Annotated in this window: 60 protein-coding genes and 1 riboswitch (2 of these 61 cut by a window edge); of the genes, 23 read left to right on the top strand and 37 right to left on the bottom strand. The window is 36.8% G+C overall.

Annotated elements, in window-relative coordinates; all coding sequences use genetic code 11:
- A protein-coding gene (locus QUF93_RS25155; protein ID WP_289360552.1) for a glycosyltransferase family 4 protein crosses the window boundary here: on the top strand, positions 1-231 show its 3' end. It extends 912 nt beyond the left edge of the window; the window shows 231 of its 1143 coding nt (coding positions 913-1143); its start codon lies beyond the left edge, outside the window; it ends in the stop codon at positions 229-231.
- A gap of 152 nt (positions 232-383) precedes the next feature.
- On the opposite strand, the gene QUF93_RS25160 is transcribed toward QUF93_RS25155, so the two are convergent.
- From QUF93_RS25160 to QUF93_RS25195, 8 genes are all read right to left on the bottom strand, one after another.
- Entirely contained in the window at positions 384-983 is a 600-nt protein-coding gene (locus QUF93_RS25160) for a TasA family protein (RefSeq protein WP_289360553.1), read from the bottom strand.
- A 217-nt stretch (positions 984-1200) separates the two neighbouring features.
- Complete coding sequence (locus tag QUF93_RS25165; RefSeq protein ID WP_289360554.1) at positions 1201-5337, bottom strand: S8 family serine peptidase; 4137 nt, start codon at positions 5335-5337, stop codon at positions 1201-1203.
- Positions 5338-5553: 216 nt separating this feature from the next.
- Positions 5554-9693, bottom strand: a complete 4140-nt coding sequence (locus QUF93_RS25170; protein WP_289375854.1) for a S8 family serine peptidase — start codon at positions 9691-9693, stop codon at positions 5554-5556.
- Between the two features lie 217 nt (positions 9694-9910).
- Entirely contained in the window at positions 9911-14050 is a 4140-nt protein-coding gene (locus tag QUF93_RS25175; protein ID WP_289375855.1) for a S8 family serine peptidase, read from the bottom strand.
- A 242-nt stretch (positions 14051-14292) separates the two neighbouring features.
- Positions 14293-14931: a response regulator gene (locus QUF93_RS25180; RefSeq protein ID WP_071771107.1), complete on the bottom strand. Its 639-nt coding sequence runs from the start codon at positions 14929-14931 to the stop codon at positions 14293-14295.
- Positions 14906-16765 carry a GAF domain-containing sensor histidine kinase gene (locus QUF93_RS25185; RefSeq protein WP_289360556.1) on the bottom strand — a complete coding sequence of 620 codons (1860 nt, stop codon included), beginning with the start codon at positions 16763-16765 and terminating at the stop codon, positions 14906-14908. Before QUF93_RS25185 ends, QUF93_RS25180 begins: the two co-directional genes overlap by 26 nt.
- 687 nt (positions 16766-17452) lie before the next feature.
- Positions 17453-18055 (bottom strand): molybdenum cofactor guanylyltransferase, encoded by a 603-nt coding sequence (locus QUF93_RS25190; RefSeq protein WP_289360557.1) that lies wholly within the window; start codon positions 18053-18055, stop codon positions 17453-17455.
- Positions 18052-18561: a MogA/MoaB family molybdenum cofactor biosynthesis protein gene (locus tag QUF93_RS25195; RefSeq protein WP_000117136.1), complete on the bottom strand. Its 510-nt coding sequence runs from the start codon at positions 18559-18561 to the stop codon at positions 18052-18054. The genes QUF93_RS25190 and QUF93_RS25195 overlap by 4 nt, the downstream gene beginning before the upstream one ends.
- A gap of 251 nt (positions 18562-18812) precedes the next feature.
- Here QUF93_RS25195 and QUF93_RS25200 point away from each other — a divergent pair, with 251 nt between their 5' ends.
- Entirely contained in the window at positions 18813-18992 is a 180-nt protein-coding gene (locus QUF93_RS25200; protein ID WP_002123244.1) for a hypothetical protein, read from the top strand.
- A 6-nt stretch (positions 18993-18998) separates the two neighbouring features.
- Complete coding sequence (locus QUF93_RS25205) at positions 18999-19178, top strand: hypothetical protein (RefSeq protein WP_289360558.1); 180 nt, start codon at positions 18999-19001, stop codon at positions 19176-19178.
- A 41-nt stretch (positions 19179-19219) separates the two neighbouring features.
- On the opposite strand, the gene metK is transcribed toward QUF93_RS25205, so the two are convergent.
- Entirely contained in the window at positions 19220-20419 is a 1200-nt protein-coding gene (gene metK, locus QUF93_RS25210) for a methionine adenosyltransferase (protein WP_000163112.1), read from the bottom strand.
- A 169-nt stretch (positions 20420-20588) separates the two neighbouring features.
- A riboswitch (SAM riboswitch) is annotated at positions 20589-20710 on the bottom strand.
- Between the two features lie 228 nt (positions 20711-20938).
- Between metK and pckA the strand changes: the two genes are divergently transcribed.
- Positions 20939-22525 carry a phosphoenolpyruvate carboxykinase (ATP) gene (gene pckA, locus QUF93_RS25215; protein WP_144505805.1) on the top strand — a complete coding sequence of 529 codons (1587 nt, stop codon included), beginning with the start codon at positions 20939-20941 and terminating at the stop codon, positions 22523-22525.
- 409 nt (positions 22526-22934) lie between these two features.
- Here the strand turns inward: pckA and QUF93_RS25220 are convergent, their stop codons facing one another.
- Entirely contained in the window at positions 22935-23318 is a 384-nt protein-coding gene (locus QUF93_RS25220) for an ATP synthase subunit I (RefSeq protein WP_002123249.1), read from the bottom strand.
- Positions 23319-23641: 323 nt separating this feature from the next.
- Here QUF93_RS25220 and QUF93_RS25225 point away from each other — a divergent pair, with 323 nt between their 5' ends.
- Positions 23642-23863, top strand: a complete 222-nt coding sequence (locus QUF93_RS25225; protein WP_002123250.1) for a hypothetical protein — start codon at positions 23642-23644, stop codon at positions 23861-23863.
- A gap of 28 nt (positions 23864-23891) precedes the next feature.
- Here the strand turns inward: QUF93_RS25225 and QUF93_RS25230 are convergent, their stop codons facing one another.
- The 4 genes from QUF93_RS25230 to QUF93_RS25245 all read right to left on the bottom strand — a co-directional run bounded on the left by QUF93_RS25230 (position 23892) and on the right by QUF93_RS25245 (position 28376).
- A complete protein-coding gene (locus QUF93_RS25230) occupies positions 23892-24797 on the bottom strand; it encodes a DMT family transporter (protein WP_289360559.1) in 906 nt (301 codons plus the stop codon).
- A 202-nt stretch (positions 24798-24999) separates the two neighbouring features.
- Positions 25000-25323 carry an iron-sulfur cluster biosynthesis family protein gene (locus QUF93_RS25235; protein ID WP_002123255.1) on the bottom strand — a complete coding sequence of 108 codons (324 nt, stop codon included), beginning with the start codon at positions 25321-25323 and terminating at the stop codon, positions 25000-25002.
- A 580-nt stretch (positions 25324-25903) separates the two neighbouring features.
- Entirely contained in the window at positions 25904-27121 is a 1218-nt protein-coding gene (locus QUF93_RS25240; RefSeq protein WP_289375856.1) for an ATP-binding protein, read from the bottom strand.
- A 25-nt stretch (positions 27122-27146) separates the two neighbouring features.
- Entirely contained in the window at positions 27147-28376 is a 1230-nt protein-coding gene (locus QUF93_RS25245) for an ATP-binding protein (protein WP_289360561.1), read from the bottom strand.
- 172 nt (positions 28377-28548) lie between these two features.
- Here QUF93_RS25245 and QUF93_RS25250 point away from each other — a divergent pair, with 172 nt between their 5' ends.
- Both QUF93_RS25250 and QUF93_RS25255 read left to right on the top strand, forming a co-directional pair.
- Entirely contained in the window at positions 28549-30576 is a 2028-nt protein-coding gene (locus tag QUF93_RS25250; RefSeq protein WP_289360562.1) for a catalase, read from the top strand.
- A gap of 21 nt (positions 30577-30597) precedes the next feature.
- Positions 30598-31407: an alpha/beta fold hydrolase gene (locus tag QUF93_RS25255; protein ID WP_289360563.1), complete on the top strand. Its 810-nt coding sequence runs from the start codon at positions 30598-30600 to the stop codon at positions 31405-31407.
- 49 nt (positions 31408-31456) lie between these two features.
- Here QUF93_RS25255 and QUF93_RS25260 read toward each other — a convergent pair whose 3' ends face one another.
- The 4 genes from QUF93_RS25260 to QUF93_RS25275 all read right to left on the bottom strand — a co-directional run bounded on the left by QUF93_RS25260 (position 31457) and on the right by QUF93_RS25275 (position 34212).
- Positions 31457-32482 carry an ABC transporter permease subunit gene (locus tag QUF93_RS25260; RefSeq protein ID WP_289360564.1) on the bottom strand — a complete coding sequence of 342 codons (1026 nt, stop codon included), beginning with the start codon at positions 32480-32482 and terminating at the stop codon, positions 31457-31459.
- A complete protein-coding gene (locus tag QUF93_RS25265) occupies positions 32472-33332 on the bottom strand; it encodes an ABC transporter permease subunit (protein WP_289360565.1) in 861 nt (286 codons plus the stop codon). The genes QUF93_RS25260 and QUF93_RS25265 overlap by 11 nt, the downstream gene beginning before the upstream one ends.
- 341 nt (positions 33333-33673) lie before the next feature.
- Positions 33674-33904, bottom strand: coding sequence for a hypothetical protein (locus QUF93_RS25270; RefSeq protein ID WP_289360566.1), 231 nt, complete (start codon positions 33902-33904; stop codon positions 33674-33676).
- Between the two features lie 11 nt (positions 33905-33915).
- Positions 33916-34212 (bottom strand): DUF3986 family protein, encoded by a 297-nt coding sequence (locus QUF93_RS25275; RefSeq protein WP_002123274.1) that lies wholly within the window; start codon positions 34210-34212, stop codon positions 33916-33918.
- Between the two features lie 120 nt (positions 34213-34332).
- Between QUF93_RS25275 and QUF93_RS25280 the strand changes: the two genes are divergently transcribed.
- From QUF93_RS25280 to QUF93_RS25290, 3 genes are read left to right on the top strand one after another with little or no spacing between them, the layout of a single operon-like run.
- A complete protein-coding gene (locus QUF93_RS25280; RefSeq protein WP_289360567.1) occupies positions 34333-35340 on the top strand; it encodes an ABC transporter substrate-binding protein in 1008 nt (335 codons plus the stop codon).
- Positions 35341-35351: 11 nt separating this feature from the next.
- Positions 35352-36116 carry an ABC transporter ATP-binding protein gene (locus tag QUF93_RS25285; protein ID WP_289360568.1) on the top strand — a complete coding sequence of 255 codons (765 nt, stop codon included), beginning with the start codon at positions 35352-35354 and terminating at the stop codon, positions 36114-36116.
- Positions 36109-36915, top strand: a complete 807-nt coding sequence (locus QUF93_RS25290; protein ID WP_289360569.1) for an ABC transporter permease — start codon at positions 36109-36111, stop codon at positions 36913-36915. Before QUF93_RS25285 ends, QUF93_RS25290 begins: the two co-directional genes overlap by 8 nt.
- Positions 36916-36949: 34 nt before the next feature.
- On the opposite strand, the gene QUF93_RS25295 is transcribed toward QUF93_RS25290, so the two are convergent.
- Together QUF93_RS25295 and QUF93_RS25300 are read right to left on the bottom strand one after the other, a co-directional pair.
- Positions 36950-37177, bottom strand: a complete 228-nt coding sequence (locus QUF93_RS25295) for a hypothetical protein (RefSeq protein WP_002123281.1) — start codon at positions 37175-37177, stop codon at positions 36950-36952.
- 264 nt (positions 37178-37441) lie between these two features.
- A complete protein-coding gene (locus QUF93_RS25300; RefSeq protein ID WP_289360570.1) occupies positions 37442-38551 on the bottom strand; it encodes a recombinase family protein in 1110 nt (369 codons plus the stop codon).
- 93 nt (positions 38552-38644) lie between these two features.
- Between QUF93_RS25300 and QUF93_RS25305 the strand changes: the two genes are divergently transcribed.
- On the top strand, positions 38645-39319 hold the full coding sequence (locus tag QUF93_RS25305) for an HAD family hydrolase (protein ID WP_289360571.1): 675 nt from the start codon (positions 38645-38647) through the stop codon (positions 39317-39319).
- Positions 39320-39478: 159 nt separating this feature from the next.
- Here the strand turns inward: QUF93_RS25305 and mutTA are convergent, their stop codons facing one another.
- Together mutTA and QUF93_RS25315 are read right to left on the bottom strand one after the other, a co-directional pair.
- Positions 39479-39958, bottom strand: a complete 480-nt coding sequence (gene mutTA / locus QUF93_RS25310; RefSeq protein WP_002015736.1) for an antimutator 8-oxo-(dGTP/GTP)ase — start codon at positions 39956-39958, stop codon at positions 39479-39481.
- A gap of 84 nt (positions 39959-40042) precedes the next feature.
- The gene (locus tag QUF93_RS25315; protein WP_002089150.1) at positions 40043-40360 is read right to left on the bottom strand and encodes a hypothetical protein; all 318 of its coding nucleotides are present in this window, start codon (positions 40358-40360) and stop codon (positions 40043-40045) included.
- Positions 40361-40443: 83 nt separating this feature from the next.
- Between QUF93_RS25315 and ytzI the strand changes: the two genes are divergently transcribed.
- The 6 genes from ytzI to QUF93_RS25345 all read left to right on the top strand — a co-directional run bounded on the left by ytzI (position 40444) and on the right by QUF93_RS25345 (position 42083).
- Positions 40444-40593: a YtzI protein gene (gene ytzI, locus QUF93_RS25320; RefSeq protein ID WP_289360572.1), complete on the top strand. Its 150-nt coding sequence runs from the start codon at positions 40444-40446 to the stop codon at positions 40591-40593.
- 1 nt (position 40594) lies between these two features.
- Positions 40595-40816, top strand: coding sequence for a hypothetical protein (locus QUF93_RS25325; RefSeq protein WP_289360573.1), 222 nt, complete (start codon positions 40595-40597; stop codon positions 40814-40816).
- The gene (locus QUF93_RS25330; protein ID WP_289360574.1) at positions 40758-40988 is read left to right on the top strand and encodes a YczI family protein; all 231 of its coding nucleotides are present in this window, start codon (positions 40758-40760) and stop codon (positions 40986-40988) included. Before QUF93_RS25325 ends, QUF93_RS25330 begins: the two co-directional genes overlap by 59 nt.
- Positions 40989-41338: 350 nt before the next feature.
- Positions 41339-41572: a DUF3953 domain-containing protein gene (locus QUF93_RS25335; RefSeq protein ID WP_289360575.1), complete on the top strand. Its 234-nt coding sequence runs from the start codon at positions 41339-41341 to the stop codon at positions 41570-41572.
- 29 nt (positions 41573-41601) lie between these two features.
- A complete protein-coding gene (locus tag QUF93_RS25340) occupies positions 41602-41841 on the top strand; it encodes a hypothetical protein (protein ID WP_002123300.1) in 240 nt (79 codons plus the stop codon).
- An 11-nt stretch (positions 41842-41852) separates the two neighbouring features.
- Positions 41853-42083: a YczI family protein gene (locus QUF93_RS25345; protein ID WP_289360576.1), complete on the top strand. Its 231-nt coding sequence runs from the start codon at positions 41853-41855 to the stop codon at positions 42081-42083.
- A gap of 75 nt (positions 42084-42158) precedes the next feature.
- Here the strand turns inward: QUF93_RS25345 and QUF93_RS25350 are convergent, their stop codons facing one another.
- From QUF93_RS25350 to luxS, 3 genes are all read right to left on the bottom strand, one after another.
- Complete coding sequence (locus QUF93_RS25350; RefSeq protein ID WP_289360577.1) at positions 42159-42551, bottom strand: pepsin/retropepsin-like aspartic protease family protein; 393 nt, start codon at positions 42549-42551, stop codon at positions 42159-42161.
- Complete coding sequence (locus QUF93_RS25355) at positions 42548-42808, bottom strand: hypothetical protein (protein ID WP_002123307.1); 261 nt, start codon at positions 42806-42808, stop codon at positions 42548-42550. Before QUF93_RS25355 ends, QUF93_RS25350 begins: the two co-directional genes overlap by 4 nt.
- A gap of 268 nt (positions 42809-43076) precedes the next feature.
- Positions 43077-43550 (bottom strand): S-ribosylhomocysteine lyase LuxS, encoded by a 474-nt coding sequence (gene luxS / locus QUF93_RS25360; RefSeq protein WP_001141369.1) that lies wholly within the window; start codon positions 43548-43550, stop codon positions 43077-43079.
- Between the two features lie 128 nt (positions 43551-43678).
- On the opposite strand from luxS, the gene yidD reads away from it, so the two are divergent.
- Positions 43679-43915, top strand: a complete 237-nt coding sequence (gene yidD / locus QUF93_RS25365) for a membrane protein insertion efficiency factor YidD (RefSeq protein ID WP_002112460.1) — start codon at positions 43679-43681, stop codon at positions 43913-43915.
- Here yidD and QUF93_RS25370 read toward each other — a convergent pair.
- Positions 43912-44475, bottom strand: a complete 564-nt coding sequence (locus QUF93_RS25370) for a beta-class carbonic anhydrase (RefSeq protein ID WP_289360578.1) — start codon at positions 44473-44475, stop codon at positions 43912-43914. The two genes, yidD and QUF93_RS25370, sit on opposite strands and share 4 nt — an antisense overlap.
- A 224-nt stretch (positions 44476-44699) precedes the next feature.
- Between QUF93_RS25370 and cydA the strand changes: the two genes are divergently transcribed.
- Together cydA and cydB are read left to right on the top strand one after the other, a co-directional pair.
- A complete protein-coding gene (cydA, locus tag QUF93_RS25375; RefSeq protein ID WP_289360579.1) occupies positions 44700-46049 on the top strand; it encodes a cytochrome ubiquinol oxidase subunit I in 1350 nt (449 codons plus the stop codon).
- Complete coding sequence (gene cydB / locus QUF93_RS25380; protein ID WP_289360580.1) at positions 46039-47067, top strand: cytochrome d ubiquinol oxidase subunit II; 1029 nt, start codon at positions 46039-46041, stop codon at positions 47065-47067. Before cydA ends, cydB begins: the two co-directional genes overlap by 11 nt.
- A gap of 164 nt (positions 47068-47231) precedes the next feature.
- Here cydB and QUF93_RS25385 read toward each other — a convergent pair whose 3' ends face one another.
- Complete coding sequence (locus QUF93_RS25385; protein WP_033712087.1) at positions 47232-47465, bottom strand: spore germination protein; 234 nt, start codon at positions 47463-47465, stop codon at positions 47232-47234.
- A gap of 82 nt (positions 47466-47547) precedes the next feature.
- Entirely contained in the window at positions 47548-48336 is a 789-nt protein-coding gene (locus QUF93_RS25390; RefSeq protein WP_289360581.1) for an S-layer homology domain-containing protein, read from the bottom strand.
- 866 nt (positions 48337-49202) lie between these two features.
- On the opposite strand from QUF93_RS25390, the gene QUF93_RS25395 reads away from it, so the two are divergent.
- Entirely contained in the window at positions 49203-50237 is a 1035-nt protein-coding gene (locus QUF93_RS25395; RefSeq protein ID WP_289360582.1) for a YdcF family protein, read from the top strand.
- Between the two features lie 73 nt (positions 50238-50310).
- Here the strand turns inward: QUF93_RS25395 and QUF93_RS25400 are convergent, their stop codons facing one another.
- The gene (locus QUF93_RS25400) at positions 50311-50640 is read right to left on the bottom strand and encodes a zinc-ribbon domain-containing protein (protein ID WP_289360583.1); all 330 of its coding nucleotides are present in this window, start codon (positions 50638-50640) and stop codon (positions 50311-50313) included.
- Positions 50641-50881: 241 nt separating this feature from the next.
- Between QUF93_RS25400 and QUF93_RS25405 the strand changes: the two genes are divergently transcribed.
- Entirely contained in the window at positions 50882-51754 is an 873-nt protein-coding gene (locus tag QUF93_RS25405; protein ID WP_289360584.1) for a YitT family protein, read from the top strand.
- Between the two features lie 65 nt (positions 51755-51819).
- On the opposite strand, the gene QUF93_RS25410 is transcribed toward QUF93_RS25405, so the two are convergent.
- From QUF93_RS25410 to QUF93_RS25435, 6 genes are all read right to left on the bottom strand, one after another.
- Positions 51820-52770, bottom strand: a complete 951-nt coding sequence (locus QUF93_RS25410) for a hypothetical protein (RefSeq protein ID WP_289360585.1) — start codon at positions 52768-52770, stop codon at positions 51820-51822.
- Between the two features lie 62 nt (positions 52771-52832).
- Positions 52833-53051 (bottom strand): hypothetical protein, encoded by a 219-nt coding sequence (locus QUF93_RS25415; RefSeq protein WP_289360586.1) that lies wholly within the window; start codon positions 53049-53051, stop codon positions 52833-52835.
- 95 nt (positions 53052-53146) lie between these two features.
- On the bottom strand, positions 53147-53962 hold the full coding sequence (locus QUF93_RS25420; protein WP_002123334.1) for a DUF4247 domain-containing protein: 816 nt from the start codon (positions 53960-53962) through the stop codon (positions 53147-53149).
- 12 nt (positions 53963-53974) lie between these two features.
- Complete coding sequence (locus QUF93_RS25425) at positions 53975-54481, bottom strand: DUF4178 domain-containing protein (RefSeq protein WP_000051748.1); 507 nt, start codon at positions 54479-54481, stop codon at positions 53975-53977.
- 21 nt (positions 54482-54502) lie between these two features.
- Positions 54503-54907: a DUF350 domain-containing protein gene (locus QUF93_RS25430; RefSeq protein ID WP_002123337.1), complete on the bottom strand. Its 405-nt coding sequence runs from the start codon at positions 54905-54907 to the stop codon at positions 54503-54505.
- 79 nt (positions 54908-54986) lie between these two features.
- Positions 54987-55652 carry a PspA/IM30 family protein gene (locus QUF93_RS25435; protein WP_000110294.1) on the bottom strand — a complete coding sequence of 222 codons (666 nt, stop codon included), beginning with the start codon at positions 55650-55652 and terminating at the stop codon, positions 54987-54989.
- Between the two features lie 403 nt (positions 55653-56055).
- Between QUF93_RS25435 and QUF93_RS25440 the strand changes: the two genes are divergently transcribed.
- Positions 56056-56634 (top strand): lipoprotein BA_5634 family protein, encoded by a 579-nt coding sequence (locus QUF93_RS25440; protein WP_289360587.1) that lies wholly within the window; start codon positions 56056-56058, stop codon positions 56632-56634.
- A gap of 108 nt (positions 56635-56742) precedes the next feature.
- Here QUF93_RS25440 and QUF93_RS25445 read toward each other — a convergent pair whose 3' ends face one another.
- Positions 56743-56919 carry a FeoB-associated Cys-rich membrane protein gene (locus QUF93_RS25445; RefSeq protein ID WP_289360588.1) on the bottom strand — a complete coding sequence of 59 codons (177 nt, stop codon included), beginning with the start codon at positions 56917-56919 and terminating at the stop codon, positions 56743-56745.
- Positions 56920-56935: 16 nt separating this feature from the next.
- Positions 56936-57671: the end of a ferrous iron transport protein B gene (gene feoB / locus QUF93_RS25450; RefSeq protein WP_289360589.1), read on the bottom strand. The gene runs 1253 nt beyond the window's last position; the window shows 736 of its 1989 coding nt (coding positions 1254-1989); its start codon lies off the right edge, out of view — the gene reads right to left on this strand; it ends in the stop codon at positions 56936-56938.

A 57671-nucleotide genomic window follows, 5' to 3' on the forward strand; every position in this document is an offset into this window, starting at 1 on the left:
GTTAAAAATATTATTACAGATGGAAAAACGGGAGTTCTATGCGAACCCAAAAATGAAGACTCATTTTTATCATCTATTTATAAATTGTTAAATAATGAAGAAATACGTAAACAAATAAGCCTAGATGCTCGATCCTATGCTGCTACACAAAGTTGGGATGAAATTTCTAGTAATTTACTCATGCATTATGATGATGTGATTCAAAGTCGAAAAGCGGAAATGCTAGCTTAAACGCGGCTTATGTATCATCAATTTGCAAGTGAAATTCCTATATTGTACAAAATATAGGAAAAGAGATCACACTTCGAAGTGTGATCTCTTTTATCTTACGCTTTTATTTAGCGATTCAGTTGGTACATAGATATAATGAATAAAATTCGAACTTATTTTTCTTCCCCTTTTGTCTGAGCCGCATCGAATGTCCAGTCCAATTTCAATGTATCTCCTTGGAATACGTTTTGATCTTCTCCATTATCTTCAAATATGAATTTCACATAGAAAGTGTCATCCTTGCCTGGAGCCAGTCCGTTTCCTTCCCAGTTTACGACACCTTTTTGGACAAGATCAGGCAAGTTGCCATCAGCAGTAGCTTGTTTCAATTCAGACAAAGTAGTTTCCCATACAGGAACTGTGTTTTTGTCTATGTTCCATAAAAATTCCACTTTGACATGATCACCGAAATCAGCATTTCCATTATCACCTTTTGCATCTGTTACAGTGTAATCAGTAAGAAGATGAACGTCCTTAATTTTCAAAGTACCGCTGTTGATTAAGTGGAAATCGCGTTCTATTTGATCACCTGGTTTGATTTTGTCAACATCGATGATAACTTGTGGATCAATGCTCAAATCTAACGTACCAGCCGCAAACGTGTTTTCTGATACTTCTTTATCACTGAAGTACGCAAACGTTCCGCCTCCGATTAAAGATAAACCAAGAGCTGCAGATGCAACACCCATACCAAGTTTTTTCTTAAGACTCATTTTAATAATCCCCCTATTTTTATAATATTTAAACCACCCAAAAGCTGATAAGCCCATATGAGGTAAAAACGAATTGTTTCCTTATTTGACGCCTTTTAGATAGCCACTAAGTTCTTAATAAAGAACTTAGTGTTTTATTCAAGAGCGACTATCGATATTTGCAGAGGGTGAAAATTCCCCCTCTTTTATCAACAACCACTCCTAGGTCACCCTATTTTTATTTCTTCGGTTCTAGACCGATCTGACGTAAGAAATCTGCCAAGCTTTTTTTACCGATTTTTTCCTTCGGCTTAACCACTTCTGGAACACCGACTTCTTTTTGCAAGAAGTTTTTCTCAATGAAGCGGACATCTGTCTCGTCTACGACACCGTCTTGGTTGATGTCTTGTGGCAAGATAGAAGCATCCTTCTTGCCATATGCTTCAACTACATTTTGCATATCGCGAATATCAATCAATCTATCACCATTCACGTCCCCTGCAAGACCTTTTAGGGCAGCAAAATTAAAGTTTTGCCCACGCTGTTCACCGTTTACAAAATATCCAGGAATAAACTTCCTCATTGCTTTAAAATGTCCCGGAACCTCGGCAACAACTGTGAATACTTCATCAGAAGCCGGGAGACCATCTATACGGTATTCTCCTTTTTTATCAATGGTTCCCTTATATTTTTTACCGCTTGGAGACAGCGCATATACTTGGGCACCAATTTTTGTATAGTCTCCCTTTTTCAAATAACCACCTTCTGTCAAAAAGGCTTCCGGCCCAATATAGCCTGACACACTTGAATGCTTCGAAATGATGTTTACATTTTCTGTGTTGTAAAAAGGAATGGCAGTAGCTGCTGTTTGTCCCGCTTTCATATAAGACGCTTTCTTTACATCCATAAAGATATCGCCGAAATACCATTCATCATGTACGACTTTGAACGTGACATCAAGGAAAGGCATATCTCCGTCCATACCACTGAATGCATTTCCTGTCATAGATGCGCCGACTTTCACCGTACTAAAGTAATCTCCTTCCGTCACCACAGGCTCTTGCAGCGATACCTCCAAGCCCTTTTCCTTTGCATACTCGTTTGCCACATTGTTCAGCTTCACATTTTCAAACTTGAACAAATCTTTGATGAACTCTACCTGGAATTCCCCAGATACAAGCTGCTTTACATTATTCAAGCTCAATGTCATTGTTACAGGATCGCCGACTTTTACGTCTTTCTTATCGTAACTAGAAGTCGTATACTCTGTACCTTCTTTCATGAAGATATAGTTTTGTCTACCAACTGTCGTTGCGATATCAAACGTAGCCAACTTCAAACTTAAAGGTTTTGTTGCAATGTCGCTTTCCTCAATACCGAATTTCACATCCCCGTTTGCTTGTATCGGGAAGAATCCACCTATAAATCCAGATTCTAAATAGTAAGCCATTGTATTGGAAGATTGATCATAGTTTAAGCCTTTCGATTTCAATACATCAACTGTGGAATCTTTAGCTGTTCCATGCAGCCATACCGCTTTTTGTCCATCCTCTACTGTAAACATGGAGTCGTTAATCTCGATTACACCTGGTTTTTTATCCATGTTTACTTCCGGTGCTGTATTATCCACGATCATCGGTTTGCCTACCACATATGATTTTCCTTCCTCATCATGCCCGATCATTTCAATTGTATAGTCTCCTTCTGGAAGTTTTACAGGGACCTCTCCGATTGGCTTGGAAGGATCATTTGTAAATGGATAGACATAGCTATTGAATACTATTCCAGCATAATCTATATCTGTCATCATGTTGCTGGCGTCTATCGTTCCGGTCAATCCTACAGCTTTCCCCGATTTGCTGTCTTTGACAACGATATCGATTGTTTCCATTGGGCTATTCAACTTCATGAGTCCAAAGATGAATGGCCTCATGTATTGCCAGAAAGGCGTATTATTTGTTACTGATGGTCGTTCTGTTTCCATATAGGCAAATCCCTTTTCCGTCACTATGACAGCGAATGGAATTTGATACATTTCGGCCGGATTGTTCGCATTCGTTACATGAATATATCCTTCGTATCTGCCTACCGCGGCGCTAGCAGGAATCGTAATTTCCGGCTGCAGTTCCTGTGATTTTCCACTTGCTACTGTAAGAGATGCAGGCACGTCAACTTGTACACCGTTCTTCACCGCATCTTGAATACCTGTACGTTCGCCGTGATACTCTACTTCTATTTTAAATGATTTTTCTTCCTTGCCGTTGTTTTGGATATTTACTTTTTTGCTCGCTTCAATCGGTTTATCCCCTTGCTTAACATGTCTGCCAAACACGATGGAACCTGTTTGTTCGTCAATGTCGACAACGTTTCCGTTCTCGACATTTTGAGTTTTGTCTAATACTTTAATGGATGTGTCCGTATGAACAGCTTCATACGCATCGATGCGCCCAGCCCCCGCCTCGTATACGGAATAGTCCCCATTCAAATCATCCGATGTATTCATAAGAGCCACTTTTACATCAAAAGGTGTGTATTCTGGATGCTCCTGCAAAATCAATGCTGCTGCACCTGCCACATGAGGAGTCGCCATAGACGTACCAGACAAACGTACATATGCATTGCTGTAATTTGCGCCGTCCTGTGGATCATTGATATATTCCGGGGCAGTCGAGAAAACCGACACACCAGGAGCGACTACATCTGGCTTAATATCGTAGTTTCCGTCTACCGGTCCGCGTGAGCTAAAATCAGCTAAGTGATCGCCTTCCGTTTTTGTATTGCTCAGCGTTTCGAATTTGAAAGGTACTTCACCTAGCGCCTTTAACCGTTCGCCATCTGCTTTTGACAGGCGGAAAGATGGAATAAGACCTACCCCCTCACCTAAGTAGGTAGATATTTGTCCGTCAGCATTGTTATACACGATAACAGCCTTCGCTCCGGCTTTTTTGGCGTTTTTGATTTTTTCATCAAACGTAATTTCCCCGCGCTGAATTAATGCAATTTTTCCATTGAGATCTTTTCCAGTAATATCCGCTTCTTTCCCAAGTCCCGCAAATACAATTGGGAAAGATTGTCCTCCGAAATCTTCTAACTTATCAGGAAAATCTTTACCTAATAGCTGCATACCTTCAAACTTTTCGTTCGCAGCACTCCCGCTGAATGTAGGAATAGACATGGCAGCATCACTTGCCCCTACTGAAATGCCAAGAGCTGCCGCTCCCGGGGAACCGAGAGTTTTTTCGTTCGGTCCAGCGTTACCTGCGGCAACGACTGTTACCACACCTGAAAGCATAGCGTTATTTGTCGCAACAGAAGTGGCATATAGCGGATCGTTTGTCTGCGCACCTAGCGACATATTGATAACATCCATACCCTCTTCAATTGCTTTATCAATTCCTGCAAGGATTCCTTCTGTAGATCCTGCTCCCCAAGGGCCTAATACTCTATAAGCATATAAATCTACTTCAGGCGCTACACCTTTCACAGCGTAATCCGCGTTATTTTTCTTTTGAGCCGCAATTGTTCCCGCTACATGTGTACCATGATTTGTGTAATACGTATAGCCAGGATATTCTGGCTTACCAGCTTTTATCCAATCCTCGTATGTTGTTTCCATCGGATCTGCATCGTTATCTACAAAATCATATCCGCCTTTATAAGCATCTTTTAAATCTGGATGATTATAGTCAACACCTGTATCAAGAACGCCGACTTTAATCCCTTTACCCATAATATTTTCTGCATGAAGCTTGTCCACGCCAATTTGCGGAATGCTGTCTGCCATTTTTGGCTGAATTTCTTTTTGCGTTTCTACCGGAGGTTCCACTTTCACCTCGTAATCTTTAAAGACACGTTTTACGACTCCAGATTGTAGTAAATCCTGAACTGCAACACCAGGTAACGTCATCGCTACACCGTTGATTGCATTTTTATATTCGCGTGTGATTTCCACTTTTTTCGTATCGTACGTGCCGGCATCCTTCTTCGACTTTAAAGATTCGACATATTGTTTGAACACTTTATGTTCTTCATCTACTTTTGCTTGCGCAGTAGTAGCAGATATTTTCTTTCCTTTCGCCGCTTGTTTCATCACTTCAATTTTCGCTGGCGCCTGATTGAATTCCACAATAACTTTGACTAATTCAGGACTATTAGAATCAATATCAGGAGAAATTGTAAAGTTAGGATTTACATCTAATTGCTCTAAAGCCTTTCTTTGATCTGCCGACAGGTTCGTCAAGACTTTCTCTACATTATCAACTGGATTCAGTTCAACCGGACTTTCTGCCAATACGTTATACGGAATACCCTGTGACAATAGCATGCCTACAGCTAACGTCCCTATCAGAAGCTTCCCTTTTTTTCTTCTCTTCATAGCGCATCCTCTTTTCTTCATATAATTGTTTTACAAACAATCCGTGAAACTAGTAAACTAAGGTGCCATTCTGAAAATCAAACAAAAGAAGTAATCTTTAAAGCTATTGATCTCACTTTGTGTAAAAATATAGTGAGTAAAATCTATCATTAGATTAAGTGAGCAACCATTAGTGGGTGATGAAGAAAATCCCCCACTAATAGAAGTTTCACTGTATTACTTTGATTTTGGTTCCAAACCGATTTGACGCAGGAAGTCTGCCAGTCCTTTTTTACCAATTGTTTCTTTTGGCTTAACTACTTCTGGGACACCGACTTCTTTTTGCAAGAAGTTTTTCTCAATGAAGCGGACATCTGTCTCATCTACGACACCGTCTTGATTGAGATCTTGCGGCACGATGGATGCATCCTTTTTACCGTATGCTTCAACTACGCTTTGCATATCGCGAATATCAATCAATCTGTCACCATTCACATCCCCCGCAAGATTTTTAGCACGTACTCCAACATATTGCCCCCGCACCTCACCGTTTACAGAATATCCAGGAATGAATTTCTTCATCGCTTTCAGATGTCCCGGAACATCAAAAACAACTGTGTGTGCTTCAGTAGAAGCTGGGATACCCTTAATGATGTATTCCCCTCTACTATCAATTGTTCCCTTATATTTTTTACCTTTTGGGGACATTGCATATACTTGGGCACCGATCTTTGAATAATCACCTTTTGGCAAACTACCGTCATTTCTCAAAAACGCTTCCGGTCCGATAAAACCCTGCACTTTCGAATGCGTTGGAATGATGTTAAAGCTTTCCGTATCCAAATAAGGAATGGCAGTAGCAGCTGTTTGTCCCGCTTTCATATAAGACGCCTGCTTTACAGCAAATTTGGTAGCATTATCGAAATATGCATCACTTACTAATTTGAGCGTTACATCAAGGAAAGGCATATCGCCGTCCATACCGCTAAATGCATTCCCTTTCATCGATGCGCCAACTTTCACCGTATTCTTGTGAGTTCCTTCTGTCACCACAGGTTCTTGCAGCGATACCTCCAAGCCTTTTTCCTCTGCATACTGATTTATCGCATTGTTCAGTTTCACATTCTCAAACTTGAACAGCTCATTCATGAATTCCACTTGGAATTCCCCGGATACAAGCTGCTTCACATTATTGAGACTAAGTGTCATCGTAACTGTATCGCCGACTTTTACATCTTTCTTATCGTAACTAGAAGTCGTATATTCCGTACCTTCTTTTACAAAGACATAGTTTTGTTTACCAACTGCCGTTGCGATATCAGACGTAGTCAAAGTCAAATTTAGAGGTTTTGTTGCAATATCACTTGCCTCAATACCGAATTTTACATCTCCATTCGCTTGGATCGGGAAGTACCCATTTATGAATGGAGAGTTTGCAGAGTAAGCCATGCTGTTGGATGATTGGTCATAGTTTAAGCCTTTCGATTTCAATACATCCACTGTCGCATCCTTAGCTGTTCCATGCAGCCATACCGCTTTTTGTCCATCTTCTTCCGTAAACATGGAGTCATTAACCTCAATTACACCCGGTTTTTTATCCATATTTACTTCCGGTGCTGTATTGTCCACGATAAGCGGATTATCTGCAACATATGATTTCCCTTCCTCATCGTACGCAATCAATTCCAGTATATAATCGCCTGCTGGAAGCTTCACAGGAAGATCGCCAATTGGCTTAGAAGGATCGTTTGTAAATGGATAGACAGTACCGCTGAATATACCCATAAGAAAAGTTTCTACATCTGTCAGTAATCTGCTGGCGTCCGCTGTTCCTACAAAACCTACAGCTTTCCCTGTCTTACTGTCCTTAACAAGCACATCGATTGTTTTCATCGGGCTATTCAACTTCATTGACCCATGAACAAAAGGGTATAAGCCTTGCCAAAAAGGTGTTGTATTTGTTACGGATGGTGTACTTGTCTTTACATATTCAAATCCCTTTTCCGTCACCATGACAGCGAATGGAATTTGATACGTTTCGGACGGATTGTTCGCATTCGTTACATGAATATATCCTTCGTATCTGCCTTTCGCTGCACTAGAAGGAATCATAATTTTCGGCTGCAGTTCCTGTGATTTTCCGCTTGCCACTGTAAGAGATGCCGGTACCTCAACTTGTATTCCATTCTTCACTGCATCTTGAATGCCCGTACGCTCACCGTGATACTCTACTTCTACTTTAAAAGATTTTTCTTCTTTACCGTTGTTTTGAACAGTCACTTTTTTGCTCGCTTCAATTGGTTTATCACCTTGCTTAAAATGTTTGCCAAACATAATAGAGCCTGTTTGTTCGTCAATTTCGACAACATTTCCGTTCTCGACATTTTGTGTTTTGTCTAATACTTTAATGGATGTGTCCGTATGAACGGCTTCATACGCATCGATGCGCCCTGCGCCTACTTCGTATACGGAATTTTGGCCATTCAAATCATCGGATGTATTCATAAGAGCCGCTTTTACATCGAAAGGTGTGTATTCTGGATGCTGCTGCAGGATCAATGCTGCTGTACCCGCCACGTGAGGAGTAGCCATAGAAGTACCAGACAAGCGTACATATGCATTGCCGTAATTTATGCCGTCCTGCGGATCATTGATATATTCTGGTGCAGTAGAGAAAACCGACACACCAGGAGCGACTACATCCGGCTTAATGTCATAATTTCCGTTTACCGGTCCGCGTGAGCTAAAATCAGCTAAGTGATCACCTTCCGTTTTTGTATTTCCTAGCGTTTCGAATTTGAAAGATACTTCACCTAGCGCCTTTAAGCGTTCTCCATCCGCTTTTGACAGACGGAAAGATGGAATAAGACCTACCCCCTCACCTAAGTAGGCAGATATTTGTCCGTCAGCATTGTTATATACGATAACCGCTTTCGCTCCGGCTTTTTTAGCATTTTTAATTTTTTCATCAAACGTTATTTCCCCGCGCTGAATCAGCGCAATTTTTCCGTTTAAATCTTTCCCTGTAAAATCAGCTTGCTTACCAAGTCCCGCAAATACAATTTGTAACGATTGTCCTTGTAGATTTTCTAACTTATCAGGAAAATCTTTACCTAATAACTGCATATTTTCAAATTTTTCGCTCGCTGCACTTGCATTGAATGTAGGAATGGACATGGCAGCATCACTTGCCCCTACTGAAATACCAAGAGCTGCCGTTCCAGGGGAACCGAGCGTTTTTTCGTTCGGTCCAGCGTTACCTGCGGCAACAACTGTCACCACACCTGAAAGCATGGCGTTATTTACTGCAACAGAAGTGGCATATAGCGGATCGTTCGTCTGCGCACCTAGCGACATGTTGATGACATCCATACCATCTTCAATTGCTTTATCCATCCCAGCAAGGACTCCCGCTGTATTTCCTCCGCCCCATGGTCCTAGTACTCTGTAAGCATATAAATCTACATCAGGTGCCACACCTTTTACAGCATAATCTGCATTGTTTTTCTTTTGAGCTGCAATTGTTCCCGCTACATGTGTACCGTGGTTTGTATAATATACATAGCCAGGAGTTGTTGGCTTACCAGCTTTTATCCAATCCTCGTATGTTGTTTCCATCGGATCTGCATCGTTATCAACAAGATCATATCCGCCTTTATAGGCACCCTTTAAGTCAGGATGATTGTAGTCAACACCTGTATCAAGAACACCAACTTTAATTCCTTTACCCATAATATTTTCTGCATGAAGCTTGTCCACACCAATTTGCGGAATGCTGTCCGCCATTTTCGGATCGATTGTTTCTTTCGTTTCTACCGGAGGTTCCACTTTTACCTCATAATCTTTATAGACACGTTTTACTACTCCAGATTGGATCAACTCCTGCACAGCCACACCAGGTAACGTCATCGCTACACCGTTGATTGCATTCTTATATTCACGTGTGATTTCCACTTTTTTCGTATCGTACGTGCCAGCATCCTTCTTCGATTTTAAAGATTCGACATGTTGCTTAAATACTTTATGCTCTTCATCCACTTTTGCTTGCGCAGTAGTAGCAGCTATTTTCTTCCCTTTCGCCGCTTGTTTCATCACTTCAATTTTTGCTGGAGCTTGATTGAATTCCACGATAACGTTAACTAATTTATGACTATTAGTATCAATATCAGGTGAAATCGTAAAGTTAGGATTTGCATCCAATTGCTCTAAAGCCTTTCTTTGATCTGCCGATAGACTCTTCAGGACTGTCTCCACATTATCAACTGGATTCAGTTCAACCGGACTTTCTGCCAATACGTTATACGGAATACCCTGTGACAATAGCATACCTACAGCTAACGTTCCTATAAGAAGCTTCCCTTTTTTTCTTCTCTTCATAGCTCATCCTCTTTTCTTCATATAATTGTTTTACAAACAATCCGTGAAACTAGTAAACTAAGATGCCATTCTGAAAATCAAACAAAAGAAGTAACCTTTAAAGCTATTGATCTTACTTTGTATAAAAATATAGTAGATAAAATCTATCATTAGATTAAGTGAGAAATCATTAGTGGTGGGATGAAGAAAATCCCCCACTAATATAAATTTCACTGTATTACTTTGATTTCGGCTCTAAACCAATCTGGCGCAGGAAGTCTGCCAGACCTTTTTTACCGATTGTTTCTTTCGGCTTAACCACTTCTGGAACATCGACTTCTTTTTGCAAGAAGTTTTTCTCAATGAAGCGGACATCTGTCTCATCTACGACACCGTCTTGATTGAGATCTTGCGGCAAGATGGATGCATCCTTTTTACCGTATACATCGACTACACTTTGCATATCTCGAATATCAATCAATCTGTCACCATTCACATCTCCTGCAAGACCTTTAGCGCCTAATCTAAAATATTGCCCGCGCACCTCACCGTTTACAGAATATCCAGGAATGAATTTATTCATCACTTTCAGATGTCCCGGAACATCGACAACAACTGTGTGTGCTTCAGTAGAAGCTGGGATACCATTAATCGTATATGCCCCTTTACTATCAATTGTTCCCTTATATTTTTTACCTTTTGGGGACAGCACATATACTTGGGCACCTATTTTTGTATAATCTCCTGCTTTCAAAGAACCGCTTGCTGTCAAAAATGCTTCCGGCTTGATAGGACCCAGCACTCTCGAATGCGTCGGAATGATGTTAAAGCTTTCCGTATTTAAATAAGAAATGGCAGTAGGTGCTGTTTGTCCCGCTTTCATATAAGACGCCTGTTGTACATTAAATTTGGTAGCATTATTGTAATATGCATCACTTACTAATTTGAGCGTTACATCAAGGAAAGGCATATCGCCGTCCATACCGCTAAATGCATTCCCTTTCATAGATGCGCCGACTTTCACCGTATTGGTGTTAGTTCCTTCTTTCACCACAGGTTCTTGCAGCGATACTTCCAAGCCTTTTTCCTTCGCGTACTCGTTTGCCGCATTGTTCAGTTTCACATTCTCAAACTTATATAAATCGTTCATGAATTCCACCTGGAATTCCCCAGATACAAACTGCTTCACATTATTGAGACTAAGTGTCATCGTAACTGTATCGCCGACTTTTACGTCTTTCTTATCATAACTAGAAGTCGTATACTCTGTACCTTCTTTTACGAAGACATAGCTTTGCTTATTAAATGTCGTTGCAATATCAAACGTATTCAAAGTCAAATTTAGAGGTTTTTTTGCAATATCATTTGCCTCAATACCGAATTTCACATCTCCATTTGCTTGGATTGGGAAGCTTCCACCTACCATTCCAGAGTTTGCATAGTACTCCATGATGTTAGATGATTGGTCATAGTTTAAGCCTTTGGACTTCAATACATCTACTGTCTCATCTTTAACTATTCCATGCAGCCATACTGCTTTCTTTCCATCTTCTTCCGTAAACATGGAGTCATTCACTTCAATCACACCCGGTTTTTTATCCATGTTCACTTCCGGTGCTGTATTGTCCAAAATAAGCGGATTATGTGCAACATATGATTTCCCTTCCTCATCATGTCCAATCGTTTCCAGTATATAATCGCCTTCTGGAAGCTTCACAGGAATATCGCTAATCGGCTTGGAAGGATCATTTGTAAATGGATAGACAATGCCGTTGAATGCTCCTACAAGAAAAGTTTCTTTGTCCGTGTGCAACTTACTAGTGTTCGCTGTTCCTACAAAACCTACAGCTTTCCCTGTTTTACTGTCCTTAACAAGCACATCGATTGTTTGCATCGGACTATTCAACTTCATTATTCCGTGGACCGTAGTGTTTAAAAGATCCCAGAAAGGTGTATTATTTGTTACAGATGGTGCACTCGTTTTTATATATTCAAATCCTTTTTCCGTCACCATGACAGCGAATGGAATTTGATACGTTTCGGACGGATTGTTCGTATTCGTTACATGAATATATCCTTCGTATCTGCCTTTCGCTGCGCTAGCAGGAATCGTAATTTTCGGCTGCAACTCTTGTGATTGTCCGCTTGCCACTGTAAGAGATGCCGGTACCTCAACTTGTATTCCGTTCTTCACTGCATCTTGAATGCCTGTACGTTCGCCGTGATACTCTACTTCTACTTTAAATGATTTTTCTTCCTTGCCGTTGTTTTGGATATTTACTTTTTTGCTTGTCTCAATTGGTTTATCATCTTGCTTAAAAAGTCTGCCAAACATAATAGAGCCTGTTTGTTCGTCAATTTCAACAACATTTCCGTTCTCGATATTTTTTGTTTTGTCCAATACTTTGATAGATGTGTCCGTATGAACAGCTTGATACGCATCGATGCGCCCTGCGCCTACTTCGTATACGGAATTCTGGCCATTCAAATCATCGGATGTATTCATAAGAGCCGCTTTTACATCGAAAGGTGTATAATTCGGATGCTGTTGCAAAATCAATGCCGCTGTACCCGCTACGTGAGGGCTCGCCATAGAAGTACCAGACAAGCGTACATATGCATTGCCGTAATTTATGCCGTCCTGCGGATCGTTAATGTATTCCGGTGCAGTAGAGAAAACCGACACACCAGGAGCGACTACATCTGGTTTAATGTCATAATTCCCATTTACCGGCCCACGGGAGCTGAAATCAGCTAAGTGATCACCTTCCGTTTTTGTATTGCTCAGCGTTTCGAATTTGAAAGATACTTCACCTAACGCCTTTAATCGTTCTCCATCCGCTTTTGACAGACGGAAAGATGGAATAAGATCTACCCCCTCACCTAAGTAGGCAGATATTTGTCCGTCGACATTGTTATATACGATAACCGCTTTTGCTCCAGCATTTTTTGCATTTTTAATTTTTTCATCAAACGTAATTTCTCCGCGCTGGATTAACGCAATTTTTCCGTTAAGATCTTTCCCCGTAAAATCAGCTTGCTTACCAAGTCCTACAAATACAATCGGTAACGATTGTCCCCCGAAATCTTCTAATTTATCAGGAAAATCTTTCCCTAATAGCTGCATATTTTCGAATTTTTCGTTAGATACACTTGCGCTGAATGTAGGAATAGACATAGCAGCATCACTTGCCCCTACTGAAATACCAAGAGCTGCCGTTCCCGGGGACCCGAGCGTTTTTTCGTTTGGTCCAGCGTTACCTGCGGCAACAACTGTCACCACACCTGAAAGCATGGCGTTATTTACTGCAACAGAAGTGGCATATAACGGATCATTCGTCTGCGCACCAAGCGACATGTTGATGACATCCATACCATCTGTAATCGCTTTATCGATTCCAGCAAGAATCCCCGCAGAATTCCCTCCACCCCAAGGGCCTAATACTCTGTAAGCATATAGGTCAACTTCAGGTGCCACACCTTTCACAGCATAATCCGCATTATTTTTCTTTTGAGCTGCAATTGTTCCCGCTACATGTGTACCATGGTTTGTATAGTACACTAAGCCTGGATATTCTGGCTTACCAGCTTTTATCCAATCCTCGTACGTCGTTTCCATCGGATCTGCATCGTTATCTACAAAATCATATCCGCCTTTATAGGCATCTTTTAAGTCAGGATGATTGTAGTCAACACCTGTATCAAGAACGCCAACTTTAATTCCTTTACCCATAATATTTTCTGCATGAAGCTTGTCCACGCCAATTTGCGGGATGCTGTCTGCCATTTTCGGATCGATTGTTTCTTTCGTTTCTACCGGAGGTTCCACTTTTACCTCGTAATCTTTATAGACACGTTTTACTACTCCAGATTGGATTAACTCCTGCACAGCCACACCAGGTAAAGTCATGGCTACACCGTTGATCGCATTTTTATATTCACGTGTGATTTCCACTTTTTTCGTATCGTACGTGCTAGCATCCTTCTTCGATTTTAAAGATTCAACATGTTGTTTGAACACTTTATGCTCTTCATCCACTTTTGCTTGGGCAGTAGTAGCAGCTATTTTCTTCCCTTTCGCTGCTTGTTTCATCACTTCGATTTTCGCCGGAGCCTGATTGAATTCCACGATAACGTTAACTAATTCAGGACTATTAGAATCAATATCAGGTGAAATCGTAAAATTAGGACTTACATCCAATTGCTCTAAAGCCTTTCTTTGTTCTGAAGACAGATTCATTAGTACCTGTTCCGCATTATCAACTGGCTTCAGTTCAACCGCGCTTTCTGCCAATACATTATACGGAATACCTTGTGACAATAGCATACCAGCAACTAACGTTCCTGTAAGAACCCTCCCAAATTTCCCTCTCTTCATACAAGTTCCCCCATCTAAATTTATTTGTATCTGTAGTTATTGCATAACATAAATTTCCGAAGCTATTAGGCTACAACTCTACTTTCTTATCTTATAAAATTAAAACTTTTCTGAAAATTATCAAAAAGTAATATTTTTTTAGTTATTAGTTCTATACCGTATAGTACAAAAGAACTACCCCGCACTTTATTATTTTGAGTAAAATAATAAAGTGCGGGGTAGTTCTTTTAAATGATTTTTATTTAAGAAAATGGAACAAGCTGATTTCGCACGGCATATATGACTGCCTGTGAACGGCTTTTCACATTTAGTTTTCTGAAAATCTTATTAACATGGATTTTAACTGTCTTGTCACTGATATATAGAGCTTCAGCAATTTCCTTATTGCTAAGACCTTTAACCAATTCAAATAGTATTTCTTTTTCACGCTCTGTTAGTTCATTTTCATTTGATTCTGATTTCGTTTGCTGATGATATGTAATCAATTTTTTAGTCATACGCGGATGAATCACAGAATCTCCTTGTAATACCATTCGAATTGCCGCCACTACCTGCTCGGATGATGAATCCTTCAGTAAATAACCGTCTGCACCTGCCCGAAGAGCAGCCATCAAGTATTCATCATGTTCATACATAGTCAATACGAGAACACGGCAGTTCGGATACTGATCTTTCACGAGTGATGTAGCCTCAATACCATTTTTTCCTGGTAAATTAATATCCATTAAGATACAATCAGGCCTACACTCTTCCACTTTTTTTACTACTTCATCCCCGGAAACAGCTTCTCCAACTACTCGCATATCAGATTCGAGTTCCAATATACTTCGAATTCCATCACGCAAAACAGTATGATCATCCACTACTAATATTCGAATCATGATACTCCTCCCCCATTTCTGAATCTGGAATTAACAATGTGATTTCTGTACCTTTTCCTGCTGAACTATCAATTTGAAGGGCAGCCCCCAGCTGTTCAGCCTGTTCATTCATATGTAATATACCATAGTGCGGCTCATGCTTTGCTTTAATCATGGATTCAAAAAGAGAAAAGCCAATTCCGTTATCCTTTACCTTTAAAAGTACATGTTCCCGTTGATAGCTTAATAAAATGTCAACTTTATCTGCCTTTGCATGCTTTATAATGTTCTGCAAGCTCTCCTGCAAAGTATCGAAGATAACTCGTTCTTTCGTAAAACTAAGTTTTCGAGAACGGCCTCTTTCATGATATGTAATGGCTAGACCATATTCTTGTTTTAAGGATTGAACTTTATTTATAATTGCTTGCTTTAGTCCTAATCTTTGTGTTGGATATGGCTTTAAAGCATAAATAGAATAACGAACTTCACTTAAACTCTTCCGTAATTTTTTTATGCTTGTATCTACCACTTGCTGCATGTCCTTTGGTCGATCTGCATATTTCTTCTGAGCCGACTCCATCTGAAATATCACTCCGGCCAATGCTTGTGCGATTCCATCGTGGATTTCACGAGCAATTCGATTTCGTTCTTCTAAAATCGTTCTTTTTTCCTGTTCAGAGATGAGTGTCCGCGTTTTAAGCAAGCTACCTAACTGATTAGCAAACGTAGCTAAAGTTTGTACATCTTCAGTAATAAAACTCGCACTCCTGCTTTTCCCTGCCACAAACATTCCAACTAATTCATGATTTACCTTAAGAGGTAAATATACAAGAGAGCGCATAGTATTTTCAAACACTTCATCTCCCGGAGCCATACCTGTTTTCCAATCAGTAACAACAACAGTTTCTAATATCTCTTCAAACTCCTTATACAGGTCAGAATAATTAGAAATATCACGACGTACTTTTCCATCCTTTAATAAAAGTGTCCAGTTCTCTTCATCTTTCGCCCATAAAACATATGCCTGTATTCCTAGAAATCCTTTCAGTGATTGTTTCATCTGCTGTAAGTTGCCGGCAGATAGTCCACGACTTAATTCCGTCGTAATGGAAAAAAGCTTATATAATCGTTCTTTTTCCACCCGTATTTGTCTAACGAAAGAGCTAATGATACAGATTGCCACAAGCGGGAAAAAGAAGAACAGAACCATAATTTCATCCATCACTCCGCGATATCGGTAATCTAAAATATGTATAAGTGAAGAATAAAATAAACAAAAACTCAAACTCAAGAGTACTAACATATTCTTTTTACGCCACTCTTCTAGCGGATAGGGCTGAGGAAGAAGTATGATTAAAAGATCGTAAAATAAACCGTTAAAAAGGCAAAGGAATGCGCTGAATAAAAACAAAATTATGAATTTTTCATATAAAACTGAAAGATTCATTCCAGAAATAAAAAGAGAGAAACATTCACTGGAAAGCCATTCTGCTAATACGATACTAAGAGCAAGTTGCGCACAATTAAATACTGTCCTTTGCATAGATAAGCGGCGAAACAATTGGATACATAACATCACACACACACACGAAACAACAGTTATATGTATTCCAAACTGCCAATTCATTGTATAAATAAGTGTAAGGCTGAGTGTGATCCCGCCTCTCCAAATGCGGATAGGAAAATACTCAGTAATTCCCATAAACATAATTAACAACAAAAGCAGTATAAGATGAGAAGGCATTTTACTTAAAAATAAAGAAACGATAAAAGCAATTAAACCAAGAAAAGAGATAGAATAAATATAAAAACTAGCTACTCGCTCTCTCATAGAAGTAAAATCTATCTTTTTCAAAACAATCCCTCCCTCAAAAAATTTATCCCGCTATTTACGGGCAGTAAGACTCCCACCTCAAAAGTCAGGTGGGAGCCCTGCTGCCCGTAAACGCCCGATTGGTGAAGGCTAATAATCAGTAGGGAGTGAACAAAACCCCAACTGATTATAGTTTCACTTTATTATCATCATTATCTACTAAAAAACCGGCACTGGCAAAATGAGAATGTTCCCATTAGCCAATAACCGGTTGTGCACTGTCCCTTAGAAGGGGTGACACAATATTAGTATAAAACAGGCCTCTCCATTCCGCTACCCATCAAATGTTATATTTGTAAATATATTCTATGTCTATCGTATAGAACTAAAGATGTATATGAATCACTTTCATAATTGTTTGTATGGAGCTGCTCCGCAACCAAACGTGACCTTTACTGGCTATTTACAACGTGAAGAGAGTTTATTACACAATTGTAAATTTTAGTTTACTAAATGATACATAAGGTGAAATATCGCTTTATTTCTATATTCATTATATCAAAAAGATACATAACTAAATATATTTGTAATAAAAACCCATAAAAATCAAAATATGGTTATATAGTATTTTTACTGTATGATGATTTTAAGAAATTCCCCTTAAAATCAACTTACTCACATACCTTTATACAGTAATTGTTCCCCAATTTCTGTATATCAAAAAACCTTTCATTCATTTGAAAGGTTTTTTTGAACCTGCGCATATTCTTCTTTCGTATTCACATTTATAAACCATTCTGCATTTGCTTGTACATCTTCTCCGGCAACATATTTCACATTACATTGTGATAAAAGCTGCCCCATGCTTCTTCGCTCTTCCTGAAGTAAAGTGTAAATCTTCTCTTTCACACGGTTATGATACGCCGCAAGTAACGGTTGTTTTCTTCCATTAATAATAGGTACAACCGCATCATACTCATCACTCGTTTGTTCTAATAAAATAGTAAACCACTCTTGTGAAACGTTTGGTGCATCGCAAGGCATAATAGCGTACCAATCCGCTTCGATATATTCCATTCCTGATACAATTCCAGCAAGTGGTCCGTTTCCTTTATAGTGCGGAATATCTTCTATAACAGGAACTTGTACTAGTTGCTCCACTCGCTCTTTTATATCAAAATGACTAATGACTACAACTTCTTGAAGCGTACTTGTCATCACTTTCAAAATATGCTCAACAAAAGTACTCCCACCCCAACTCGCTAGCGCTTTCGGTTCACCGAATCTACTCGACATACCACCTGCTAATACAATTCCAACAAATTTACTCATTGGCGATGCAGCTCAAATGTAATATGACCTAACTCCGGTAAAATCAACTTATTCATCGCAAGACGAACTGCTCCGCTAGATCCCGGCATTGAGAAGACTACTTTGCGCCCAATCGTACCGCCGATTGCTCTACTTAACATCGCACTACTTCCGATATCTTCTAGGTAACTTATCATGCGGAATAACTCACCAAATCCAACAATTTCTTTATCTAATAACACTGACACTGCCTCAATCGTTACATCACGTTTCGTAATACCAGTTCCGCCATTAGTTAGTACGACATCTACATCTTCCCTATGATAACCAGCTAACACTGCTTGCTGAATACTTTCTTTATCATCTTTTACAATTTCATAAGAGGTCACTGTATGACCTGCTTCTTTTAACAATTCATGTAATAGTTGCCCGCTCTTATCTGTCTCTTCCGTACGTGTATCGGAAATCGTAACAATTTTACAGCGTACTTCTTTTGGTGCTTGTTTTTTATGTTCAGTTACACTCATTTTCATCTTTCCTTTCTTGAAGACTTTTCTCTATTTTATCATACATATCTTTACACAATTATGTATGAAGCCAACGATGAAGCATGATACAATATAAGTATGAACACCCACAAAAAGGAAAATAAAAGAGTGTATTTTTTATACTCTTAGACTCCACATCATTAGCTACTCTTTAACTCACCTTATATTTTCTACATAATACATTTAATTTTTAAATTTACACTACAAAATAAATCGGAGGTCTACATATTATGGAACTTTATAAAAAATTAACAACGACATTCATCCTCTTATTTATAGCTTCAATCACCGTGGGATTTTCTCTAAAAGGAGCAATTCCATACGCTACATTAGTAAGTATTATATTCGCGACGCTATTTTTACTGAGCAGTGCTTTTTGCGCAGGAAAAGCGCGCCAACTGAAAGGATGATTTTCTATGTTCCGTAAGAAACCAATCCTTTGTAAATCATGTGAAAAGGAAATACAAACATATGAAAAATCGTGGATTCATATGCCATTTCCGGCAAGCGGCATGACTAATATGAAAAAGTATATTGAGCTAGAAGGAGAAGTGCATTGTAATTCATGTATTCAAATAATAAGTAAAATAAAATAAAAAAAGCTTTGCGCTCACCGCGCAAAGCTTTTTTTCATATATTATAGACCAGCTTGCTCTTTTAAAGCTACAGCTTTGTCTGTACGTTCCCATGAAAGATCTACATCAGTACGTCCGAAGTGGCCGTAAGCTGCTGTTTGTTTGTAAATTGGGCGACGTAAGTCTAGCATTTTAATAATACCAGCTGGGCGAAGATCGAAGTTGTTACGAACTAGTTCTACTAGTACGTCTTCAGATACTTTACCAGTGCCAAATGTATCAACTGAAATTGATACTGGTTGTGCTACGCCGATTGCGTATGCAAGTTGTACTTCTGCTTTGTCAGCAAGACCAGCTGCTACGATGTTTTTCGCAACATAACGAGCTGCATATGCTGCAGAACGGTCAACTTTCGTTGCATCTTTACCAGAGAATGCACCACCGCCATGGCGAGCGTATCCACCGTAAGTATCAACGATGATTTTACGTCCTGTTAAACCAGCATCACCTTGTGGTCCACCAATTACGAAGCGGCCAGTTGGGTTAATGAAGAATTTCGTTTCTCCATCCATTAATTCTGCTGGAACTACAGCTTTAATTACATGCTCTTTTAAATCGCGATCGATTTCTTCCCATGTAACATCTGGATGATGCTGTGTAGAAATTACAATTGTATCCACACGTACAGGTTTACCATTTTCATCATACTCAACTGTAACTTGCGTTTTTCCATCCGGACGTAAGTATGATAATGTGTCATCTTTACGTACTTCAGTTAAACGGCGAGCTAATTTGTGAGCAAGCGAGATTGGAAGTGGCATTAATTCTTGTGTTTCATTACATGCGAAACCAAACATTAAACCTTGGTCTCCTGCACCAATTGCCTCAATCTCAGCGTCAGTCATTAGACCTTCGCGTGCTTCTAGCGCTTGGTCAACACCCATAGCGATGTCAGCAGATTGCTCATCGATAGATGTTAAAACTGCACAAGTTTCTGCATCGAATCCGTATTTTGCGCGTGTGTAACCAATGCCTTGAATTGTTTCACGAACGATTTTCGGAATATCTACATAAGTAGAAGTCGTAATTTCCCCCGCTACCAATACTAAACCAGTTGTTACAGTTGTTTCACAAGCCACACGTGCATTTGCGTCCTTTGATAAGATCGCATCTAAAATTGAATCAGAAATTTGGTCACAAATTTTATCTGGATGTCCTTCAGTTACAGACTCAGATGTGAACAGATGACGTTTTTTTGTCATGTGGTAAACCTCCCTACAGTAATTGTATATATTGTACGGAACTCATCCTTAATTTGCCACAAACTGCGACATACATTTATTCTCCCACACAAGCATACAGAAAAACCTTTCCCACTTAACATAGAGGAAAGGTTTAATTTGCTACTTGCATACTGCTTTTTGCCCTTTGCTCTTATCGTTCGAGACCATTAGCCTCGCACAGGTTTTAGCACCTATTCACCTGTATTTACCACTACAAGTGAGGTTGCTGGGCTTCATCGGGCCTGTCCCTCCGCCAGCTCGGGATAAGAGAGTATCCGTCCCAACCTATACTAAAGAAATGATATTCATTTGTCAATTAATATTCACATTTTCCTAAAAGTTTTTCTCAATACGTATAGAATGAAATATTAATAAGGAAATAATACATTCACACAAACAAAAATAAATAAATAGTATACATTATTTATATAATTGTGTTATACTCTTGATGGGGATTACGAGGAATATTTCATTAAATGAAAAGGATGGTATATAAATATGAGTACTGTGAATGTCCAAATTGGTTTACATGAATTATTGAACGGAAGCAATGCACAGATTCAATTAAGTGTTCCGCAATTAGTGGAAAAAGTATTAATGCGAAACGAAGGGAAATTAACTTCTACTGGTGCCGTTTCTGCTTCAACAGGAAAATACACAGGACGTTCTCCTAAAGATAAATTTATTGTGAAGGAAGCATCGGTTGCTGACAAAATTGCTTGGGGAGCCGTGAACCAACCGATCTCTGAAGAACATTTTAATAAATTATATACAAAAGTTTTAGAATACTTAAAAGAAAAAGAAGAGTTATTCGTCTTCAAAGGATTTGCTGGCGCTGATCGCAACTATCGCCTACCAATTCAAGTTGTTAACGAATATGCATGGCATAATTTGTTCGTACATCAATTATTTATTCGTCCAAATGAAGAAGAATTAACAACTCACGAATCAGAGTTCACAATTGTTTCTGCACCAAACTTCAAAGCAGATCCAGCAATTGACGGTACAAATTCTGAAGCATTCATTATGGTTTCATTCGAACAACGTATCGTACTAATCGGTGGTACAGAATACGCTGGAGAAATGAAAAAATCAATCTTCTCTATTATGAACTTCTTACTACCTGAACAAGACATTCTTTCTATGCACTGCTCTTCAAATGTAGGCGAAGAAGGCGACGTAGCACTATTCTTCGGTTTATCTGGAACAGGCAAAACAACATTATCTGCTGATCCAAACCGTAAATTAATCGGTGACGATGAGCACGGTTGGTCTGATAACGGTGTATTCAATATTGAAGGCGGTTGCTATGCAAAATGTGTAAACCTTTCTCATGAGAAAGAACCACAAATCTTCGATGCAATCAAATTTGGATCCGTTTTAGAAAACGTTGTCATTGATGGTCAAACACGCATCGCTGACTATAACGATACTACTTTAACAGAAAATACACGTGCTGCATACCCTATGCATGCGATTGACAATATCGTACTGCCAAGTGTTGCAGGACATCCAAATACAATTATTTTCTTAACTGCTGATGCATCTGGCGTATTGCCTCCAATCAGCAAGTTATCAAAAGAGCAAGCTATGTACCACTTCTTAAGCGGTTACACTAGTAAACTAGCCGGAACAGAGCGCGGTGTTACATCTCCGCAAGCTACATTCTCTACTTGCTTCGGTTCACCATTCTTACCGCTTGATGCATCTCGCTATGCTGAAATGCTTGGTGAAAAAATCGAGAAACATGATGCAAAAGTATTCTTAGTAAACACTGGCTGGACTGGTGGCGAATACGGTGTTGGTAAGCGTATGAACTTAGGTTACACTCGTGCAATGATTCAAGCAGCACTAAGCGGTGAACTTGCAAAAGCTGAAACTGCAAAACACGACATCTTCGGTCTTGAAGTTCCACTTCACGTACCAGGTGTACCTGACGAAGTATTAATGCCTGAACAAACTTGGGCTGATAAAGATGCTTACAAAGCGAAAGCAATTGAGCTTGCAAACGAATTTAAAGAAAACTTCAAAAAATTCGATAGCGTTTCTGAAAATATTATTAACTTAGGCGGTCCAATCGCTTAATTATAAAACTTTCTGTTGAAATAACCCTTTACTCATATGAATAAGTGTCGTGTAACCGTAAAGTTTTGCGTACTCACCGACAAAACCCAATGCGGCTTAACGGTTACACACACTTACATAAAAAAGAAGCTTACGTTTGCACGTAAGCTTCTTTCTTTATATTTTTCATACAAGCATAGGATTAAAAAGGCTCTGACTGCTTTCATCCAACGCTAGATCATCCCATCTACAAAACCCAATTTATATACTTAGATTTTCATACATACAAATCATGGCTTCGAACATATAAACTATTTTCCCACTCACTACATCCTTTTGGTCTCACACCGCATGGGGCTAAAATAAGCCCTGACCGCTTCTATCCACCGCCGGATCCTCTATTCCATCTAAAAAGAAGCTTTTTATCTTTTTAGCTCTTCGTTAATTCCTTCTCATCTTTCATACTATAGTAACCTAAATTAATAACGATTAAGAAATAACCACCCATAATCCCTACTGCAAATGCCCACATTACCATATGATGCTCAATTTCGTACATAATAATAGCACCCAAAATCGCAGCTGCAAAGCGATTAAACATACCAAGCGTCGGTGCTTTCGTCTTCTTTACGATACTATCTCCAAGCTTTTCGATACGCCTTCCTAAAATCCAAACACAATACATACTTACAATAAGTCCAATTCCCGCACCTAAAAAATGCGCTGAAAATGGTGTTAACATCCAGCCTAGTAATAGAATGGCTAGTAAATAATACGATTGAATTTTAAACGACCTTAATGACATATTAATCATGCTGTACTCCTCTTCAATGTTTTTTTCTATTTATCCAACAAAAGCTGTATAACTCGTCCAGTTCATCATTAATAAAAAACGAGTCCATACTACTTAAAAATTCATTTACACATTTATTTCATTCAAATTAAAAACAACATAAACGGTATGTTTATGTTGTTAAAATGCTTTTAGGAAATAATATTATACAAGATTTCTAATATAGAATCCCTCACAAATGTGACGTTTTTCAAAACATTTTCCGTCCAATTATGAAAAAAGTGAGATCAATCTATGAACATACGGATATGATGTAATAAGCACATAAATAAAGGGGGCGTCTAATGATTTATTTTTTAATGGCTCTCATTCACCTCATTGTCCCTGCACTTATTGGACTTTCATTATATTGGTACACGAAAAAACATAGTATTTTCTACGCTGTCCTCGGTGTCCTTCTTCCAGGCATTATTCTTATCACACTCTTCCGCATTCCATTTTTAAACTTAATTCCACTTATTACTGCGATCTTATTTCTCATATTCTTACCAAAAATAAAAAAATAGGAAAGCAGATCACAGGTGATCTGTTTTCCTATTTTGATATAGGTTCTTGCATAGTAGAATGTACTTGTACTCTCTCTGATTTCACAAACCATAGACCGAAGAAAATGATAATTCCACCGATTATTTGTTGTAACGATACATATTCATTCGCCCATACAGCCGCAAATAAAACAGCTACAAGCGGTGTAATATACATATATACCATCGTGTGCGATGCCCCAATTTTTTGGACACCAACATACCACATCACTAAGCCGAATACTGTTACAAAGAAAATAGAATATAGTAAGGAAAATAATGTCATTCCGTGTGTAATTTGAAATGGCATGACAAATACATGTGGACCACTTAACAATAAGAGCGGAATCGCTCCAACTAATGCCGACCATGCTGTAACACGAAGTGCTGAATATTTTTTAATTAATGGCCCTGCTAAAACAGGATAAAGCCCCCAACATATCGATGTAATTAGTCCAATTCCATTTCCGTAAAAAGAACTAGCGAGTGAATGCCCGGCTACTAAAACTAATGTAGCACCGGCAAAGGCAATCATAGAACCAATGAACTTTCGAGATGAAAACTTTTCTTGTTTCAAGAAAATCGCAAATATAGTTGTAAAAATTGGTGAAATAGAAATGAGTAAAGAGGCATTTGTAGCAAATGTGTATTTTACAGTTTCCATAAATAGCGTTTGATACAGCACAATCCCTACCGTGCTAACGATGATTAATCTTGGTATATCTTTTCGCTCCATGTAAAGCGATTTTTCAATAAAGAACGTAAGTAATAACAGTAGTGGTGCCGCAGCCATCATTCGAAGCGCGGTAAACTCAATTGCGGTAAATTCTAAAAGTCCGTATTTTGCAATCGTATAGTTAATACCCCAAATAATAACAACACTTAAAATTAATAATTCAATTCCCCATCTTCTCATGCGTATCCCCTCCGCAAAGAGTATTATACAGAAAATTCAATCACATGTACATTTCATTGTATTAAGTAACTCATTTAGTAAACAAAATTATATCGGCGATTCAACAAGGAGTATCGATTTATCAACAAAAAACGAAAATAGTAACACCTTATATAATTAAAGAAGACCGCTTCAAAAATATTTTTGGGCGGTCTTTTCTTTGTTACACTCGAACATGTAACTTCATATTTGGATTATAAAACTGGCTTGGGCTCTTCAGCTGAAAAGTCCCTCCAACTTCATGCCAATCAACTGTTAACTTATCATCCATAAATACAAGCTTTGTGCGGTCTGCAATAAATTTTAGTACGCTTGATTCGATATCTACATCGCGCTCATCTTTCTCTGAAACAGCTACTAAATCAATAATCCCGCTCATAACACAACCGCAACCTTCATTATCGTAAAATAATTTTATATATTTCGCTTCACTCGGAATCGTATCCATAATCTTTTTATATGCTGCCTCTGTTACAGTAACGTACATGCGTGAATCTACATCCTCTCTTCTCGTATCATTTATATATTGTACCACCATTTTTCTCAAATCTTATATACAGAAAATTGAGACTAACTTGCAATATATGTGGTAAAGGAGGTTATATCACTGATGTTCAAACTACAGCGATATCCCATTTCCTTATATCTATTAGGTAGATTTTTTATTTCTAGTGGCATGGTATTACAACATATACCTCCTTATTCTCCTTCTATTGGCTGGATTCTAAGTTTTATCCCGCTGTTTGCCGAGCAGTAAGACTCCCACCTCAAAATTCAGCTGAAGCAAAGAAGTTAGGTGAGAGATCACCTGCCCGTAAAAGCCCGATTGGTGAGGGCTAATAATCGGTGGAGGATGGACAAAACCCCACTGATTAAAGTTTCACTTTATTTGTTTTACATCCGCTTCTTATTTTGCTATGAAAAATAAGAACAACTAGCAAAGTAAGAATTATCTTAAGGAGGATTATCAAACATCCCCCCTCTATTGAAATTCCGCACTTCCATCCACAACGAAAAGGGAAATCACTATAAAAAAAGTAATTTCCCTTTTTTAAAATATCCCACCGTTAAATCGGCAACATAATCTCAACAGTCGTTCCAACTCCAACTTCACTTTCAAAGTTCAATTTACCGTGGTGATCTTTAATAATTTTTTCCGTAACTACTAATCCTAAGCCTGTTCCAGTTTCTTTCGTTGTGTAAAAAGCTTCATTTAGCTTCGGAATTTTATCTTTTGGAATGCCGCATCCCTCATCTATAACTTGAACAATGATTACATCTTCCACTATAACTTTCACAGTAATAGTTCCGCCAACTGACATTGCTTCAATCCCATTTTTTATTAAATTAAAAAATACTTGTTTCAATCGTTTTTCATCACATGTAATTGAAGGTATATCTTTACTATAAATAGCATGCATTTTTATCCCTTGTTCTAAAGCTGGCTTTTCCATAACCCTGATAACATAAGAGATGATTTCTTTAATATTATGAGTTTCGGATTCTATCGATTTAGATTTCTCAAACCCATTTAGTTCTGTAGCGATTGTATGAATTCGCTCTACTTCCTGTCTCATAATTTCACTATAAATCTTATCTTCTGGATATTTTTTCGCTTGCTTGTTCACAAGCTTTTTCAATTTTGCTAACGGTCTTCTAATCTTATCGCCAATTACTGTTGCCATTTTTCCAACCATCGCTAATTTTTCTACCTTTTGTATTTCTTTGTCCATCATTTCAAGTGTACGAACGTAAGATTGTAATCTTAAAAATATAATCCAACATATAATAGCGAATACGCTACATAATGCCATTGGGATAAGGACGATAAAGGATTGAACAACGAATCCCATAAGTGCATATTTGCCAACAATAGTTCCGGCAACTAACCAAAAGTACCTCTTATTCACAAATATCGGTGCAAATAAAATAAAGAACCCTTCTACTATATTACCGCTATCAAATTCCACATCACTTCCGTAATAAATAATGAAGTTATTAATAAAATCCAATATATTATAGCCAATTAAAATAACATACTTCACAATATACGGCTTTTTCCGTTTCATAAAATAAAGTCCGATAAAGATTAATCCAGTCATCAAACTATATAGCCATAGACCTAATCCTTCATCAAAAACATCTGCTAGTTTTTGATTTTCATCTGATAAAAAGACAATAGCCTTTTCAGCAAAATCATACGCAAAAAATATAAAAAAGAATAAACTTAAAAATATTTTTAACGCCTTGATCTCTTCTTTTTCAAATATATTGCCTTTTTCCATATGATAACTCCTTTAACAACACCTCTTAATCTTGTGTCACATTGCGCTCACGTTTTTTTGGGAGCAGTATTTCTACTCTCGTTCCTTTCTTTACTTCACTAGAAATATGTAATTCTCCAAGATGCTCTGTAATAACTCGCTCTGCTACCGTAAGACCTAATCCAATTCTATCTTGCTTTGTTGTATAAAAAGCCTCCGTAACTCTTCTTAAATTATCCTTTTTTATCCCAAAGCCACTATCTACTATACTTACTATTACGTAATCTCTTTTTTTATTTTCAACTTGTATTTTTAATGTTCCACCATATTCCATCGCCTCTAAAGCATTTTTTATAACATACAAAAATACTCCTTTTAATTTGCGTTTATCACATTCAATTTCACTTCTATTTTGCTCTTCATTAAAGGTGAAATTTATATTTAACTCGTCCATTTTTCCGCGCATATTTTCTACTGCTTGTACTAAAACATCACTTACAATTTGTTTTTCATAAACAGAAGGTTTACATGTAGCAACCTCCATCAACTCACTAATCATATTATTCATATTTTCTATTTCAAGAATCATTTGTCCATATGTTGCATCTTTTTCGTGTTTCTCTTTTTGTAATTGCGTAAACCCTTTTAATGAAGCAAGTGGGTTTTTAATTTCATGTCCGACTGTCGCTGCCATTTTTCCGATAACCGCCAATTTTTGTAACTGACTTGTCTCTGCAATACTTTTCTTTACTGCTGAAAGATATTGTAAAAATCGATTTAAAATAATAAATGACACGAAAAGTAACACCATATTTATAACAAGGGGTATAAACAAGTTAAGTTCTCCAAATACAAATAGGTATATCATATATTTCCCTATAAGAAATGGCGCTAAGACAAATAAATATCTTTTACTCAAAAATATCGGTACGAAGAAAATGAAAATAAATTCAATTACATTCCCTCCATCAAATGCTATTGTATTATGAAAAGCATACCATCCAATGTTAAAAACCTCTGCGATTATGTATGCAAATAAATATGTATATTTAACTAAATATGCTTTTCCTCTCTCAAATAAGTAAACACTAATACCTAATATAGCCATAATATATGCAAGCTTCCATATCACTTTATGCCAATTTCCTAAAGGCATTGTATCTTCTAATATAATCGCGTATGCAACCTCATATATAATTAAAATAATATGCATTACCCATAAGAAAATCTTAGCGTTTGTCTTTTCTTCTTTAACTGATAGAAAACCCTCTCTCACTTCAACACCCCTTCAAAAGAATACCATTTATTATAATAAATGATTTTCATAGACAAACAAAGATAAATTGAGCAAATGAGGAAAATCAATCCATAGATAATATACTTCTTCAGGCCATATGTAAGCATAAAAACCATGAACAATAATACGTATAATATGGGAGGTGCTTTATATGAACGGTCATGAAAATAAGAAGATAGAACAGTTACAATCCTTTACGAAAAACAATGAAGGAAAAGAGATGACGACGAATACGGGTGTCAAAATTTCAAATGATGAAAACTCTTTAACCGCCGGCGATCGTGGTCCTACACTTTTAGAAGATTTCCTTATGCGAGAAAAACTCGCTCATTTTGACCGTGAACGAATTCCTGAAAGAGTCGTTCATGCCCGCGGTTACGGAGCACATGGTGTTTTTGAGCTATATGAATCTTTAGAAGACTTAACAATGGCTCATTTTTTACAAGACCCATCTAAAAAGACACCTATTTTTATTCGTTTTTCTGAAGTTGCAGGATCAAAAGGTGCAAATGAAACGAACCGAGATGTACGAGGATTCGCTGTTAAGTTTTATACAGAGGAAGGAAATTTCGATTTAGTGGGTAATAACATTCCGATTTTCTTCATTCAAGATGGTATTAAATTTCCGGATCTTATTCATGCTCTTAAACCAGAGCCACATAATGAAATTCCCCAAGGACAAACAGCACATGATACTTTTTGGGACTTTATCGCCAATAATCAAGAATCAGCTGCGATGATGATGTGGATTATGTCAGATCGTACAATTCCGAGAAGTTTTCGAATGATGCAAGGGTTCGGCGTTCATACATTCCGCTTAGTTAATAAACACGGAAAGTCACGATTTGTAAAATTCCACTGGAAGCCAAAGCTTGGCGTTCACTCGTTAATTTGGGATGAAGCTCAAAAACTAGGCGGCGCTGATCCAGATTATCATCGCCGTGATTTATGGGAAAATATTAATGCTGGAAACTACCCTGAGTACGAACTTGGCGTTCAAATTTTAGAAGAAGAGGATGAATTTAAATACGATTTCGATATATTAGATGCAACGAAAATTTGGCCGGAAGAAGACTTCCCTGTTAAAATCATCGGAAAAATGACGTTAAATCGGAACGTTGATAACGTATTTGCGGAAACAGAACAAGTCGCACTGCACCCTGGAAGTATCGTCCGCGGTATCGATTTTACAAATGATCCTCTCTTACAAGGTAGACTCTTTTCTTATACAGATACGCAATTAGCCCGAGTCGGTACAAACTATCAAGAGTTACCCATTAACCGTCCGATATGCCCGTTTCATAACAACCAAAGAGATGGCGCTTCTAAATATATAATCGACAAAGGAAAAATTGCCTACCATAATAATTCCTTAGCAAATAATTCTCCTTACACTGTTCCTGGTACAAAGGGTGGATTCGTTACATACCCTTCTACTGTATCTGGGCATAAAATAAGAGAAACAGCCGCTAGCTTCAAAGACCACTTCTCTCAAGCCCGTTTATTTTGGAATAGTATGAGTCACGTCGAAAAAATCCACATTATGCAGGCTTTCTCATTTGAATTAGGCAAAGTAAAAAGTAAATCCGTCCGCCAACAAGTCGTAGGTATGATTGGACATATTAGTACAGAATTAGCTACTTTAGTAGCTGAAGCAGTCGGAGTAACAGTCCAAAATGTTCAAGAATCTAACGTTACAAAATCATCTCCAGCACTCAGTATGGCAAATACGACCTTCAGCCCTAACACATTAAGGGTAGGTGTCATTGTCGCAAGCGGATACGACGCACAAAACGCACGATCTATTATAAATCAATTAAAGCAAGTAGGACTTCAGCCAGTCATTATTTCCGAAAAACTAGGTATGGTGCAAGGAACACAAAATGGTCGTTGGGAAGTGAATGACACTTTCTTAACAGGTTCACCGCTTCTTTACGACGGACTTCTTCTTATTGGCGGAAATTTTGATGAGAATTTTCTTAATAAAGCAAGTTCATTTGTCGTAGAATCATATAATCACTTTAAGCCAATTGGCGCTTTCAAAAATGGAACTACTATTATTCAATCTTTAAACATTGAAGGAAAACCTGGCGTTATAACAGGACAAAACCCTACCTTACTTGCGAATGAATTTATTCAGGCAATGACAAAACAACGCTTTTGGGATAGAGCATACTAATACACATAAGGGGGATACTCCATGTTTGTTACCGTCGAGAAGGATGTACACATTTTTGTGCAAGATATGAACCCGGGGCCGGGTAGTAAAACTGTTTTCTTCGTACATGGTTGGCCTTTAAATCACCAAATGTTTCAATATCAATTCAATGTTTTACCACAGCACGGGTTTCGCTGCGTCGCTATGGACATTCGCGGAAACGGACAATCTGATAAACCATGGACTGGTTACACATATGATCGTTTAGCTGACGATATCGCAATTGTTCTAGAAGCACTTCAAATAGAAAATGCTACGTTAGTTGGTTTCTCAGTCGGCGGTGCTCTTTCTATTCGATACATGTCACGATATAACGGTCGCCGTATTTCTAAACTTGCATTAATTGATGCCGTCTCCCCCTCTTTCGTAAAAAACCAACAATCCCCTTACGGCGTACCGAAAGAGCAAGCAGATGCTCTGATTAATCAAATGTATACAAATCTGCCTAAATTTCTTGATGATGTATCTTTATCATTTTTTAATAGGAACTTAGGAGCCGCCACGTTAGAATGGTTTTCTTATCTCGGTATGCAGTCCGCTTCTTATGCCCTCATCAAAATTTTGCAAGCCGCTGCAAGCGAAGACGTAACGAAGGACTTAAGTAAAATTAACGTCCCAACAAAAATATTCCACGGTGTTCACGACCAACTCATTCCTTATAAAAGCGCTGAGCTAACAAAAGAACGAATTAAAAACTCTGAAATATACCCTCTTACAAATAGTGGTCACGGCTCCCCAATCGATCAAGCGGATGAATTAAATAAGGAACTAATAAAATTTTTAAATTCATAGTTCCTTTACAGTAAAAAAAGAATTTGCCCTTACGGCAAATTCTTTTTTCTTAACTACCTTTTTCTATCGATTTAGCAGACACCGGAATAAACAATGATTTATCTATTTCCTTCTTTTCCTGTCTTTGTTCATATGGCTCTTTCTTTGCCTTTTTATACATAGAATATAGACTGCTACCGTGCTCTTTCTTTATCCCTTTAATCATCATATGTAAAACGAATATAGAAACAGTAAAGAATAGTAGTGGCGCAATGACAATCCATGGTGCTGCTAAAAATTCATTTTTGTATAGACCAATTAAACCCGCCCATTCATTCGTAAGTGAGAATGGTTTCCCGGTATCATAATCTACGCCTCGTCCCCCAATTAAAATCCCAAAAAACGCTAAATGAATTAATAACGTAAATAATTGAACAAACTGCTGTAAAAAAAGAACGACAAGAATTTCTTTTAAATACAACCATATATGTTTTCTAATAATCCGAAACTTTGAAGCACCTAATATTTTCGAAGTTGTAACAAACTCATTTTTCATAAATAAATTGATTTCTTGATTCACATAAAGAATAACAGCTGGTAACAGCGCAAAACAAAGAACAGTAAACTGCTTTATAATAATATCCATATTAAATCCAGTTAACTGACTGTGTAACATGATTGGAAACATCCACAAAATTGCCCATAGCACTGTCGGAATAAAGAAATATACTTTACATATTTTTTGAAATAAATTTTGTACTATAGATGGTGTATGAGCTAATGTTACACCTAATATCGTGCCTAGAAACACTTGTATGCTACATACGCCAAATACAAATAATATTGTAAACTTTGCACCTACTAATAATTGAAAAAACAAATTAAAACCGTTACGATCTGTACCGAGTGGTGGTATTGTAAGCGGACTAAACGGAGCTGCAGCAATAACATCCCCATTTGCATCTTTCAGCCAGATTGTCTTACTCATATATAAATCCTTACCAAACCACGTAATAAGATAACTAATTACAACAATCCCTACAAAGTAAAGGACACCACACAAAAAACGTTTGGAGCGAAAGTTTCTATATATCATGAGAAGCCCCTCCTGTAATACGATTCACTCGGTAATGTATAATAGCAAATAGAATATAGAATGGAACAAATAATAAAAGAATCCACCATGCCATCGTTAAAGGATTTAAGGAGCCTGCCCTTATTAAGAAAGACATATACCCCGTAATATTAAAAGCCCCCTCTACCATTAAAAGGCTTGAGATCATGAACAAAAAAAGCGGCTGCAAGTGATTTAACAGATGGTACATAATATTACGTAATAAATGAACATACAGTATATATTTATTACTAAACCCTTTTGCACGAGCAAATTCCACATAAGGCTTATTCTTCTCTTCCATTAAAAATAAAACGATAATACGGAAAAAATGAAGAGTTGGAACGATAGTCATACAAAGAATAGGTAAAAAATAGGCACGTTCATCATTAAACGCATAAATAGTAACGAAGCGATATCCTGTCTGTTTATAAATCCATACAACAAATAACTGTAAACTAAAAATTAATAATAAATCTGGAACTGATTCTATTAAAATTAAACAACTCTCAATCCCCTTCTTAATTTTAGAAGAAACTAATAAGTATACGAATGAAAGACCAATTGAAAGAATAATTGTTAAACAAGTAGCGATTAAAAGAATGGTCATAGAATACGTATAAGGTTCAGTAATCCTTTCAAAAAAAGGAATTGACTGCATAGTGTTTGTATCAATATGTGCAATCTCCTTTGGAGAAGCTAACCTCTGTAAATATGTAATAAAATCAAGCTTATTTCCTAGAAACAAATAGAATGGTACGTAGCTCACAGTAAGAATAACTGCGATACTAATGATAAATTCTGTTATTTTCCCGCCCCAAAAACTCTTCAATATCCCACCTCTTTTTTTAAAATTACCACACAACTTTATTATAACTGATTTTTCTGAATTTTTAATGTGTACCTAAATAAAAAACTCTCTTAGCAATCTTAAAGAGTTTTTTTTACGTATTAAACAAATTATCCAATTATATACTAATTAAAAAAATTCACACACTTCTCACAAATCAATTATTAAAACGATTCTATTTTAATTTATACTAAATGTACAAGTAATACTCCCTAAACCTAACTTGTCTAGTTACCCCGTTAAATACTATGAAAAAAGAACTTGTATCGTATACAAGTTCTTTTTTGTTAACCTACACTTTGAACACGACCAATGTATGTTTACTATACAAGAGGAAGCATCCATATTTTCCATATAATACACACGATTACTATAAAGATAAAATCAAAAAAATCTAATCTCGTCCCCTTTTTCATAGTCATATCTAGCCACATATGAACCAATTTCAATCTTTTGTATTTATGAATATTTTTCTTTGCAAATCGGTAAATGAGCACTTGCATAATGAGAAATCCGACTCCGAAAATGAGCAATAGAATGAGAAATTCAACCACGAAATTCCTCCCTATTTTTGAAGCGTTCTTTCTACTATATGGTTCTTCAAGACCCATTCCTCAAACTGTGCACTTCCAAATTCCCAGCTCAAATCACGAGCATGTACAGAAAAAACGTAATAACCGGCATATTCGTCCATAAACCTACCTGTCTCTACCTCATTTTTCTGAATACCATATACCCCAAAATTAAAATACACATCCCACACGTCTTCATGCTTCCTCTTATAAGCAATCGATTCCATATCACATTCAGTTCCAAAATAATCAAGATGTAAATGTACGCTATCATCGTATTCGTAATCCATTTTATCACCCCTTATATTTGTACTTCTTTATTCCCTAAAAAATTCCTGCTATCTATACTCACATATGGGCACTTACCTACATATCATGCTTGTAGATTGACTTCTAGGAGGTGTCATATAGTGAAAAAATTAATAACCGTTTTTTGCATCATGTTACTAACTGTTTTCACATTCGCTGCTTGTAGTAGCACAAAAGAAAATACAAAAGAACAAGCTCAAAAAATTCGCGTTGGTGAAGTTACTCACTCTCTTTTCTACGCACCATTATATGTTGGAATTGAAAAAGGATTTTTTAAAGATGAAGGTTTAAATATTGACTTACAAACAACAGCTGGCGGAGATAAAACGATGACCGCCCTTTTATCTGGCGGAATTGATATTGCGCTCGTTGGTTCAGAAACGTCTATTTATGTTCATCAACAAGGAGCAAAAGATCCTGTCATTAATTTTGCGCAGCTTACACAAACAGATGGCACATTTTTAGTTTCCCGTAAAAAGTTAGACTCTTTTAATTGGAATGACGTAAAAGGCGTTACATTTTTAGGACAGCGTAAAGGCGGTATGCCACAAATGGTTGGTGAATACGTTTTAAAGAAAAATGGCATTGACCCTCGCAAAGATACGAACTTAATTCAAAATATCGAGTTTGCTAATATTGCAAATGCCTTTGCATCTGGTACGGGAGAATTTGTACAGCTCTTTGAACCGACTGCAAGTATACTTGAAAAAGAAGGAAAAGGTTATATCGTCGCGTCTTTCGGAGCTGAATCTGGTACTGTCCCTTATACAACGTTTATGGCAAAAGAAAGTTTCTTAAAGAAAGATAAAGTTGCTGCAGAAAAATTCACGCGCGCACTATATAAAGCGCAGCAATGGGTTGATACACATAGTCCAGAAGAGATTGCCGATGCCGTTTCACCACTATTTAAAGACACTTCAAAAGACATTTCAGTAAAAGTAATTGAGCGCTACAAAAAACAACATTCATATGCGACAAATCCATTATTAGATGATGCAGAATGGAAACAGCTCCAAACGATTATGAAAGAAGCTGGAGAATTACAAAAAGAAGTTCCACATGAAGCGCTCGTCAATACAAAAATTGCCGAAAGCGTTATTAAGAAATAGAGGCGAAGTGTATGAGCTTTTTACAAATACGTAACGTTTCTCACTGCTTTTTTGCAAAAGAAAATGCTAAACTGATTCTTGAAGATATGAGTTTGCAAGTAGAAGAAGGGGAATTTATTTCAATCCTTGGTCCAAGTGGTTGCGGAAAAACAACGCTCCTCTCCATCATCGCAGGGCTACTTGATCCAATTGAAGGTATCGTATTTTTAGATGGTGAACCGATTACAACTAAGACCCCATCTATGGGCTATATGCTCCAGCAAGATTACTTGTTTCCGTGGAAAACAATTGAAGAAAATATTATGCTTGGGCTTCATATTCGGAAGATTTTTGATAAAAATACGAAAGAACATGCATTAAAGCTTTTAAAACAAGTCGGCCTATACGATATAGAACAACAATACCCTCGTGAACTATCCGGCGGTATGCGCCAACGTGCTGCACTCGTTCGAACATTAGCGACCGACCCCAAAATTTTATTACTAGATGAACCATTTTCCGCTCTTGATTATCAAACAAAATTAAAACTAGAAGATCTCGTCTTCACATTACTACGTAAATATAAGAAAACATCCCTACTTGTGACACATGATATTGAAGAAGCAATTGCGATGAGTGATCGTATTTATTTACTGCAGGCGAACCCTGGAAAACTTGCAAAAACGTTCATCGTCCCAGAAAGTATCCGTTCCTTATCGCCATTAGAAGCACGCCACCACCATGACTTCCCATTCCTCTTCCAAGAAATATGGAAGGAGTTGGAACGACTTGGATAATATAAAACAACTACATGAACAGTTTCGAAAAAAAGAAAGACAACATGCATGGTTAGCTCGCTCTTTACAACTTGTACTTCTTGTTCTTTTCTTTGCACTATGGGAAATAGCTAGTAAAAAAGAGTGGATTGATCCTTTACTCTTTAGCTCTCCTTCAAGTATTTGGGATCTCTTTTTAACGAAATGGATTGACGGTTCACTTTGGATTCACATATGGACGACATTACTTGAAACAGGAGTAGGCTTCATTCTCGGAACTGTACTCGGAGCTATTATTGCTACTCTCCTTTGGTGGATGCCACTTTTAGCCCGGGTACTTGATCCCTATCTCGTCGTCCTAAATGCAATGCCAAAAGTTGCACTCGGTCCAATCATCATTGTTATTTTCGGTCCAAATATTTCATCCTCTATCGCAATGGGGGTAATCATCTCCATCATCATTACCATTCTCGTTATTTACAGCTCATTTCAAGAAGTCGATTCCAACTATATTAAGGTCATGGACACATTTGGCGCAAATAAATGGCAATGCTATAAGCACGTTATTCTCCCTGCATCTTTCCCTGCAATTATTTCAACGTTAAAAGTGAATGTTGGCTTGTCATGGGTCGGTGTTATTTTTGGGGAACTCCTCGTTTCTAAACAAGGACTTGGCTATTTAATTAGCTACGGATTCCAAGTCTTTAACTTCACACTCGTCTTACTCAGTGTATTGCTCACTTGCGTCCTCGCAACTCTTATGTATGTATTTGTCGAGGCATTTGAAAAACTCCTTATTGGAAAACGAAAAAAAAGCTGACTTAGAGCGATATGCTAGAGTCAGCTTCTTTCTTTTACCTTTTATCACACATCTTTGTTTCATTTGTAACGTTTCCATCCGCAACCGTAACTGTATGGAAACAATCTTTCACACGTACTGTAACGACATTATCTTTTCGATCTATCACATGATAATCATTAAACTTTTTATTTAATGCAGTACGAATTTGCTCTCCTTCAAAAATCGGAAAACCGTGAGACATTACCCAAATGAGACCCGCAACAGCAAGAATCGTTTTCATACGTTTCATTACCTCCTCGAGAGTAAACTTATAGTCCCTACAACACGCGCATTATAATTGTGTCTAAATTGTGACATTTTTATACTAATTCTATTTTATAATGCTAGTTCCTTCTTCTTTTTAGAAAAAAGACAGAATTTTCAATTTTATTAATATAAAAAAACGCAAAGAACGGAACGTCCTCGCATTTTCATTTGATCGACCAGAAATATATCGAACATAAATCCAATTTTATCGACTTACCAACAAATAATTACCACTAAACTATGACTGCTCTATATCCCTTGAAATATCATATAATCCCGCTAACACTTCCGCTCTCATTTTTACAAGCTCGGGGAATTGATAGAAGAAGGCAATTTTTTTATATTTTAATTCTGTTCCTTCTTTCACCTTTTTGGAATCTTGTAAAATAAACGCTGTAAATGTATCCGCAATATCCTCTGCTACATTTGTCGTCCCATACAGTGAAACAAACTCACCATGCTTTTCCTTAAAAAATTCAATTTGAGCTTCTTCACTTTCTTCCACATTCTTTTCTGTCCACTCCTGGTCAATTGGTTTCCAGAACAAATTATGAAATTGATTTATATAAGAGCTCTCCTTCGTACATCCTTCTTGTAAGAAAAGAGATTTACATTTATTTTGGTATGATGAAATATCTTTATCTTCTTCAAAAGCCTTTAAGTACTTTTCATTTACTGGTATTTGTTTATATCCTAGCGTCAATACATGAGCCGTCTCATGTATTAATGTTTTCATCACTTGATCGATATTTACTGCAGAATCAAGCGTATCTAAACTAATGGTCCACTCTTTCGGATACTCCATACTCGGCATAACGTGGGCGACAATTCCGTCGTAACCATCTGTTACCATGTCAAACTCTTTTATGTCAGTGCGATACTTAGCTGGAATAAGCGTGCTATACATCTCCCATAACGATTCATGATAGTCCCTATCTTGACGTTGCTTTAATACTTCTTCTTTCGCATCCTTATCCTCCGCAAAAGCCTTATTCAATCGTTTGCGATCTAGTTTATCGAAATAAGGATCTACAATTTCATCACCATCAATATAATAAGAAGCTAAAAAGAAATAATTTTCATCATCCTCTTTTTTCATTTCCGCTTCTTTCATATCGTTACTTGAATGTCCTTCTAAATCATAATCCTCTATTGCTTCAAGTTCTGAAAGTCCATCTATCTTTTTATACACTTTCTGAAGCATCTTATCGCCTATTTGTGTGCAGTCTTCTGTCGTTTCGCACACATCTTTTTTCTCTCTTTTCGAAGTTTGCTCCGCCATATCACATCCAGCTACAAAGCTAATTAAAATTATAAAACATGCTAACTTCCCATACAGTTCTTTCATATAAACCTCCGTCGTTACAGTCTACAAAAATATGATAATCATTTTTTCACAAATATGCGATAATTATTTATAAAAACTTTGAGGAGGTTACACATGATTCGTGCGGTGCTATTTGATTTAGATGGGACACTATTAGATCGCCGTCAATCTTTAGTGCGATTTATTCGTGATCAATATGATCGCTTCGCCTCTCATTTGATAAAAGTAGAAAAATCCGAGTATTGCTCTCGTTTTCTTGAACTCGACAATAATGGATATACGTGGAAAGATAAAGTATATGCCACTCTCCTCTGCGAATACAACATTACTACTTTAACACAAGAGCAACTGCTGCATGACTACACTACAAACTTTCAACATCACTGTATTCCTTTCCCAAACATGCATGAATTACTTCAACGACTAACTCAGCAAAACATTAAAATTGGTATTATTACAAACGGCTTTACTGATTTTCAAATGCACAACCTTCGCGCCTTAAACATACATACGTATACAAACACAATTCTCGTTTCAGAAGCTGAAGGAATTAAAAAACCACATCCTGAAATTTTCGAACGTGCTTTGCAAAAACTAAACGTTAAAGCAAAAGAATGTCTTTACGTTGGAGATCATCCAGAAAATGATGTGCTTGGTTCTGAACAAGTAGGAATTCTTGGCGTTTGGAAAAAAGATTCGTTTTGGGTTGACTTTGAACATTCACGTATGGCGGATGATTTACTGGAAGTTCTCTCGTTTTTAGAGGCAGAGATCAAAAAAAGACAATAGTAAAAGGAGGCTTCGTTTCCCGAACGCCTCCTCCTTTATTATTCATAAACTGTAAACTGTGGCTTACTCGGATGATCTACAACTAGTGCATAAGATATCCAAATCTATGTAAAGATATATTCACACCATTTTTTGGAACAAAAAAAGAAACCGGCCATTTTACTTCGTAAAACAGCCGATTTCTTCTATATGTTTCATTGTACGCGCTAATACATCATCGCGCATAATAAAGCTAAATTTTCTATCAGTTTTAATATTATCAGGAATGTCTTTTAATAAAACAGACCCTTTCGTTTCTTCGTAATGCGTATGTTGCTCTACCGCACTAATTGTTGCAAAATAAATGTTTTTAATGATTATTTTGTCTTTTCCGGATACTTTGTATTGTCCTAAGTAAGTTAAATCAGAAACTATGCCGCCGGTTTCCTCATGAACTTCCCGAACTGCCGCTTCTTCCGGTGTTTCCCCTAGTTCTACTTTACCACCTGGAAATTCAAGACCGCGGCGTAAATGATGCGTTAATAACCATTGATCCCCGTACCGGCATACAACCCAAACATGCTTTGGCTCAGGAGAAAATGGGTAACGTTCAAACGATAATTGTACAGTGTTGTGGTAATAATCTTTAAATTTGTACATGCCATTACTCCCCTATTGATTGTTACAAGTTTTTCCTACCACAAATTGTAGCATATTCTCGCTTTTCTGCATAATATTATCCAATTACAATCCATTGATTATTCCCATTTGCGCGACTAATTCTTTCGTTTCATGATTCCCTAGATCATAAATCATTTTATATGCTTTTTGTAGTTGTTCATCGTATCGATCATTATTCGAATCGTGATGATACTCAACGAATGGAACGTGGGAGCGTACATACGAACCTAAGTCCTCTTCATACGCTTGATCAAAATACTCTCTTAACTCCGTAATCTCTTCGTCATTTGCATAAATTTCAAAATTATACGTGTCCGCCGTCTTCACTTGTGAAATTTGACCATTTCCAACTGATATATAATATGTTTTTTTATTCTCCATGTAACACCCTTCTTTCATCCTTTTAATTTCTATTGTTTTCATCAATTACAAAATTATGTAAAATAAAGAAAAGGAGGGGTTTCATGTTCAAAATATTAATTATCGGGATTATAATCGTGCTAGTCGTACTAGTACTCTCCGTTATGACGATTAATAAAGGGTATGCATATAAACATTCTGTTGATAAGCCAGAAGATAACCCTTATGCAAAAAACAGCAAGAAGGATTCATAAAATGCTTCGTATACTTCGCATCATAATCGTACTTACTGTGATAATTATGTCGGCAACCCAGCTATATACAGGTCAAAATAACTTTCTATCCCTTTCACAATTTCTATTAGGAGCTTTAATGTTTCTCATTGCAATGGAACAAATAAAAAAGAAGGAGGGTCTTGATGTTAAAAGGATTACGAATTACTTTTTCACTTATCGCTTTATCTATAGCAATTTATAGTTTTAGCAGCGACAACAGAAATATTATGCCCTACATGTTCCTCCCTTTAGGATTGATGGCTTTCACTATAGGTCTAGAAGAAATAAAAAAAGACAGAAAATCTAGCGGTATTCTTGCTTTCATAGCTGGTGCCGGTGCTTTATTTCTTAGCTTCTCAGAAATATTCCGGTAAATAGTCTATTTAAAGGAGGTTATAAAATGCTAACCGGATTACGGATTTTTTTAGGACTTCTCACGCTTCTCATACTCTCTCTTTGCACTTATTCTCTTATTACCGATAATTTCACACTTCTCCCATACATACAATTTACTCTCAGTTGTTTCTTTATTCTTCTAGGAATTAACGAAATTAAATCCAGACGAAAATCAATGAGCATTCCGTTTTTTTTCGTTTCTATTCTTATGTTCTTCGTTTTCATATCGAACTAATTTCGCTACATGTAGCAGTGAACTTTAAATACCAGCTATGAACTGTTATTACATTGGAGGCTAATTTAAAACTACAAAAAGGTAGGGGTTAGTATGCTAAAAACATTTCGCATTATATCCGCTCTTATCGTCATCGCGCTCGCTCTATCCGGAATGTTGACAGACGCACTTGTTACATTGCCTTATATGCTTATCGCCTTATCCATCATGACTTTCATCATGAGCGCAGAAGAAAAGCAGAAACAAAAGAAAGTAAATAGTACACTCTCCTTCTTTTCTGGCGTATTCACTTTAATCGTTGCTATTATAATTATTTTCTCTCGGTAACTATCTCTTTCTACTTAAGGAGCGCTAAAATGCACATAAGACACTTACAACTAATCATCGTTTTTATTACTTTACTTCTATGTTTATACAGCTTATTTACAATGAACTTTCAAATCTTTTCACCTATCATTTTGTTTCTCTTTAGCTTATATGGCATTTTAGTAGGATTTGAGACGATTCAAAAACAACAAAAGCAAATTGGAGCTATTAGCATCGGTTTAAGTCTTTTTACGATTGTTTTTGTTATTCCATTTATACTGTTCTTCTAAAGGAGGATTATATGTTAAAAAACATTCGAATTATACTAGCAACGATTGCCCTCATTCTCGCTCTACTTAACCTCTTTGCAAACTTCTCTATGCTTTTACCATTTGTATTTATCCTTTTAAGTATTATGTTTATCCTTTTTGGAATTGATGAAATAAAAAAACAGCAAAAAGCAAAAGCATTTGTTTATTTTCTCTGTACTGCTGCTACTTTATATGTTGCACTTTCCGGTATACTTCCATAAAAAAAGAGGCCATTCCAATGGATATTTTGGATGACCTTCTTTTATTTATTAGATTTATTTACTATCTTTCATTTCTTAAAAGCGTTTATAAGTGACACTCATATTTTTACAGTCTAAAATCATTCCGGCAGACCTCATATAGTCTATCCCTAAGATTCCATCGAATCCATAAGAGTCTTGTGTAATACCTAATTGAACTAAAAATGTTTTTAGTAACTTTTCATCAATACTCACATCATTGATTTCTTGCTCATAACACGGTTCGCTGTATCCACCAATACCATACATTCTTTTTGGTCTTCCATTAATTAAGTCTAATTCTATCCCAACTTTAGCTAATACATCTGTATCAAAAATTGTTGCTGCACAGCCTGTATCTAATAATACATTATTCAATACTAACTGTTTTCTTTTGTACCGCATAGGAAATGTAGCAATTGGAAGTCCATGCTCCATTCGAATTTTCATGCTCTCCCACGTACTCCGCTAAATCGTTGTTCTTCTACTTCAATCTCTTCTTTCCTTGTATGAAAAATGTAAAATTCCCTTTGTGGAAAATCGCGATGTATTTTCTTATATGCAGCCCATGCACTTTCTGTACTATTATATTCATCTACTACCGACATTTCCTGAATCATACGTTTATTCCCTTTTGAATAAACTGAAACAGCTTCTACTAATACAAGAGTATCCGGATATTTGGTTCTTATTTCACTCCAATTCATTACCATCACTCCTTTTTCATTAGTTTAGCACACTCATTGTTTTTATATAAAATTTGTACTTTTCTCTTTTACAAATAAAAAAACTGCCCTTTCACAGGCAGTTTTCCTTTATCCCGCATTAACAGGCAGTAAGACTCCCACCTCCACATTATGTAAAAACAAAGAAGTTAGGTGGGAGTTTAACTGCCTGTAAAGGCCCGATTGGTTCAACTAATAATCAGTGAGTGATAGGGCCCCTCCCCCATCACCCACTAATTAAAGTTTCACTTTATCCAAACACTTTCTCAAGTTCATCTTTATCTTGGCTTAACCAGAAGTTCATTAAGCGTTTTGCTCCTTCTAAATCGTGAAGCTTCGCTTGGCCACATTGTGTTTCATTTGCAGCTGGAATTTCTGTAATTTGAACCGCATCTTTTAATGTTAGTTCTAATAAATCAATGATTTCTCGAACTGTCGGTGTTCCGCTTACTACAAGATAGTATCCTGTTTGGCAGCCCATCGGTGAAATATCGATAATATCGAAATGCGGATAACGATCAATATATTTACGTAAATTAAATGCTAATAAATGCTCTAACGTATGAATAACATCTGGTTTCATTGCTTGTTTATTCGGTTGGCAAAAACGAATATCAAATTTATTTACAATACCGTCACTACCTACATTGTGGACTCCGCAATGTCTTACATAAGGCGCCTTTACAATCGTATGGTCTAATTCAAAGCTTTCTACTGATGGCATACAACATCTCTCCCGCTTTTAATTTAATTCCGTTATATCCAATATGATATAACGGAAATCGACATTAGTAAAGAATTATGTACGGTCGTGCTATAATACTTTAAGACTATGCTGAAAAGGAGACCATTATGAAACAGATTTTTATCGGTATTATACGCTTTTATCAAAAGTTCATTTCTCCAATGACACCACCAACGTGTCGCTTTCATCCAACTTGCTCTCATTATGGATTAGAAGCGTTTCAAAAACACGGTGCCTTCAAAGGATTTTGGCTTACATGTAAGCGTATATTAAAATGCCACCCTTTCCATCCAGGAGGATTTGATCCTGTCCCAGATAAAAAGGATGACAAAGTAAATTCTTAATTGTCGTAACCATTCACAACTAAATCTAATTTTCCTGTGTCAGGATCTATAACAAGACCGTGAACAGGTACCTCTTCCGGAAGTAACGGATGGTTGCGAAGTACTGATACGCTATGTTCTACACTTTCTTCTACACTAGAGAAGCCGCGCAAGAATTGTTCTAAATCGATTCCAGAGTAACGAAGTGTATCTAATTTCTCTTCTGTTATACCGCGCTCTTTCATCTTCTCAATCGTACTGCCTGCTTGAATTTTTGCCATACCACAATCGTGGTGACCAACTACACAAACTTCATCGGCACCAAGTTCGTACACAGCAACTAAAATACTACGCATAATACTTCCGAATGGATGTGAAATAACAGCGCCTGCTACTTTAATAATTTTCACATCACCGTTACGCATATTCATCGCTTTCGGTAATAACTCAACAAGACGAGTGTCCATACAAGAAATAATCACCATTTTTTTATTTGGGAATTTTCCTGTTTCATACTCTTCGTATTTTTTCTCTTCAACGAATTTTTCATTGTATTGTAAAATCTCTTCTAATGACTTCATAGTAAAGAACCCTCTTTTCTCTCATTTACATTACATATATAGTGTACCAAAATATGAAAAACTCAAAAAGGATATTGTCTTATTATAAAAGCAATATATTTTCAGATAACCGACATAATTCTTTCAAAATATACACACAGCTTTGTAACAAGTCTCACATACCTTACTCCTATTTTCACTATAAACTAATTGTAGATAATGTAAAAAAGGAGTGAGTATTTATTATGTCCGACGTTCTGTTACTGAGTCGTTTTCAATTTGCAATTACTATTTTTTATCACTTTTTATTTGTACCTTTGACAATCGGACTTGTTATTTTAGTAGCATGTATGGAAACTCAATACGCCCGCACATTGAATCCAACATACCGCAAAATGGCAAATTTCTGGGGTAAATTATTTACAATTAATTTCGTAATGGGGATTATAACTGGGATTACGATGGAATTCCAATTTGGAACAAACTGGTCTGAGTACTCCAAATATATGGGAGATATTTTCGGATCACCTCTCGCAATCGAAGCACTTGTTGCCTTCTTCTTAGAATCTACCTTCATGGGGATATGGTTATTCGGTAAAGATAAAATTTCACCAAAGTTCCGTGCCTTCTGTATGTGGATGGTCGCACTTGGAACAAATATTTCTGCCCTTTGGATTATTACAGCAAACGGTTTCATGCAAAATCCTGTTGGCTACGTAGTACGTAACGGCCGTGCTGAATTAAATGACTTCTGGGCACTTGTTACAAATCCATATGCTTGGAATATGTTCTTCCATACTGTAATTGGTTGTTATATCGTTGGTGCTTTCTTCGTTATGGCAATTAGTGCATATCATTTACTACGTAAAAATGAAGTGGAATTCTTCAAAAAATCGTTTAAGTTTGGTTTAATGTTAGGGTTATTCGCTGCAACTGTTACACCTTTTATGGGACATCAATCAGGGGTATCAGCTGCTAAATATCAACCAGCAAAAGGAGCTGCAATGGAAGCAGTTTGGGAAACTGGAAAAGGACAAGGCTTCTCAATCATTCAAATTCCTGATGTGAAAAATGAAAAGAACTTTGAATTCCTTACTATTCCAAAGCTAGGAAGTTTCTTCTATACAAACTCATTTGATGGCGAAATTACTGGTTTAAAAGATATTCCAAAAGAAGATCGTCCAAACGTTAACCTCGTGTACTATAGCTTCCGCTTAATGGTTGCACTTGGTATGTTCTTTATGGCATTAACTTGGTTCGGTTTCTATTTAAACCGAAAAGGAAAACTAGAAAACTCAAAACGTTATTTAAAAATTACAATGTGGTCTGTCTTACTTCCATATATTGCAATTAATGCTGGTTGGATTGTCGCTGAAGTAGGTCGCCAACCATGGACAGTATATAAACTGATGCGTACAGCAGAATCTGTATCACCTATATCAGTCCCGCAAATTTGGTTCTCGTTAATTAGTTTAATCTTGTTCTACACTTTACTCTTAATTGCAGACGTATACTTAATGCTGAAGTTCGCGAAAAAAGGACCAGCTGCATTAGAAGAACCTGCTACTGAAGGAGGTACAGCTCATGTCTCATGATATGCTTGCAGTCATCTGGTTCGGTTTATGGGGCGTAATTTGGACCGTTTACTTCATTCTTGATGGCTACGCACTCGGTAACGGGATGATTTTCCCATTCGTTGCGAAAGACCGACAAGAACGAAATCAATTACAAGAAGCAATTGGCCCGTTCTGGGGTGGTAATGAAGTATGGTTAATTACAGCGGGTGGCGCAACATTTGCTGCCTTCCCAATCACATATGCAAATATGTTTAGTTACCTATATACACCACTATTTTTAGTATTACTTGCACTATTTGCTCGTGCCGCTGGACTTGAATTTATGCATAAAGACGATTCACCACTTTGGCAAAAAACTTGTAAATGGGCTTTTACAATTGGTAGTTTCCTAATCGCCTTCTTATTCGGTGTTACATTCGCTAATCTATATTACGGACTAGAAATCGGAAAAAACGGTTATGAAGGAAATTTACTTAGCTTACTAAACCATTATGGTATTTTAGGTGGGCTTTTCTTCACTGCTATATTCGTCGTATCTGGTGCCCTTTGGGTTATGATTAAAACGACTGGCGAAGTATCTGATCGTGCTTATAAAATCGCAAGACCATTTTCAATGGCAGCTGCTATCATTTTAGCTATCTTCTATGTCGCAACTGCAAATCGTACAAATTTATTCCAAAACTTCACGGAATATCCTGTACTATTCATTCTTCCAGTACTTGCAATGTTAATGAGTGTACTCGCACTTATTATGGTGTACAAACATAAAATCGGCCTTGCATTCACATTCGTTTGCTTAACAATCGCAATGTTTATGACAACTGGTTTTGCAGGTATGTTCCCAAGAATGTTACCATCGCGTATTAACGACGCATACAGTACAACGTTATATAACGCAGCCGGTAGTGAATTAAACTTGAAAATTATGTTCTTCGTTGCAATCGTCATGGTACCAATCGTTATTGGATATCAGCTTTGGAGCTACAGCATATTTAAAAATAAAATTCATAAAGACTCTGCTAAAGGGTATCACTAAAATAAAAAAGACACTTCGAGCGAAGTGTCTTTTTTTACTTATACGTATGATTTTCGATACGACGTCACATTTCTAGTCTAACAACTATGATAAAGATGTATCACTAACATCTCAATTGTATCACAAGGCAAATACATCACTTTATGCAATTTTACATATAGCTTCTATAAAGTAAACTGAATTTCTTGATCATACACATCGTTATCCTGTACATCTGCCGTACTAATACCACTGAATGTCCTCACATTTAGTCCCGTATTTGAAGATCCAGATCCGTTATAAGCTTTCGTTTTTTCAATCGGATGTACGTTATATTTATCACCTAAGTTAATTGTCCCGTTACAGTTCTCAATAATAACCCCTTCAACAATAGCTGGCATTTTATCACCTACTTTCATTTCATTACTCCCATTCTATGAGAATCGCCTAAAAAAATAGCATGTGTAAATAAGAAAAAGCACTCAGCCTGAGTGCTTTTTCTTATTTACCGCTCTTATTTCTCTCACAAGCAATTCCATCACCATCACGATCTAAATGCTTACCGTAATACGGACTATCTCTTGTAATATCGTAAACCCCAGCATCATTTGCTTCTTTACAGTTAGCAAAGCGTTTTGCTTCTGGCTCTGGTTGTTCTTGTCCTGCTCCTGGTCTTTCTTCAAGCGGTAATGTCGCGTTATATAAGAACTGAACGTATTGCTCACGACTTACATGCATTCTAGGTGCGAATTTACCATCACCAGTTCCAGCTGTAATATAATTTGATTTAACTGCAGTAATCGCAGGATTCGCCCATCCATTTCTATCTACATCCGGGAAATTATGATCCCCTCTTATTTGCAATTGGAACCCTTTTGTTAAAATTTGTGCCATTTCATCGCGAGTTAACGAATCTTTCGGTCTAAAGTTCCCTGTGCCATCTCCAGCAAATACACCCATCTCTGTTAAAGCAAGAATCTCTTTTTTAAACTGAGTAGAACGATCAGTAACATCTTTATACGGATTATTATACTGTTCTTTTACTGCTGGCTTTAATTGACGGAACATAAGGGCTGCAACTTGCTCACGAGTTACATCATCACCAAATCCAAAAATCCCATTTCCATATCCAGCAACAATGTTTTTATTTGCTAAGTCCATAATTGCCTTATAAGCCCAATGATTGTTTGGAACATCTTTAAACTCTATACTTGCCTGCGCCGTCCCAATTGAAGTAAATGCTGTAGTTGCAACAATTGCACCTGTTAAAAGTAATTTTTTAAATCCCATACTTAAGTCCCCTTCTCTTTTCCATAATAACTATTTAACAATATAACAAATTATAAAAATGTAATTTGTCATATTATGTCGAACAAAAAAAGAATCCAGCAGGATTCTTTTTTGCTAAGCACGAATGACAAATTTGGAGACAGTTGACTTTTTCAAAAATTTATTAGGGGTAATATTTTGAAAAAGAAAGCCTTTCATATTTAACTTAACACCACTGGAATATATAGTAAATTGATAATCTTTATACAGAAGATTGCTAATGTTTAGTATAGATATTTCCCACTATATCAACAGTGATAACTATCTACACTAAATAACAAAAAGGCGCCTTCAAAGAAGATACCTTTCATACTTTTCATAAACAGACACTATAAAACAGAATTATTTATCCCGCATTAACGGGCAGTAAGACCCCCACCTCAAAATTCAGCGAAAGAAAAAAAGTTAGGTGGGGGTCGGGCTGCCTGTAAATGCCCGATTGGTGAAGGCTAATAATCAGCGGGGGATGCCCCCCCACTGATTAAAGTTTCACTTTATTGTTATACGATTGTTAGATACAAAAAAGTAGAGGGAAATGTTTGTACAAAATTCTGCTTTATAAAGCCTGTCTACAACTTATATTGTAATCCTCTTCCTTTGAAAATAAATACAATATGCACAATTACATACCCAAAAGAAAAGACACTCCGCAGAGTGCCCTTTCAACCATTTTACTTTTAATATATCGCCTTAAATACATTTAATCATATGCATCCATATATTTTGTTAAGAAAATTCAAAATCCTTTTTCTTTCATTTCCAATTATAAAATCATGTAATATAGAATGTATGTCAAATTATTATACAAATTGAGGTGTACTATATTTATGTATTTCGGAATTATTCCTCTTATATTGTTTATTATTTTTCTTATTTCTTACTTAAAAGACCCACGGAAAATAATAAACGGTTTTTTATTTAATGCCTTTTTCTGTTCATTTCTATTATTTTGTGCAATCGCCTCGTTTGCATCTGGTAGTAACGCTTTACATTTCATCGTAATTCTACCTATGCTAGCGCTGCTTATAATGATACCTTTTGGCATCGTTGCTTTAATGGTTGGACTATTTCTTAATGCAAGAATCTTGATGAGGCGTGAAGGAAGACGCTTTACAAACTCTTTAACTTTAATTGCTGCTTTAGGGATTTTATTCTGTATGATGCTTCCTATCATAAATCCAGCAAGTTTATTCTCAGCGCATTTTCAATTTATTTTCGCTGCGATTTCGCTTATAACTATGTATTTCTTTGTACATTTGTCTAACTTCTTAAGCGCATATTTTTTATATCAATTCAATAGACCGAGACGTAACCAAGATTTTATCATCGTTCTTGGAAGTGGCTTAATTAATGATAAAGTACCACCTTTACTTGCAAGTCGTATTAATAAAGCTATCGATTTCTATTGGAAACAAGCAGCTGTGAATACACCACCAACAATCATTTTCTCTGGCGGGCAAGGTCCAGATGAAGGCCTTCCTGAAGCAGAAGCGATGCAAAAGTATGCTGTTGAAAAAGGAATTTCGATTGAACATACAGTGCAAGAAAATCGCTCTGTAAACACATATCAAAATATGTTGTTCTCTAAAGAAATTATGGATTCTTTAAAACCTGAAGGTAAGTATAAAAGTATTTTCACAACAAATAATTTCCACCTTTTCCGCGCTGGTATATACGCAAGGCAAGCCGGTCTTAATAGCCAAGGAATTGGCTCAAAAACAGCCTTTTATTACTGGCCTAACGCAATGATTCGTGAATATGTTGCGATTGTCGTTATGGGACGTAAGCGCCATATGAAAGTGTGTGGAACAATTTTAGGCTTCGCTTTATTCCTAACAGTCATTAGTTTTATTGTTTCTTAATAGCTATCAAATAAAAGGTCCCCCTGAATGCTTTATGCACAGGGGATTTTTTATACCTTTTCGTTCATCAAATTTAAATTAATAACGCAACAGCATACAAAACATTAATAATTCCAGAAACCATTCCAACAATAGCAAATGTTTTACTCGTACCTGTCACTTTTTTGTTTAAACCCAATATAGAAAATACGATAGCTACACTACCAATAAGCCCCCATAAATTAATAAACCAAGATATTAATCCAGTGATGAAACCAACTAAAGAAAAAACTTCTATACTACTACTAGAACTGCTATTCGGAAAACTTCCCTCTACCGTTTTATAGCTAAGACTCTCCCCGCACTGCCCGCAAAACTTGTTGCCCTCGTTCGTTTCATTTCCACATTTCATACAGTATCCCACAGAATCCCCTCCCTAAGATTAGTGCCCCAAATGTATATATCCATACTATTCATTCTACTTTTTCATATTAAAATTATGACCACTCTCTAATCTTCTACAGTTGTATTTAAAATAATAATATGGTCATAATATTCCCTGCATACATCCATTAAAGGAGAAATTTTTCAAATTAAATGTTAAAATAAAATTTAGGTGTGAATTATGTAACAAACAAGAAACTAGTTTGAAACGAGGAAATTACATGGAGAAAAGTATCAAAAACAAGCCCAATAAGCTAAAATTTGCTTCAAAAGCTTTGATGATTATTATTGGGGCATTTATCACAGCATACGGATTAGAAGCGGTATTAATTCCAAATAACGTATCCGACGGTGGTGTGACTGGTTTAAGTATCGTTAGTTCAAGATTATTTGGATTGCCATTAGGGGCTCTAATCGCAGTTATTAACATTCCTTTCGTTTGGTTAGGATATAAGCAAATCGGTAAAAGCTTTGCAATTTATTCCATTATCGGGATTGCTTCATTAGCAATAGGTACCGTTGTCATGCACGGAGTACCAACTATTATTGAAGGCGATACATTATTAGTTACAGTTGTTGGTGGTATTATTATCGGTTTTGGTATGGGACTAGCATTACGTAACGGCGGAGCATTAGATGGAATCGATATGCTAGCTGTATTACTTTCTCGTAAATTACCTTTCGGAACGAGTGACCTTATTTTATTCTTAAACATGTTCGTATTTATTTTCGTATCAACAGTATTCGGTCTTCAAGGCGCTATCCTTTCGGCAATTGCTTACTTTATTGCTTCGAAAGTGATTCATATCGTTGAAGTTGGTTTAAGTGGTTCGAAAACATTTAAAATCATCACTAAAGAGCCTGAATTAATGGTAGAAACCATTCGCGATCGTTTAGGCCGAAGCGCTACATACAATGAAGTTTATGGTGGTTATTCAAGAGAGCAATTTAAAGAAATTTCTTGTGTAATTAACCGTTTAGAAGAAAGTAAAATGAAAGACCTTATTAATGAAATTGATCCCAATGCCTTTATTACAGTTTATGACGTAGCAGAAGTAAAAGGCGGTAATTTCAAGAAACGCGATATTCATTAATAAACAATAAAAGAAGCTCCTGCTAGTAAAAACTAGTAGGAGCTTCTTTTTATTAGATGTCTTACTTAATAATCATAATCTCTTTCTGCTGCTCTTCGCCCTTCCTCGTATCCTTCATCATGTCCTTGAGTACGTCCTTGAGTATGTCCGCGATCATACTCAGTGTACACTACTGGGAGTGGACGCGGATAAAATAATTTCGACGTTGGCTGAAAACAATTACGTGCTGCGAAAGATGCTAGTATGCCAAAACATGCAGTAAAAATAAAACCACCCGTTAATGTGTGCATAAGAGCTGCAACTGTAAATTCACGTCCCAATAAAATGTAAATAGAATATGTGCTACAAAAACTAACAACAAAAGCAAGTAAACCTTCAACTATCTTAAAGCGATGGCGAAACCCTACTATAAAGTGGAACAAAAATGCTAAAAACACATAAAGACCACTATATGACGTTTCTGCCGGGACAGTTCCCAATAAAATCAAAATAGACATAATTAAAAAGACAAGATAAAAACTACAAGCTAAACTTGTACAAGCATTAAAAAGATACATAGGAAGTGAATATACTTTACATGTTGTAAATGAAAACAATAAAAAGGCCACAGCAATGATTGCCGTAAATACATATAAGTCCATATTTATAGAAAAAATTTGTTTTAAAATAGAAGCATAGCTATAACCGAGCAATGCACATAGTAAAGGATGTACTACATATTGATGCCATTTCTCCATTCCTAATTTTGTTATAACGATAAACACTATAGCCCAAACTGGAAATAACATAAGCCATTCCGTATTTGTATTGTAAGATGCAGTAACATATGCTGGTAAAATTATCTCTAATAAAGAATGGATTGCCCCTGCAAATAAAAAAGAAATCAATACTCTTAGACGATCACTATATTGCAAACTTGTATAAAGTGAAGTATACATTGGAACTGCATAAAATACGCGATTCTCATCATACTCAATTTCCCTTAAATCTTTTGGTTGTGTTCCAGATCTCCCCATTACTATCTCTCCCCAAATCTCCCTTATTTTCTTATGCCTATTTTCTTTTCTTTATAATTCTATTAATCACTCCATTTCCCTCCGCGCTTAATCCATTCCACATACTTATACAAGACGTTAACCTTATGTTGAAACTTGAATGGCAAATACAAAAACAGAGCACAAGCACATATTATCCATAAAACACCCCCAATAAAGCTAAATTTCATCGTTGTACTAATAAACAAACTCAAGAATAATACGAGGAACATCATTACACTAAACCTTTTATACATAGTCATAATATCCCCTCCTTATGCTTAATTGCACCAATTGAAAGGGAATTATTTCCACAAAAAAAAGACCGAAAAGCACGTTCCACTTCTCGGTCTCTCTATTATCTTCTCTTCGTAATTTTCCCTGAACCACCAACCCTTGTTTTCGGGGGAGATGTATTCTTTGGCGGGGTTTTAATAGATGATTTTGGCTTCACATCTGATCCGCTTGAACCACCTGGTGTTTTTGTAATTTTCCCTTTACTTCCAGTAGAAGGCGGAGGCGTATTACTTCCTTTTTTCGTAATACTTCCTGTATCTCCTACAGAAGATTTCGGATCTACATTATCGCCTCGCTTAATAATAGATCCTTTCCCTTCCTTCGTAATTGGAGGCGGGGTTTTCTTTTCTTCTTTCGTAGGTGGTCTTTCTGGAGTAACTGGTTTATGATTTTGTCTGTCGTTATATCCGCGATAATCACCGTATGATGATTTCTTTGAACCGAATATATCGTTTAATATACTCCCCATGATATATCCTTGTAGGAATGACGGTTGGTAATTTTGACGGACAAATTCTTCATTACTTACTTCAATTAACGTATCAGATGGTTTCTCTTTATCTTTTTGAAGGTTATACATTTTATCCGAATAGACGAGAAACATTTGATTTTCGTCTTCTTTAGATGCTTGCTTCGGTTTCCTATCGTTAATAAGTTCCTTTGCGACTTCAGGAACTGACCGATTGGCGGCCCTATACACGTAAGATTCTTGTTTACCATCCTTTGCGACAGACTCTAGCGGATAACGGTCCTGAATTGACTTCGCCTGACCACTTTGACAGCCCGATAAAGCATAACCGGCAATAACAAGTAATGTAACGATAGCAAGTATAGGGATTACGAACGATTTAATCATGGTAAACAATCGGTTTGACATGATTACGCCCCCTTACGTTGCTCTTATAATTTGTACATCAGCAGGAATAATTGCTTCTCCCTCATACATCATTGTGCGACCATTTTGCCATTCAACACGTAATAATTTGCGGTTGTCAGACTGGAATTCCCATACGTACTGTTCTTCTGAAGCAGCGAATGGTGTTTTCCCCATCACAACAACACGGCCATTATATTGCTCTTCCATATGATACTCTATATCATCCATTTCAATCGTCGTCGGAATTTCATCTATTGAATCTAAACGACCATCAATCGGTGTATACAATTTGTAATACGTATTTTCACGATCTTCAATTTTTAAATAGCGAATGTCTTTCCCGTCTTGCAGCGTTAAAACAATTTCCTTGCGAGAATGCATGCTCGTTTTCCCAGTTAATTCGTACATTACTAACGAAACTTCAATCATATCGCCAGGAGCCAACGTTAAAAGACTCTTTTCTGGCTTTGGCGGCTCTGGGCTTTTCATTATATTTTTAATACGTTTAAATAAGCTCACAATCTACCCCTCCTTCTCTCTTTATAAACAAGCACCTAAAATAAATGCACCAACGATATGTAATGAACCAGCTAACATCGCATGTGCTACGCTGCCTTCTTTCGTTCCTTCTTCTAAATCAAGACCTGCCATTTTTCTTAAAACAAATTCAATAAACATTTCTACAACTAATAAAATAACGAAAGAAACTGCTGAAGCAAGAAGTGCTTGCCATAAATCATTCGCTTTCGTAATTGATTGTGACAAGATGTATCCTTGAGCGAATAGCTTCATAACGAAACGTGTTGTCACAGCTGTGTTCCCATTTTTTATTTCTTTTAAATCATTGTATTTTGTAAAAATCGAATCAACCCACATAATTGCAAATAAAAGTACCGCACTCGCTCCAGTCCATACAAGCATGGCTAAAACATTCGTCCACGTCATTGCAAAACCTCCTCTAAAAGGTAATAGAAAACCGACATGAATTCTCTTCAGACATGTCGGCTTCTTTGTCTATTCTATATTATTTCTCGTACTGCTTCATAATACGAGCTAATTCATCGTCAACAGCAGAATTTTTGTTTAAGCTTGCGAATTCATCATCTAACGACTTTTCTTTCTTGTAAATTTCACCGCTTGCTTCTGCTTCAGCCTCTAATTGAAGTGCTTTCTCTTCCATACGGCTTAAACCAGCTTTTGCTGAATTTGAATCGAATCCAGACATCGCCTGATTAATATTCTTTTGTGCTTTCGCTGCGTTTACACGCGCTACAAGTGTTTCACGTTTATTTTTCAGCTCTGTTAATTGTTTGCGCATTTCTTCTAACTTCGCACGAAGGTTATCCGCAGCTGCTTTATTTTGCTCATAGCTTGCTTTATACTCATTCATCTTTTGCTCTGCATTTTGTTTTTCTTCTAACGCACGGCGCGCAAGATCTAAGTTACTAGCTTGAACAGCCATATGAGCTTGTTCTTCACGTTTTTTCACAAGTGCTTCTTGCTCTTCAAATAATAATTTAAATTTCTTCTCAAGTGCGATTTGAGCTGCTACACTTTTCTCAGCTTCTTGTACATCCGCTTGCATATCGCGTAAATATTGATCCGTCATCTTAACTGGATCTTCAGCTTTTTCAATTAATGAATACACATTCGACATTGTTAAATCTCTTAATCGTTTAAATACAGACATCCAAATTCCTCCTATGATATACCTCATATTTCAAATTCACTACTTGGAAAATTCAAAATCTCCCTTTACAGTAAGAATATTCATTTTTATAACCTATGTGTTCATTATAACAAAACTAAGATGTCCTTACATGTTATTTCCAAAATACACCCAATATAATATGACATTCCAGATAGAATATTGTATTCCTACTATATCCTTATTATTTCTGCCTCCAAAATTAACATATTTTTGTGCAATTTCACTAAATTACATAATTGTAATGTTACTGTAAGCTAACTCGATAGTTACGTTTCAACATTTCTTATACACTAATACCAGAAGCAGCAAACAAGCTTCTCCACATGTAAGCACTAATACAAAAATTGTATTTACTATAAAACAGACAAAAGGAGAAATCATCATGAAAAAATTAGTAGGAATCGGATTAGCAGCAGCAATTTCATTCGGAGCATTATCAGGTTGTTCTTTATTAGGAGAAAAAGCGAACGGCTTTGTATTATACGGAACAGAAGAGCAAGTCACGCAAATTGCAGATAAAAACAAAAAAGAAGTAAAAGAAAAAGATATGTATAAAATGAAGCTTACAACACTTGAAGATAAAAAAGTTCTTGTAATGGATAAGAAAACTGGTGAGGAACTCGTAAAAAAAGAGTTACTTAGCAAAGTGGATGAAAAAGACAACACGAAACCACTTGATAAATTACCAGCTGTAACAACAGACCAAGGTGTATTATTTGCAAAAGATAAAGTAGAAAATGCTACACTTGATGGAGCAAAATTAAAATATGAAGGCAACACAATTATCGGAAGTGGCCGCGCATATGCAGATATGTTCGCAATTGTTGACGACACAACTTACGGAAATGTAAAAGGTGAGGAAAAATTTGTTGGTGTACTAAAATTCGATAAAGACCCAAGTAAAGAGTTCCCTGGAAAAAATGGTGTAGAAGGAGCACAACTTGTAAAAATTAAAAAGTAAAACAAAAAAGCTTTGCGAAATTCGCAAAGCTTTTTTTCTATTTATCCCGCAGTAACGCCCGATTGGTGTGGATAATAATCAGTGGGGGATGAACAAAATCCCCGCTGATTAAAGTTTCACTTTATGAGCAACTTGCTCCATATCCGGACTACAAGTTTGAGACTGACATGATTTATTTATAGAGCATGCTGCGCATTTTCCTTTTTTACTTCTCTTTACAAAATTAACTAACGTATATGCTGCATAACCAAAAATGATAGCTCCAATTATAATATTGACCATCATCTTAATACATCTCCTTCTAGAATCCGAGTAAGGATCCAACTTGGTATATAATGAGCGTTAATACATAAGCAACAACTAATGGATAAGCGACAGAGAAAATTGTCCATTTCATCGATCCTGTTTCACGTTTAATAACAGCTACTGTCGCTAAACACGGAACATATAATAAAATAAAGAACATAAATGCATATGCTGATAAGGCAGTATAATGTGCTCCCATTACATTTCCTAACACATCTTCTTTAACCGCATAAATAATTGCCATTGTAGAAACGACAACCTCTTTTGCTAAAAATCCAGTTAAAAGTGATGCCGCAGCTTGCCACGTTCCAAAACCGAGCGGTGCAAAAAGTGGTGCGATAAATCCACCAATCATCGCTAAGAAACTGTCTCCCATATCAACACCAAATCCTGATGGACCTGCATAGTTTAATAACCAAATGACAACAGAACCACCGAAGATGAATGTACCTGCTTTACGAACAAATCCTTTACCTTTCTCCCACGTGCTCAGCCATAACGTTTTCGCTTGTGGCACACGGTAAGGTGGTAATTCAATTACGAAAATAGATTTTTCCGCTTTTAAAATAGTAAGCGACATAATTTTTGTAACGAGTAATGCAAGAACAATACCTGCAACGTATAAAGAGAAAACAACAGTTGCCTGACTATGAGGGAAGAACACTCCCGCAAATAATGCATATACAGGTAAACGTGCTGAACAAGACATAAATGGTGTTACAAGAATTGTA

The organism is Bacillus hominis (assembly GCF_030348325.1).
In the GTDB taxonomy this organism is placed as follows: Bacteria; Bacillota; Bacilli; order Bacillales; family Bacillaceae_G; genus Bacillus_A; species Bacillus_A hominis.

What these genes read in the sequence shown, in the direction of transcription:
- QUF93_RS25430 (WP_002123337.1), bottom strand. Translation starts at nt 54,907, where the DNA reads ATGACGTGGACGAATGTTTTAGCCATGCTTGTATGGACTGGAGCGAGT.
- QUF93_RS25405 (WP_289360584.1), top strand. Translation starts at nt 50,882, where the DNA reads ATGGAGAAAAGTATCAAAAACAAGCCCAATAAGCTAAAATTTGCTTCA.
- QUF93_RS25200 (WP_002123244.1), top strand. Translation starts at nt 18,813, where the DNA reads ATGGAACTTTATAAAAAATTAACAACGACATTCATCCTCTTATTTATA.
- QUF93_RS25175 (WP_289375855.1), bottom strand. Translation starts at nt 14,050, where the DNA reads ATGAAGAGAGGGAAATTTGGGAGGGTTCTTACAGGAACGTTAGTTGCT.
- QUF93_RS25330 (WP_289360574.1), top strand. Translation starts at nt 40,758, where the DNA reads ATGTTAAAAGGATTACGAATTACTTTTTCACTTATCGCTTTATCTATA.
- QUF93_RS25180 (WP_071771107.1), bottom strand. Translation starts at nt 14,931, where the DNA reads ATGATTCGAATATTAGTAGTGGATGATCATACTGTTTTGCGTGATGGA.
- QUF93_RS25250 (WP_289360562.1), top strand. Translation starts at nt 28,549, where the DNA reads ATGAACGGTCATGAAAATAAGAAGATAGAACAGTTACAATCCTTTACG.
- QUF93_RS25395 (WP_289360582.1), top strand. Translation starts at nt 49,203, where the DNA reads ATGTATTTCGGAATTATTCCTCTTATATTGTTTATTATTTTTCTTATT.
- QUF93_RS25190 (WP_289360557.1), bottom strand. Translation starts at nt 18,055, where the DNA reads ATGAGTAAATTTGTTGGAATTGTATTAGCAGGTGGTATGTCGAGTAGA.
- QUF93_RS25435 (WP_000110294.1), bottom strand. Translation starts at nt 55,652, where the DNA reads ATGTCTGTATTTAAACGATTAAGAGATTTAACAATGTCGAATGTGTAT.
- QUF93_RS25195 (WP_000117136.1), bottom strand. Translation starts at nt 18,561, where the DNA reads ATGAGTGTAACTGAACATAAAAAACAAGCACCAAAAGAAGTACGCTGT.
- QUF93_RS25415 (WP_289360586.1), bottom strand. Translation starts at nt 53,051, where the DNA reads ATGACTATGTATAAAAGGTTTAGTGTAATGATGTTCCTCGTATTATTC.
- cydB (WP_289360580.1), top strand. Translation starts at nt 46,039, where the DNA reads ATGTCTCATGATATGCTTGCAGTCATCTGGTTCGGTTTATGGGGCGTA.
- QUF93_RS25220 (WP_002123249.1), bottom strand. Translation starts at nt 23,318, where the DNA reads ATGATTAATATGTCATTAAGGTCGTTTAAAATTCAATCGTATTATTTA.
- ytzI (WP_289360572.1), top strand. Translation starts at nt 40,444, where the DNA reads ATGTTCAAAATATTAATTATCGGGATTATAATCGTGCTAGTCGTACTA.
- QUF93_RS25260 (WP_289360564.1), bottom strand. Translation starts at nt 32,482, where the DNA reads ATGATATATAGAAACTTTCGCTCCAAACGTTTTTTGTGTGGTGTCCTT.
- QUF93_RS25305 (WP_289360571.1), top strand. Translation starts at nt 38,645, where the DNA reads ATGATTCGTGCGGTGCTATTTGATTTAGATGGGACACTATTAGATCGC.
- QUF93_RS25350 (WP_289360577.1), bottom strand. Translation starts at nt 42,551, where the DNA reads ATGAAAATTCGAATGGAGCATGGACTTCCAATTGCTACATTTCCTATG.
- cydA (WP_289360579.1), top strand. Translation starts at nt 44,700, where the DNA reads ATGTCCGACGTTCTGTTACTGAGTCGTTTTCAATTTGCAATTACTATT.
- QUF93_RS25285 (WP_289360568.1), top strand. Translation starts at nt 35,352, where the DNA reads ATGAGCTTTTTACAAATACGTAACGTTTCTCACTGCTTTTTTGCAAAA.
- yidD (WP_002112460.1), top strand. Translation starts at nt 43,679, where the DNA reads ATGAAACAGATTTTTATCGGTATTATACGCTTTTATCAAAAGTTCATT.
- QUF93_RS25355 (WP_002123307.1), bottom strand. Translation starts at nt 42,808, where the DNA reads ATGAATTGGAGTGAAATAAGAACCAAATATCCGGATACTCTTGTATTA.
- QUF93_RS25225 (WP_002123250.1), top strand. Translation starts at nt 23,642, where the DNA reads ATGATTTATTTTTTAATGGCTCTCATTCACCTCATTGTCCCTGCACTT.
- luxS (WP_001141369.1), bottom strand. Translation starts at nt 43,550, where the DNA reads ATGCCATCAGTAGAAAGCTTTGAATTAGACCATACGATTGTAAAGGCG.
- QUF93_RS25300 (WP_289360570.1), bottom strand. Translation starts at nt 38,551, where the DNA reads ATGAAAGAACTGTATGGGAAGTTAGCATGTTTTATAATTTTAATTAGC.
- QUF93_RS25445 (WP_289360588.1), bottom strand. Translation starts at nt 56,919, where the DNA reads ATGATGGTCAATATTATAATTGGAGCTATCATTTTTGGTTATGCAGCA.
- QUF93_RS25240 (WP_289375856.1), bottom strand. Translation starts at nt 27,121, where the DNA reads ATGGAAAAAGGCAATATATTTGAAAAAGAAGAGATCAAGGCGTTAAAA.
- QUF93_RS25255 (WP_289360563.1), top strand. Translation starts at nt 30,598, where the DNA reads ATGTTTGTTACCGTCGAGAAGGATGTACACATTTTTGTGCAAGATATG.
- QUF93_RS25385 (WP_033712087.1), bottom strand. Translation starts at nt 47,465, where the DNA reads ATGAAAGTAGGTGATAAAATGCCAGCTATTGTTGAAGGGGTTATTATT.
- QUF93_RS25420 (WP_002123334.1), bottom strand. Translation starts at nt 53,962, where the DNA reads ATGTCAAACCGATTGTTTACCATGATTAAATCGTTCGTAATCCCTATA.
- QUF93_RS25275 (WP_002123274.1), bottom strand. Translation starts at nt 34,212, where the DNA reads ATGGATTACGAATACGATGATAGCGTACATTTACATCTTGATTATTTT.
- QUF93_RS25325 (WP_289360573.1), top strand. Translation starts at nt 40,595, where the DNA reads ATGCTTCGTATACTTCGCATCATAATCGTACTTACTGTGATAATTATG.
- QUF93_RS25170 (WP_289375854.1), bottom strand. Translation starts at nt 9,693, where the DNA reads ATGAAGAGAAGAAAAAAAGGGAAGCTTCTTATAGGAACGTTAGCTGTA.
- QUF93_RS25345 (WP_289360576.1), top strand. Translation starts at nt 41,853, where the DNA reads ATGTTAAAAAACATTCGAATTATACTAGCAACGATTGCCCTCATTCTC.
- QUF93_RS25335 (WP_289360575.1), top strand. Translation starts at nt 41,339, where the DNA reads ATGCTAAAAACATTTCGCATTATATCCGCTCTTATCGTCATCGCGCTC.
- metK (WP_000163112.1), bottom strand. Translation starts at nt 20,419, where the DNA reads ATGACAAAAAAACGTCATCTGTTCACATCTGAGTCTGTAACTGAAGGA.
- QUF93_RS25390 (WP_289360581.1), bottom strand. Translation starts at nt 48,336, where the DNA reads ATGGGATTTAAAAAATTACTTTTAACAGGTGCAATTGTTGCAACTACA.
- QUF93_RS25370 (WP_289360578.1), bottom strand. Translation starts at nt 44,475, where the DNA reads ATGAAGTCATTAGAAGAGATTTTACAATACAATGAAAAATTCGTTGAA.
- QUF93_RS25160 (WP_289360553.1), bottom strand. Translation starts at nt 983, where the DNA reads ATGAGTCTTAAGAAAAAACTTGGTATGGGTGTTGCATCTGCAGCTCTT.
- QUF93_RS25235 (WP_002123255.1), bottom strand. Translation starts at nt 25,323, where the DNA reads ATGTACGTTACTGTAACAGAGGCAGCATATAAAAAGATTATGGATACG.
- QUF93_RS25340 (WP_002123300.1), top strand. Translation starts at nt 41,602, where the DNA reads ATGCACATAAGACACTTACAACTAATCATCGTTTTTATTACTTTACTT.
- QUF93_RS25165 (WP_289360554.1), bottom strand. Translation starts at nt 5,337, where the DNA reads ATGAAGAGAAGAAAAAAAGGGAAGCTTCTGATAGGGACGTTAGCTGTA.
- QUF93_RS25410 (WP_289360585.1), bottom strand. Translation starts at nt 52,770, where the DNA reads ATGGGGAGATCTGGAACACAACCAAAAGATTTAAGGGAAATTGAGTAT.
- QUF93_RS25230 (WP_289360559.1), bottom strand. Translation starts at nt 24,797, where the DNA reads ATGAGAAGATGGGGAATTGAATTATTAATTTTAAGTGTTGTTATTATT.
- QUF93_RS25205 (WP_289360558.1), top strand. Translation starts at nt 18,999, where the DNA reads ATGTTCCGTAAGAAACCAATCCTTTGTAAATCATGTGAAAAGGAAATA.
- pckA (WP_144505805.1), top strand. Translation starts at nt 20,939, where the DNA reads ATGAGTACTGTGAATGTCCAAATTGGTTTACATGAATTATTGAACGGA.
- QUF93_RS25315 (WP_002089150.1), bottom strand. Translation starts at nt 40,360, where the DNA reads ATGGAGAATAAAAAAACATATTATATATCAGTTGGAAATGGTCAAATT.
- QUF93_RS25440 (WP_289360587.1), top strand. Translation starts at nt 56,056, where the DNA reads ATGAAAAAATTAGTAGGAATCGGATTAGCAGCAGCAATTTCATTCGGA.
- mutTA (WP_002015736.1), bottom strand. Translation starts at nt 39,958, where the DNA reads ATGTACAAATTTAAAGATTATTACCACAACACTGTACAATTATCGTTT.
- QUF93_RS25295 (WP_002123281.1), bottom strand. Translation starts at nt 37,177, where the DNA reads ATGAAAACGATTCTTGCTGTTGCGGGTCTCATTTGGGTAATGTCTCAC.